Here is a 56,317-nt window from a genome sequence, read left to right on the forward strand (position 1 = left end):
GAGACCGCCATCGCCACCGTGGCGCAGGCGCTGTGCCTGCCGGTTGAGGCTGTAGGCGCAGTGGTTGAGGAAGCTGAGGAGGCTGCATGAATAACATCAACCTCATCAGCGCAACCCCACATGCGCGGATCGTGACGGCAACGCCTGCACTTGTTGATGCGCTGCTCGCCATGAACACCAGCAACCGTAAACACCGATTAACCGCGTCGACACGACTGGCTGGTGACATCCGCAACGGGGCCTGGTTACTGACAGCGTCAGGCATTGGCGTAGACCGAGACGGCGTGTTGTCGGATGGGCAGCATCGGCTGTACGCGATCAAAGCCGCTGGGTACCCACCTGTTCAGTTCTTGCTGATGACAGGTCTCGACCCCCTTGCCCAGTCGGTTGTCGACCGTCACGCCAAGCGCTCGCTGGCCGACAGTTTGAGCATGGTGCTCGGTCGCACCGTATCTACTCAGGTGGTAGCGACTGCGCGCATTCTGAGCACCATTTCAAACGCAACAAGCAAGACCGGAGCATTTGCATATGAGAACGGATCAGGCCTTTCTGACAGCTCAACGGCAGCGACTTTGATGGATTGGCAGGACGACATCGAGGCGGTCATCGGAATGGCAAGTTCAACACCCCGAGCGGCTTGCATTGCTGCTTTGTCGGTTTACTTCAGAAACAGCCCAGATGATGCGTTGACGCTCTGCCAGCAGCTGAAGACCAAGATTTACCCGTCTCAAGACTCCGCGTCCTATCGGCTCCAGGACACGCTGGATCGGCTCAGGAGCAACGCCGGCTCGGGTGGATCCATGGAGGTATTCAAGTTCACCGTCAGCGCAGTGATTGCCCACAGCGAGCGTCGGGTTTGCAAGCAACTCAAGCGCTCTGAAAGTTGGGCCCAAGCCCCGTGGAAACAATGGAAAGGGAGCGAACTGTGACCACCATGGCCGAACTCATCACCTGGCACCCCGCCGCGGCACCACCTGACACCGACCGCAGCGTGCTGGTCACGCTGGGCACCGGCCTGGTCGCCGTCTGGATCGCGTGGTGGGATGGCCTCGACGCCGCCGACGGCCCGCGCTGGATTGGCTCTGATGGCGAGACGCTCACCGACATCACGTACTGGGCAGACCTGCCGAAGGGGCCCGCAGCATGAAGCGCCGCCCCCTGACCAAAGCCCAGCTGATCGACCGCCTGCCGCGCGGACTGCGGCCCAAGCTGGCGTCAACGCAACTGACCGGGCTGGGCATCGCGCACGCCTTCAACCTCGATGACCTGGCCACGGGCCGCGCCACCGTCGACACCCTGCTCGACTGGACCGCCGGCGTGCTGATGTGGCACCGCGTGGCTGAGTCGATCGGCACCGGCGTTGACGAGATGGCTGAGCAAATGGCCCTCACCCTGAGCGTCATGGAGCGCTACCGCACCACGGGCCGCATCGGCTTCGACGGCCCGGGATACCAGCTGGCAAAGCGCGGCCGCATCGTGATGGACGAGCTGGCCCGCCTCACCGACAAGTCCTCTGCCGTGGCGGCCGCGCTGTGGTCCGAGGACGAGGTCAACAAGCTGGCCGCCGTGGTGCGGACAGAGGTGGCAGCATGAAGCGCAACACCCTCACCTCCATCATCCTGGCGCTCTGTCGGCAGTGCCCGCGCACCATGGTCGACATTGAAGAGATGGTGCCCCCGGCCATCTCAGGCAACCGCAAGATGGCCGCCTACAACCTGGTCAAGCGCGGCCAGCTGCGCAACCTCAACGCCGGCACAGGCCGAGCCGTGCCGGGCCTGTACGTCACCAAGGGCTACGAATCCGCAGGCCTCAAGGTGCCATCGCCCAGACCGAGGTCCAGCGAACCCGACCCGCTGCGAGGCTGGCGTCAGACCCGCAATGCGGACCCGGCCCGCACGCTCGACCTCCTGCCGGCGCTGGAGCGCCTCGCCCGAGCCTACCGCCACGCAACCGGCCGCGAAGGCGCAGATACCCCCGCCCTGCTTGACGCCGAGAAAGCCATCGCACAAGCCCGCATGAGCCGCACACCACAGGAGACCCGCCCATGAGCCGCCGCGCCCGCCAATACGCCCTGTCTCGCCCCTGGTTGCAGCTGCGAGACGCCACACACCCAGTTGACCATCTCGAGGTACCGCTCCAGATGGTTGGCGACCCCGATGAGCACCTCAGAGAACACGCTTGGCAGCAGCATGAGGCCGAGCAAGCCCAACAGCAACAGGGAGCATCCCAATGAATGCAGCACCTGCCCATGTCGCACCAGCACCCTACGTCACCATTGCGTTGGCGGCCACGATCACTGGCCTGACCGAGAAAGCCATTCGCCGCAAGATTGAGGACGGCAAGTGGCTGGCTGGTCGTGAATTTCGACGCTCGCCCGATGGCGGCATTTTCATCAGCATCAAGGGGTATCAGGCATGGCTCGAATCGGCCACGGTGTAGAGGTGCGCGACACCTCGATTCGGATGACGTTCACGCTCAACGGCAAGCCGCATCGCTACACGCTCAAGCTGGGCGGCCAGCCGCTGGCGCCAACCCCTGCGAACATCAAGCACGCGCACCGCGTGGCGATCGAGATCCGCGACAAGATCCGGCATGGCGCCTTCGTGCTGGGCGACTACTTCCCTGACGAGGTGCCTGTCGTTGCGGCCGGAACCACGGTGGCCGCCCAGCTCAACGTCTGGCTGACCACGGCGCGTATTGAGGAGTCCACGCGGGCAGGCTACGCCAGCGCGATCAAGTTCTGGAAAGAAGCGGCCAGTGATGAGGTGCTCACGCCCTTGGGAAGCCGCACGCTGCAAAGCCTCAAGCACAGCCATGTGCTCACCGCGGTCGCCAGCCGGCCAGACCTGAGCGGCAAGACCATCAACAACTACGTGTCAGTGCTGCGTGAGGCGCTCGATCTGGCCGTGGCCGACAAGCTGCTGCCAGACAACCCGGCCGGCGCCGTCAAGCGCGCCCCACATCAGAAGGGACCGCCCGACCCCTTCAGCCGCGAGGAAGCGGAAAAGATCATCAGCACCCTGGCGCAGGCTCACCCCGGGCAGGTGACCAACCTGGTCGAATTCTGGTTCTGGACCGGGATGCGCACCAGCGAGATCTTCGGGCTACGCTGGACGTCCGTCGATCTGGCCTCAAGCCACGTCCTAGTCTCAGAAGCGCTGGTGCGCGGGCTGCGCAAGGACAGCACCAAGACCAACGTGGCCCGGAAGGTCCAGCTCAACAGCCGCGCGATGGCGGCACTGCTGCGGCAACAGGCACACACGCGGGTGGGCGGTGACGCGGTTTTCATGGACCCACGCTACGGCGAGTCATGGAGCGACGAGCGGGCATTCCGCCGCAGCTTCTGGACGCCGACGCTCAAACGCCTGGGCATTCGGTACCGGCGGCCGTACAACATGCGCCACACCTATGCGACTGCAATGCTGATGGCCGGCATGAACGCCGCCTACTGCGCCAAGCAGCTGGGGCACAGCGTCGAGATGTTCCACCGCACGTACAGCAAGTGGCTCGACGGGGAGCAGAACGACCGGGAGATGGCCCGGCTGGAAGCAAGCCTAGGGGGCAATACTTCCCTGCAACTTCCCCGAGACAACAAAAAAGGCGCCTAAGCGCCTGATTTGATTGGTTTTTCTTTGGGGTGGCTGATGGGGCTCGAACCCACGACAACCAGAATCACAATCTGGGACTCTACCAACTGAGCTACAGCCACCAAAGAAAATCAATTATAGGAGTGAAATCACTACATCGTCAAGCACCACCGGCGAATTTAATTGGCGGACGCTGCAGCTTCAGCGGACTTGGCCTTGGCAGTGATGTCGACCTTGTAGCGTGTTCGCAGCGCGGCGTAGTACGCCTCGCCTTCGGCCTGGTTAAGAAGCTGGGTGTACTGGGCGCGCGTACGAGCGGCGTCGCCCGTCACGGCAGGATCGGAGGCCAGAACCTTCTGGACCTTGGCGATCGCAAAGCCTTGGCGGCCCAGATCGACACCCACCCAGGCCGGCAGCGGCTCGGCGGGGGCGCGCAAGACCGCGTCGATCACCTCGCGGGGCAGCTTCTGGGTCTGCGCGCGCGACAGCACGACAGCCGCAGGCAGCTTGGCCACTTCAGGCTTGGCCTTCCACTCCGCCAGGCGCTCCAGGCCTTCCTTGCGGGCAGCTTCTGCGGCGAGTTCGTTGCGCACCACCGTCACCAGCGTGGGCTTGATCTCGGCCAGCGGTTGCTTGCGGGCGGGCGAATACTGCAGCACCCGCGCCGACACCAGCTGGTTGGCACCGGCTTCGACCGGCTCGATGTTGCGCTTGCTGGTCAGGTTCTGCGGCTGGAAGATGGCCTCGATCACCTTGGGGGCTGTCAGCACGTTGCCGGCCTCGGGCAGCGCCTGACGCTGCAGCTTGTCGCTCTTGCCCAGCGGCAGCTTGAGCTTGTCGGCCACCGCCTGCAGGTTGTCTTCCTGCTCGACCAGGTTGGTGAACTGCTCGGCCAGTTCGGCGTAGCGCTTCTGGGCCAGCTGCTTCTTGACCTCGGCGTCGATCTCGGCACGCACGGACTCGAAGCTGCGCTTGTCGCCGCCCCGCAGATCGGTCAGTTCGATGAGGTGGAAGCCGAACTCGGTCTCGACCACCTCGCTGAGTTCACCCTTCTTGAGCGCGAAGACGGCTTTCTCGAAATCCGGCAGCATCGCGCCGCGACCGAACCAGTCCAGATCGCCGCCCTGCTTGGCCGAGCCGGGGTCCTGGGACTCCTTGCGCGCCACATCCGCAAAGGTGGCGGGCGCCTTCTTCAGGTCGACCAGCAGGGCTTGCGCCTTGGCCTTGGCTTGTGCCTTGGCGTCTGCGCTGGCACCCGCATCGGTCTTGATGAGGATGTGGCGCGCGCGGCGTTCCTGCGGCTGCTCGTAGCGGGCCTGGTTCTCGGCGTAGTACTTGCGCAGGTCGTCGTCGCTGACACTGAGGCCGGCCGTCACGGCAGGCAGGTCCAGCAGCACATATTCCAGCGCCACGCTCTCGGGCGACTGGAGTGCAACTGCGTTGCGGGCATCGTCGTAATAGGCCTGAACCTGGGCGTCGGTCGGCGTGATTCCCGCCAGGTAGTCCTGCGGCTGGAAGCGGGCGACCTGCACTTCACGCTGTTGATAGAAAGCGTCGACGGCAGTGTTGGCGATCGTCTGCGGCGCAAAACCACTGCCGGACACGCCCTGCATCACCTGGCGCAGCGCGTAGTCCTGTCGCAGGCGGGCCACGAACTGGGTCGAACTCATGCCCTGCATTTCGAGCAGATCACGCTTGACGGTGCCGTCCGCGTTGCGCAGGTCGGCAAATTGCGGATCGGTGCGGAACAGCCGCTGCAGCCGGTCGTCGCTGGGCGCCAGGTGGAGTCGGTCGGCCGCCTCGAAGTTCACGCGCTCGCGGATCAGGTCATCCAGCACGCGCTGCTTGAACTCGGGCGTGTCGAACAGCTTGGCATCCATGCCGGGCGCCTGGGCGCGGGTGCGCTCGACCTGGTTGCGGTGCGCAGCATCCCATTCAGCCTGGGTGATGGGCCGGCCGGCAACATGCGCAACGACTTCCTTGCCTTCACCGAAGCTGTCGTAGCCCTGAATGCCAAGAGCGATGAAGGACGGAAAAATCACCACCGCCAAGCCAAGCTGGAGCATGCGGTTATTGCGACGAACGAAATCGAACATCAGAGCTTCCTTGCCTTCAAACATGACAAAGGCGAACCGGGGTTCGCCTTTGGATTTAAGTGACCTTGCCGTATCGACAGGAACCGGGTTCGGGGTGGTGGGTGCTGAGGGGCTCGAACCCCCGACCTACGCCTTGTAAGGGCGCCGCTCTACCAACTGAGCTAAGCACCCCCGAATCACTTCGATTTCTGTCTGACCACGGCCTTCAGTTGACGGATTCTTTCAGCATTTTGCCAGGGCGGAACTTCACCACCTTGGCCGCCTTGATCTTGATCTCCGCGCCCGTGCGCGGGTTGCGGCCACTGCGCTCGACGCGCTCGGTGACCGAGAACGTGCCAAAACCCACCAGAGACACTTCGCCGCCTTGTTGCAGCGTCTGGGTCACGCCGTCGATCACGGCTTCGAGCGCACGCGCGGCAGCGGCCTTGGAAAGGTCGGCATGTCCGGCGATGCTGTCGATCAACTCAGTCTTGTTCACAAGTGCCTCTCAGGTCTCGGCTCAATTCTTTTGAGGTGCGGATTCTATTCACATTCCGGCCCGTTTCATCCGGCGTCCCGCAACAGCCTCATCGTGCCCGCACGACCAGCAAGACACCCAGCCCCGTCAAGGCCAGACCCGGCAACACCCAGCCACCCAGCGCCTCGCCGAACAGCAGCCACGCCATCAAGGCGGTGGTGGGCGGCACGAGGTAGAGCAAGCTGGTGACGCGCGTGGAGGCGCCGCGCTGGATCAGCAGGTAGAACAGCGAACTGCCGCCCACCGTCAGGCCCAGCACCGACCAGGCCAGCGCGGCCATCAGTTCGGGCTGCCAGCGCATGGGCTCGGACTCGAACGCCACAAAAGGCAGTGTCACCAGCAGCGCCGCCAGCAACTGCACCGTGTTGGCGGTGCGCACGTCGCACGGCTGGACATGGTTTTTTTGATACAGCGTGCCCACCGTGATACTCAACAGCGCCAGCAAGGCCAGGCCCAGGTTCAGGGCGCTGATCTCGCCGTGCCCGAGCTTCTGGCTCACCACCAGCACCAACCCGGCCAGACCCAGCAGCAGGCCCAGCCATTGGCGCGACGTGACACGCTCGCCCATGCCCGACTGGCTGCGCTGCGCGATCCACAGCGCCGTCAGCACCGGCTGCAGGCCGACGATCAGCGCCACCGTGCCGGCGCCCATGCCCAGCTTGACCGCCGACCAGACGCCGCCCAGATAACCAGCGTGGATCAACACCCCTGTGACCGCCAGATGGCCCCATTGCGCCCGGCCCTGCGGCCAGCGCGGCCGGCTCAGCGCAATCCAGACCCCAAAACACAGCGCCGACAAGGCGTAGCGCAGGGCCAGGAAGTGCATTGGCGGCGCATGCGGCATACCCAGGCGAGCCACCACGAAGCCCGTGCTCCAAATCAGCACGAACACCGCAGGCATCGCCTGCAGCCAGGGTGTTTCAGCGCGGGCCATGGGCTCAGTGAGCCTCAATGGGCTTTGGCACGGATTTCCGGCAAGGCTTTCTGCAGGTAATAGACCATCGACCAGATGGTCAGCACGCTGGCGACCAGGATCAGCACCGTGCCCCAGAGGCGGGTGTTGATCAGGCCCAGCAGGGTGCCGTCGTAGAGCAGGAACGGAATCGCCACCATCTGCGCCGTGGTCTTGAGCTTGCCGAGCATGTGCACTGCCACGCTGCGCGAGGCACCGATCTGCGCCATCCACTCGCGCAGCGCCGAGATCGTGATCTCACGGCCGATGATCACCAGCGCCACCATCGTGTTGACACGATCGAGCTGCAGCAGGATCAGCAGCGCCGCGCACACCAGGATCTTGTCGGCCACCGGGTCCAGGAACGCACCGAACGACGAGGTCTGGTTCAGCCGGCGAGCCAGCCACCCGTCGAGCCAGTCGGTCACTGCCACCACCACGAACAGCACGGTGGCGACCAGATTGCGCGTAGGCGCATCCCAGGGCATGTAGAAAACCCCCACGATCAAGGGAATGGCGACGATACGCGCCCAGGTGAGCAAGGTTGGCAAGGTCCAGAACATGGTGACATTGTGCACACGTCTGCAGGCGTGACCGCAAAACGGCGCACAAGTTCACGGTCAGCGCAGCGCGCGGTAGATCTCCTCGGCCAGTTCGTGCGAGATGCCCTCGACCGTGACCAGGTCCTCGATGCTGGCCTGCTCGACCCCACGCACGCCGCCAAACCGCTGCAGCAGCTTGGCGCGCTTCTTCGGGCCGACGCCGGCGATGTCTTCGAGCTTGCTGCCGCCCGTGCGCACCGACGCCCGCTTGGCGCGCATGCCGGTGATGGCGAAACGGTGCGCCTCGTCGCGGATTTGCGCCACCAGCATCAGCGCGGCGGAATCGCGGCCGAGGTAGACCTTCTCGCGCCCGTCGGCAAACACCAGTTCCTCCAGCCCGACCTTGCGGCCCTCGCCCTTCTCGACCCCCACGATCAGCGACAGGTCCAGCCCGAGCTGCTCGAACACCTGGCGCGCCATGCTGACCTGGCCCTTGCCGCCGTCGATCAGCACCAGGTCCGGCAGGCGGCCATCACCCTTGGCCGAGCCCTTGGAAGCAGCACCCCCAGCGGCATCTGCGCCCTCGCTCTGCCGCACCGCCTCGGCCAGCTTGCCGTAGCGGCGCGTCAGCACCTGGCGCATGGCGGCGTAGTCGTCACCGCCGGTGATGCCGGTGACGTTGTAGCGGCGGTACTGCGCCGGCTGCATCTTGTGGCCCTCGAACACCACGCACGAACCCTGCGTGGCCTCGCCCTGGGTGTGGCTGATGTCGAAGCACTCGATGCGCAGGCTTTCCAGCCCACCGTCCATGCCGTCCGGCGCGAGGTCGAGCGCCTCGACCAGCGCACGGGTGCGGGCCTGCTGCGAGCCTTCCTCGGCCAGCAGCCGCGCCATCGCCAGCGCACAACCCTGGATCGCCATGTCGAGCCAGACGCGCCGCTGGTCGCGCGGCTGGTGCAGCGCCGCAACCTTGTGGCCGCACTGCTCGGACAGCGCCGCCAGCAGTTCGCGGTCGACCGCGTGGCTGGTCACCAGCAGCACCGGGCAGTTGGCGCCCAGGTAATGCTGGGCGATGAAGGCCTGCAGCACCTGCAACTCGACCGCGGCGGCATCCATCACGGCCGGCGCGTCGGCATCCTCATCGAAAGCCATCGCGCTGGCGTCTTCCACATGCGCCGGGAAATAGGCCCGGTCGCCCAGGTGCCGCCCACCGCGCACCATCGCCAGGTTGACGCAGGCGCGCCCGCCCTGCACCTTGACGGCCAGGATGTCGGCGTCGCGATCCTCGCCGGTGTCGACCGCCTGCTGGTGCAGCACGCGCGACAGCGCCGTGATCTGGTTACGCACCTGCGCGGCCTGCTCGTAGTCCAGGCGCTCGGCGGCGGCCATCATCTGCGCCTGCAGGCCGTCCATCACCTCCTGCGTCTGGCCGTCCAGGAAGCGCACGGCATTGCGCACGTCCTGGGTGTAATCGTCGCGGCTGATGATGTCCACGCACGGCCCCGAGCAGCGCTGGATCTGGTACAGCAGGCACGGCCGGGTGCGGTTGTTGAAGACGCTGTCCTCGCAGGTGCGCAGCCGGAACACCTTCTGCAGCAACAGGATGCCTTCCTTGACCGCCCACGCGCTCGGGTAGGGCCCGAAGTAGCGGTGCTTGCGTTCCACCGCGCCGCGAAAGTAGGCCACGCGCGGAAATTCATGGCTCACCAGCTTGATGTACGGGTAGCTCTTGTCGTCGCGGAACAGGATGTTGAAGCGCGGGTTGAGCGTCTTGATCAGGTTGTTCTCAAGCAGCAGCGCCTCGGCCTCGGAGCGCACCACCGTGGTCTCCATGCGCACGATCTTGCTGACCATGTGGCCGATGCGCGAGCCGCCGTGGTCCTTCTGGAAGTAGCTCGAGACCCGCTTGCGCAAGCTCTTGGCCTTGCCGACGTAGAGCAGCGCGTCGGCCGCATCAAAGTAGCGGTACACGCCCGGCAGCAGCGGCAGCGACGCCACCTCGGCCAGCAGGCGGGCCCAGCGTTGGGCGCGCTCGTCGGCGGGGACGTCAGTTTCTGGGCTGGAAGGCAACTCGGGCGTGGGCAGGCTCATGCCCAAATTGTGCCGCCGCAGATAATTTCGGCATGTCCAGTGCCCTTTCCGCCGCCCCACCCACCACTGCACCTTGGTGGGACATCTTCTGCCGCGTCATCGACAACCACGGCGACCTGGGCGTGTGCTGGCGGCTGGCACGCGACCTGGCGCAGCGCGGCGTCGCCGTACGTCTGTGGGTCGATGACGCCAGCGCGCTGGCCTGGATGGCGCCCGACGGCTGCGCCGGCGTGCAGGTGCTGCCGTGGCGCGATCCGGCGCCGGAAGAAGTGCCGGGCGAGGTGGTGGTCGAAGCCTTCGGCTGCGATCCACCGGCTGCGTTCGTGCAACGCATGGTCGCCAAGGCGACAGCGCCGGTCTGGATCAACCTCGAATACCTCAGCGCCGAAGCCTATGTGGAGCGCAGCCACGGCCTGGCCTCGCCGCAGTGGAGCGGCCCCGGCGCGGGCCTGACCAAGTGGTTTTTCTACCCCGGCTTCACGCCAGCCACGGGCGGGCTGCTGCGCGCGCCGGGCCTGCTGGCGCAGCGCGACGCAGTGCAGGCACTGGATCAGGCTGATCGGCACGGCGAGCGGCAGATCCTGCTGTTCGGCTACGCGCAACCCGCCCTGCACGCCTTGCTGCAGGCACTTCGGGGCGACGAGTCGGCCAGCTGCCTGCTCGTCACGCCGGGCTTGTCGGCGCAGCAGGTACAGGCCGGCGATGCCGCAGGCCATCTGCGTCTGCGGTTTCTGGCGGCACAGCCTCAGCCCGACTTCGACCGCCTGCTCTGGCAGAGCGACCTGAATCTGGTGCGCGGCGAAGACAGCCTGGTCAGCGCCGTCTGGGCCGCGCGGCCGATGCTGTGGCAGCTGTATCCGCAGGACGACGGCGCGCACGGCATCAAGCTCGAAGCGTTTCTGGCGCGCTATCTGGACGGCGCGCCGGCTGCGCTGGCCGAGCCGCTGCGGCAGGTCATGCGCGCCTGGAACGGCACTGCGGCGTGGGACGCGGCGGCGTGGTCGGCGCTGTGGGGACCGCACTACCCGGCGTGGTGCGCCTGGGCGCGCGAAATCGCCTCGCGCTGGGCGCTGCAGCCTGATCTGGTGAGCGCGCTGATGGCGTTTGCAAGCCGCAGGCTAAAATAGCGGGCTTTGCGGTGCGGATTGACCGCGCAGCGTTCAGTCAACACCACAGCAGCGCCCGTCTCAACGGGGCATGGAATACGCAGATGAAGATCGCACAGGAAATTCGCGCCGGTAACGTGATCATGCACGGCAAGGACCCGATGGTCGTGCTCAAGACCGAATACAGCCGCGGTGGCCGCAACGCCGCCACGGTGCGCATGAAGCTCAAGAGCCTGCTGAGCAACTCGGGCACCGAAGTCGTCTTCAAGGCCGACGACAAGATGGACCAGGTCATCCTCGACAAGAAGGAATGCACCTACACCTACTTCGCTGACCCGATGTACGTGTTCATGGACACCGAGTACAACCAGTTCGAAGTCGAAGCCGAGAACATGGGCGACGCCATCAGCTACCTCGAAGACGGCATGGCCGTCGAAGTGGTGTTCTACGACGGCAAGGCCATCTCGGTCGAACTGCCCACCAGCCTGGTGCGCGAGATCACCTGGACCGAGCCGGCTGTCAAGGGCGACACCTCGGGCAAGGTCCTGAAGCCGGCCAAACTGGCCACAGGTTTCGACATCCAGGTGCCGATCTTCGTGGCGCAGGGCGACAAGGTCGAAATCGACACCCGCACGCACGAATACCGCAAGCGCGTGTAATTCAGTCGCACGGCGACCGAAGCAAAAAGGCGTCCACAAGGGACGCCTTTTTTATTGCTCGCGGAAAGCCACTTCCAGCGGCACCACCACCTCTTCCGCCCCCTCGGCACGGCAGCTCATGCGCCGCACCGCGTTCTGCACCAGCCGGTGGTATTCACGTGGGCCTGAGAGCGGCGTCACATCGACGATCTGCGCGCCACGCACGCGGATCTGCACCTTGACGACACCGGCGATGCCGACGCGGTCATACGCGCCCGACAACACCGACTGCAGCACGTCCTTGTAGCCCGGACAGGCTACCGAGATCTCGCTGCGCGCGGGCGCTGCAGGCGCGGCGGGTGCGGTGGGCGCAGACACCACGGGCGCCGGCTTGCTCTCTGCCGGCGGGCTGGGCGCTGTGACCGGTGCTGCGACGGGCGCAGGCGCAGGCACCGGTGCCGCCACGGGCGCGGGAGCCGGTACGACCGGGGCAGGCGTCGGACTGGGCGCCGGTGTCGGTGTCGTCGGCAATAGGGCCGGCGCAGGCTTGGCGGGTGTGACCAGCGGCTTGGGTGCGGGCGCAGGCGGCGGCAACTTCGGCGCCGGCTCGGGCGGACGCGGCAACGACGGCAGCGGCGCGTCACTGATCAGCGCCACCGTGATCGGCTCGCTGATGCGCTTGACCACCTGCTGCCCCCAGCCCGACGCCAGCGCCCAGAACACCAGGCCGTGCAGCGCCACCACCGCCGCCAAACCCCAGCCGCGCCGGCCACGCTCGCCGGCGTTGTAGTCGTAGGGTTGCACCCTCTTCATGGTGCACGGCCCGGTGGCGCAAACTGCTCGTTGCCGGCCACGCCCAGCCGGGTCAGGCCTTGCTGGCGCGCCACCACCATCACCTCGGCAAAGCGGCCGTAGCTGGCGTTGCGGTCGGGGCGGATTTGCAGCTCAGGCGCCAGCGGCTGCGCGGCAGCAGCGGCCATGCGCGCTTCCAGCTCGGCGCGGTCGGCCAGCGGCTGGCCTTGCCAGGACACCACGCCGGTGGCGCTGATGTCGACGCGCACCACCTCGGGCTTGAGCTCTGGCGGCGGGCGCTGCGGGCCCACCGGCAGGTTGAGGTTGACGGCGTGCAGCTGGATCGGGATGGTGATGATCAGCATCACCAGCAGCACCAGCATCACGTCGATCAGCGGCGTGGTGTTGATGTCCATGATCGGCTCGGACTCGTCACGCCCGGCATCGGTGTTCAGGTTCATGCCCATAGGTCAGACGCGCGGGGGTGGCTCGGTCAGGAAGCCGACCTTGGCGATGCCGGCCTGCTGGCACTGCAGCAGCACGCGGCCCACCGCCTCATAGCGCGCCGCCGCATCGCCGCGGATGTGCACCTCCGGCTGCGGCTGCTGCGTCGCCACGGCCTGGAGCCGCGCCTGCAGCGCCGCACCCGGCGCCAGGAGCTGGTCGTTCCAGTAGAGCTGGCCCTGCGCGTCGACGGTGATGACGATGTTCTCCGGCCGGCTCTCGCGCACCTCGTTGCGCTCCTTGGGCAGCTGCACCGGCACGGTGAAATTGACCACCGGAATCGTGATCAGGAAGATGATCAGCAGCACCAGCATCACGTCGACCAGCGGCGTGGTGTTGATGGTGGCGATGACTTCATCGTCCTCACCCGCTCCGCCCGGCCCCATCGACATCGCCATGTCGGCCGCCCTCAGACCTGCGCGTCGCGCTTGGCACCATGCGCCAGCACCACCGCGTGCAGGTCGCTGCCGAAGGCGCGCACCTCGTCCATCACCGCCTTGTTACGCCGCACCAGGCCGTTGTAGCCCAGCACTGCCGGCACCGCCACGGCCAGGCCCAGAGCGGTCATGATCAGCGCCTCGCCCACCGGGCCGGCCACCTTGTCGATGCTCGCCTGACCCGCCACGCCGATGGCGGTCAGCGCGTGATAGATACCCCACACCGTGCCGAACAGCCCCACGAACGGCCCGGTCGAGCCGACGGTGGCCAGAAACGCCAGCCCGTTCTGCAGCCGGCTCTGCACCCGCTCGATGGAGCGCTGGATCGACATCGTCACCCAGGTGTTCAGGTCGATCTGGCCGAGCAGGCCCTCGTGCTTGAGCGTGGCGTCCGCCGCCGCCTCGGCAATGAAGCGGAACGGGCTGCCGGCCGTCAGCGCCTGCGCGCCTTCGCGCACGCTGGCCGCACTCCAGAACTTCGCCTGCGCCTCGGCGGCAAATCGCGCCACGCGGGTCTGCTCCAGCAACTTCACCACGATCACGTACCAGCTGCCCACCGACATCACCACCAGCATCAGCAGCACCAGCTTGGCGACCAGATCGCTGCCGCCCCACAGCGCGGCCAGTCCGTAGGGGTTGGCAACTTCAGTGGCGACGGCAACGATGGGGTTCATGAGGGCAACAGGGCTGTAGAAGGCGGGCGCATTCTAGGGCGCCCGTCCCGTGCTGCAATCGGCGCCATGAATGCCCCAACTCAACTCAGCACCATCGTGTCGGGCCTGCTGCTCGGCATCGTCGCCACCGCCCACGCCGCGCCGGTCACTTATCAGATCGACCCCTCGCACACCTACCCCAGCTTCGAGGCCGACCACATGGGCCTGTCGACCTGGCGCGGCAAGTTCAACAAGAGCGCCGGCCAGATCACGCTCGACAAGGCTGCCGGCACCGGCTTCGTGAACGTGAGCATCGACACCGACAGCATCGACTTTGGCCACGCGCAGATGAACGGCGTCGCCAAGGGCGCGCAGTTGTTGGACGTCGAGCAGTTTCCCTACGCCGCCTACAGCGGTCAGTTGCAGGGCTTCAGCAACGGCGCGCCCACGCAGGTGGTGGGTCAGTTGACGCTGCACGGCATCACCAAACCGCTGACGTTCTGCAGATCCACCGCTTCAAATGCGCGCCGCACCCGCTGTTCAAGCGCGAGGTCTGCGGCGCCGATGCGCTGGCCAGCTTCAACCGCGCCGACTTCGGCATCGACGCCGGCAAGGCCTACGGCTTCGACATGGCCGTGACGCTGCGCATCCAGGTCGAGGCGATCCAGGCGGATTGAGCTGATTCAAGCCCATTCACTCATGCCGCAGCGCGTCGATCGGGTCCATCCGTGCCGCGCGCCGGGCCGGAAAGTAGCCGAACACCACGCCAATGGCGGCTGAGAACAAAAACGACAGCAGGTTGATGACCGGGTCAAACAGATAGGGCACGCCCATCACGCCGGCCAGCGTGTACGAGGCCACCGTCGCCAGCACGATGCCAATCAGCCCGCCCAGCGAGGCCAGTGCCACCGCCTCGATCAGGAACTGCAGCAGCACCTCGCGCTCCAGCGCGCCGATGGCCAGGCGCACGCCGATCTCGCGGGTGCGCTCGGTCACGCTCACCAGCATGATGTTCATGATGCCGATGCCGCCCACCAGCAGGCTGACCGCAGCCACTGCGCCCAGCAGCGTGGTCATCACCTGGGTGGTGCCCGAGAGCGTCTGCGCGATCTGCTGGGTGTCGAGCACGTTGAAGTTGTCGTCGTCGCCCGTCGGCGAGCTTGCGGCGCTCGCGCAGCAGCTGCGTCAGGCTGGCCTTGAGGCGGTCGGCGTTGCTGCCCTCCTGCATCGACACCAGCAGCGTCGCCACGCGCTGGCTGCCGGTGACGCGGCGTTGCACGGTGCGCAGCGGCAGCAGCACGATGTCGTCCTGATCGTTGCCCATCGCGGCCTGGCCCTTGGACGCCAGCAGGCCGATCACCTCGCAGGAGAACTGCTTGACGCGCAGCTGCGCGCCCAGCGCGGCCACGCTGCCGAACAGCTCGCGCCGCACGGTCTCGCCGATCACGCAGACCGCCGCGCCGGCCTGCTGCTCAGCGTCGGTGAAGCGGCGGCCCGAGGCCAGCGTCCAGTTGCTGGTGTCGAAATAAGCTGTTGGTGCTGCCCGTCACGCTGGTGGCCCAGTTGCGGCCGTTGGCGACCACGGTGGCGCTGGCGCGCACCTCGGGCGCCACCGTGCGCACGCCGCCGATCTGCGCGGCGATGGCGTCGGCATCGGCTGCCTTGAACGCTCGGCGCGCCACCGCCGCCGCCCGGCCCCTGGCGCTGGCCGGGCCGCACCATCAGCAGGTTGCTGCCCAGGCTGGAAATCTGGTCCTGCACCGCCTGCGTCGCGCCACGGCCGAGCGTGACCATGGTGATGACCGCGCTCACGCCGATCACGATGCCCAGCGATGGTGAGGAAGGAACGCAGCAGGTTGCGCCGGATCGAGCGCAAGCGCGAGCCAGCAGGGTGTTGAGCACAGCATCAGGCGGCTCTCTTCCACCCGAGCCGCCGGGGCCTTGAGGCCGATGGGGTGGGGGTTGGGCGTGGTCGCTGGCTCGACCCGGCCATCGACAAAACGAACCATGCGCTTGCGCATAGGCCGCCATGTCGGGCTCGTGGGTGACCATCAGCACGGTGATGCCGCGCTCGCTGTTGAGCCGCGACAGCAGCAATTCCATGATTTCGCTGGCTGCGCTGGCTGTCGAGGTTGCCGGTCGGCTCGTCGGCCAGCAGCACCTCGGGCCGGCTGACGATGGCGCGCGCGATCGCCACCCGCTGCTGCTGGCCGCCCGACAGCTCGGCCGGCGTGTGGTGTTCCCAGCCCGCCAGGCCGACCGAGGCCAGCGCCTCGCGCGCAAGCGGCGTGGCGGGCGAGACGCCGATTCACCGCGATAGAGCAGCGGCAGCTCGACGTTTTCCTGCGCCGTGGTGCGCGCCAGCAGGTTGAAGCCCTGGAACACGAAGCCCAGGTAGCGCCGCCGCAGCCGGGCGCGCTGGTCGCGCGTCATGCGCTCGACGTGCACGCCGCGAAACAGGTACTCGCCCGCGCTGGGCGTGTCCAGGCAGCCGAGCACATTCATGGCGGTCGACTTGCCCGAGCCGCTCGGCCCCATCACCGCGACGAATTCGCCCACGTTGACGTCCAGATCGACGCCCTTGAGCGCCGCAAACGCGGTGTCGCCGCTGCCGTAGACCTTGGTGACGCCGCGCAGGCGGATCAGCGGAGTCGGTACTCGGGACGCTCATGGGGCCGCTCCATTGCGCTGAGTCGGTGATGACCGCCGCGCCCGCTTGCAGGCCTTCGCCGGTGACTTCGGTGTAGCGGCCGTCGCTGATGCCCACCGTGACCGCCACCGCCGTGGGCTGGCCGTTCTGCAGCACCCAGACCTGACGCGCGCCGGTCGGTGTCACCGCGCCTGCCGTCTTGCGCGTGGCGTTGCCCGGCGGGCGCGGCATCAGCCTGGAGACGATGCTGCCGGAAACGGGTGGACGCCCCGGATGCCTGTACAGCCGCTGCCGTGGGCGTGAAGCGCAGCGCGCTGGTCGGCACGCGCAGCACGTCGCGCCGCTCGATGGCGGTGATGGTGGCGGTGGCCGTCATGCCCGGGCGCAGGCTCAGGTCGGCGTTGGCCACGTCGAGCCAGGTCAGGTAGGTGACGACGTTTTCGGTGATGGTCGAGCCAAACGCCACCCGCGTGAGGGTGGCCGGAAAGGTGCGCGACGGGTGCGCCGCCACCGTGAAGCGGGCCGGCTGGCCGAGCGCGACCGAGCCCACATCGGCCTCATCCACATTGACCTGCAGGCGCAGTTGCGACAGGTCCTCGGCCAGCGTCAGCAGCGTCACCGCCTGCAGCGAGGCGGCCACGGCGTTGCCGGGCTCGACCGTGCGCGTCAGCACCACGCCGTCAATCGGCGAGCGGATCGAGGCCTTGGCGAGGTTGGTCTCGTCGGTGCTCAGCGCGGCGCGGGCGTTGGTCACCGCCGCGCGGGCGCTGTTCTCCTCGGCACGGGCGCGGTCGAGCGCGGCACGGCCGGTGTCAAGTTCCGATTGCGACGGCACCTTGCCGCCCGAGAGCCGCGCCACCGCTTCCAGCCGGCCCAGATTGCCCTCGGCCTCCTTGGCCGTGGCAGCAGCCACCGCCTGCTGGGCCTGCGCCGCCGCCAGCGAAGCGCGCGAGCGGGTGATCTGGTCCGACAGCTTGGCCGTGTCCAGTTCCACCAGCACCTGGCCCTGCTTGACGCGGTCATTCACATCAACCCGCACCCGCGCCACCGTGCCTGACAACTCGCTGCCGATATTGACCGAGCGCGTCGGTTGCAGCGTGCCATTGGCGGTGACCGACAGCGTCAGGTTGCCGCGCGTCACCGGCTCGGTGCTGTAGCGCGGCGCCACCGCCGCGTTCTGGCTCGATTGCCACGCCACACCGCCGGCGGCCAGCGCCAGCAGCCCGCCCGCCACGATCCAGGTCAGCGGCCGGCGCCACCACGGCCGCACGGCGGCCTCGGCGCCCAGCAGGGCGGTCAGATCAGCGGCAGATGAGGCCGGAGGTGAAGAAGCAATCGTCATCGGATGTCACTCGGAGAGGTTTCAGTCCAGCCGCCGCCCAGGGCCTTGTAGAGCCGCACGTGGTCGGCGAGTGATGTCGGCGCGGGCGCTGGCCACGCTGTCTTGCGTGCTCAACAACGTGCGCTGGGTTTCGAGCACGGTCTGGAAATCGATCAGGCCGCTGCTGTAGCGCTGGCGTGCCAGCAGCGCGGCGTTGCTGGCGGCCTGGGCAGCCACGTCCAGCGTGATCTGGCGCTCGCGGTCGTTCCGCAGCGCTACCAGCGTGTCTTCGACCTCCTTGAGCGCGCCCAGCACCACCGTGCGGTAGCTGGCCTGGGCCTGGGCCAACGCAGCATCCTGCGACTGCACCCGGGCGCGCGCCGCGCCGCCATCGAGCAAAGGCGCCGACACGCTGCCCAGCAAAGCGCTGACCACCGAACTGCCGCTGGTGAGCGAACCCAACGCCAGCGCGCTCAAACCCAGCGAGCCACTGAGCTGAAAGCTCGGGTAACGCGCCGCATCAGCCTGCTGCAGGCGGGCCACAGCAGCCCGCACGCGCCACTCGGCCGCCCGCACATCGGCGCGCTGGCGCAGCGTCTCGGCCGGAAACGCCAGCGCCAGATCGGCGGAAACCGTCGGCACCGGCGGCAATTCACCCGCAGCGTTCATCTGTTGCAGTTGAGGCAGCAAGGCCGCCGGCGCCTGCCCGGTCAACACCGCCAGGCTGTGGCCGTATTGCGCGATGCTGGTGCGCAGCAGCGGCAGTTGCGCCTGGGTTTGCGCGGTGGTGGCGCGCGCCTGCTCGACCACCAGCGAGGTCACCAGCCCGGCCTGCGCACGCCAGTCGGTGATCTGCAGCGTTTCCTGCTGGCTGGCCAGACTGGCCTGCGCAATCGCCAGCCGCGCCTGCGCGCCGCGCAAGCCGACATAGGCCAGCGCCACCTCGGCGGCTACCGAGACCTGCACATCGCCCAGATTGGCGGCGCTCGCGGTGGCGTCGGCGTCAGCAGCCGAGACACCGGCCCGGACACGACCGAACACATCCAGTTCCCAGCCCGCATCCAGGCCGGCGCGAAAGTTGTTGGTCGTGGTGGCGCGGTTGTTGACGTGGCTGCGACTGCTCTGCGCCGAGGCACTGGCGTCCAGCGTCGGGCCGAGGCCGGCTGCAGCCACATCACCCAGCGCACGCGCCTGCCGCAGATTGGCCTGCGCCAGCGCAATGTCGTGGTTGTGCTGCAGTGCGGCGCCGATCAGGCCGGTGAGCGTGGCGTCACCCAGCCGGGTCCACCAGTTCGCCAGCGAGGTGGCCGAGCGCACCGGCACCGCATCGGCACCCGACCAGGTCGCGGGCAATGGCAGCGCGCTGTCCGTGGGCCACTCAGGGGCCGAATGGGGCCGGGACGCCGTGGTGCAGGCCCCCAGTTGCAGCAGTGCCGCTGCGGCGACCCATCCGGCGCCGCGACGAATCAGCCGCGAGGAAGTCCAACGACCCGGGACAAACGAAGAAACAGAAGGCATGAGGCCATCCTACGGACGGCACCATGCTGCTGGATCGCTGTCTTGTTAACGAATATCAAGCTCTTTGCAGAGAAGCGATACAAAACCGATCAAGGCAGAAATCAGAAACTCAGCGCCGCATCCAGATAGAGCGTGCGACCGCGGCTGTCGTCATAGCGCGCGTTATAGCCCACCATCTGGCCACCACCATTGACCGTGATCGCCAGCGGCGGGCTTTGATCAAAAATATTCAACGCGCCCACACTCAGCGTCCAGCGCTTGCTCACCTGCCACTGGGTATTCCAGTCCCAAGTGATGAAGGGTTTGACGCGGTAATTGAGAACGTCGACATATTCACCCGTATCCCGGTCAAAGACCTGACCCGAATCGGCGCTGAATTGCTCGTCCCGATAACCGGAGCGGTAATTGGCCGTCAGGCCATGTGACCACTCGCCCTGCGTCCAGCGGGTGGCAACACGTGCCTGCCAGCGATGCGCCACGCGCTGGTCCACACCAAATTGTCCGAGGCTGGAATAAACCGGGCCGTTGCGCTCCAGCTGATATTCATCACGCAGTCGATAGGTGGCTGCACCTTGAACTTCGATTTTCCCATCCTGCACGTTACCGGCCACGGCACGTGCCGTGAAGTCAATGCCACTGCGGTATTGCGTGCCCAGGTTATCGACCGGCAGATAAACCGCCAATTCGGTCTGCTGCAAACCCGTGTTCTGGTAAGTGGTGAATTTGCTGCGATAGCGCTGCGGGTCCGCCAGAATGGCCGACGCCGGCACCACGCCCAGCGCATCACGCACCTGCACAATCCAGAAATCAGCACCGAGGTTGAAATTCCGGCTCGCCTGCAGCAGCGTGCCCAGGGTCAGCTGGGTCGATTTTTCAGGCGAGAGCGTGCGACTGCCCTCGGCAATCTGGCGCAGATAACCGCTGGTCGGGCAAATCGTGCCGGCACCACCGATTTCAGCCAGTTGCTCCGGCGTGAAGGGGCAGTCGTACGCACTGTCGGTAAAACCGAAATCCTGCCGGCTGCCATGCACCTGCGCCACGCTGGGCGCCCTGAAACCGGTGCCCAGCGAGCCGCGCAACAACCAGCCGGCGGTAGGCTGCCAGCGCGTGGCGAGTTTGCCGTTCAGGGTCGAGCCAAAATCCGAATAGTGGTCGGCACGCACGGCCGCATTGAATTCGAGTTGCCGGCTCACCGGCGCCACCCATTCCGAAAACACCGCCAGCGCCCGCCGACTGCCGGCATAGGGTCGTACGGTGTCGGTATCGCCGAAGCGGGTGTCGCAGGCGCCGGCGCTTCCAGTGGCCGCCGCCGGGTCGCAGGCCGAGCCCGCGCTGGTCAACAGGCCCTGGTGACGCACACCAGGCGTGGAGCGCAGGCTCTCGCGCAGCCAGGACGCGCCGACCGACATCGCCAGATCACCGCCCTCCAGTTGCGCCAGGTCGGTGTGCGCCCGCCACTGCAATTGGTCCAGCGTGGAGACGCCACCGTCCCATTTGCCGTAGATGGCCGCGCTGCGCAAGGCGGCCAGCGCTTCAGGGGTTTGCTGGCCGGCACCGGCAAACGGGTTGAGCGCGGCTGCACCGCTGGACACGGCCAGCGCTTGATTCAGTGCCTCCTGGCTCAGCCAGCCATCGAGCAGGTCGCTGCGGTAGCGGTTGACCGAGTGCGTCAGCGCCGTCTGCTGTTGCCAGCGGCCGAGCGGACCATCAAGCGGCCCCTCCAGGCCCACTGTCAGGTGAACGGCGGTCGAACGGTCGCGCGTCGTGCGGCGACCGGCATCCTGCAGTCGCCAGTAGGCAGGCACCGATCCGTCGTCATATGCATAAAGCGCCTCTCCGGGTCCGATCACGCTCTGCGCAGCCGCCAGGAAAGGCGAGTCCGGTTGCAGCAAGACATCACCCGGCACGGGTGCGACCCGCCAGATCGATTCGGTCCGCGCCAGCATCACATCGGCAAACAGGCGCTGCGAGCCTGTCTGGGTATCGCCTGAAAACATCAGACTGGTGCGTTCACGCACCGGCATGATCTCCAGTTGACGGGTGTAGTCGTAGTAACAGGCCGCACCCTCGGCAATATGCCCCGCGGGGCAGGTACCGGGGCTGTTGCCCACTTGGCGTGGATTGGGATCGTTCTGTTCGTAGACCGTGGCAGGGTCGGTATAGATCGAGCCGTTGAGCGAACGCAGGCGCCGGCCTTGATACTGGAAATCCACCACCCCGGTGCGCGCGAAATCACGCTGCGTCGCCGCCAGCGCGGTGCGCTTGTCGGCACTCAGGGACACCATGGCGCTGTATCCGTCCCGCGCCAGATCGCCCAGACCCTGGGTGTAGGAAAACCGGGTCTCATGCGCACCACCGGCCGGGCGGGAATGGCCCGCCGTGAGGGTGGGCGCCAACCCACCACGGCGCGTGATGACATTGATCACCCCGCCGATGGCGTCCGAGCCATAAACAGCTGAAGCGCCGTCCGTCAGTATTTCAATGCGATCAATGGCAGCCAACGGCAGGGTATTGAGATCAATGCCTGCGAGATCGCCCCGCAGCGTTTGTCCGGCAAAACTGGCAATGCGCCGCCCATTCAATAAAACCAGCGTGCGCTGTTCGCCCAGATCATGGATCGAGGCACCCGAAAAACCCGCGCCAATGTTGCCGACCGAATTGGCCTCGTTGGTGCCCCCGTGCAAGGCCGGCAGACGCTGCAGGAAATCAGCCGTCGATGTCGCGCCCGAGTTGACAATGTCGCTGCGATGCAAGATCTGCACCGGCAAAGCCGTCTCAGCATCAATGCGTGGCAGCGATGTGCCGATGATTTCAACGCGGCCCAGTGAATTTCCAGACCCGTTGACAGCGGTTTGGGCCCAAACCGCCGTTGAACCCACACCCACGCAAAGCGCGGCAACACCGGAAGCAACGCATGAGCGCTTGAACATTCTCGAATCCCCCTGAAATTGACCTCACGCAGGTCGCGGCGGATTGTGAAGGAATGTTGCACGGTTTGTCGAGGACGAAAAAAAACCACTGGAACAGTGGTTGGCTTCAGCAACGATCAAGTGGTTCTAATGGTCTGCCAGGAGGGGATCGAACCCCCAACCCCCGCCTTAGAAGGGCGGTGCTCTATCCAGTTGAGCTACTGGCAGCAGAAGCGCTGGGCTTGCTGCATGTCGCTCGGAAATATTTTGGATTACACGAGCGATTGAGCTGAACAATTTTCTTTATGGTCGGGGCGGCGGGATTCGAACTCGCGACCCTCTGGTCCCAAACCAGATGCGCTACCAGGCTGCGCTACGCCCCGACTAAAGAAAGCTATTCTAGCCTGAATTTCAGGCTAGTGCGGGCAATTCGGCGCGGCGAGGCAAATCAGGGCCGCGACGGGTGCAGGTGATGGCTGCCGCGTTGGCTGCAAAACCGGCCACGGTACGCACCTGATCGAGTGTGATGCCCGCCAGTCCCGCCGGGCTGAGCAGGCCCAACTCGGCCAGTGCCACCAGCGTGGACGCCTGGAAGGTGTCGCCCGCGCCGACGGTGTCCTGCACTTGCACCTTGGGGGCGCTGACGCGGATGTGACCGGCGGAGGTCCAGGCCAATGCACCCTCGCCGCCACGGGTCTGCATCACCAGCTTGACGCCGCGCTGCAGCCAGCGCTGGGCCAGCGTCTCGATGTCGGTGTCGGGGTAGAGGCGCTCGAAGTCCTCGTCGCTGAGCTTGATGAGGTGGGCGCGACTGGACATCCAGTCGATCATGTCGCGCCAGACGTCCAGGCGCGGCTCGACGTTCAGGCGCACGTTGGGGTCGTAGGAGATGACGCTGCTGTCGCGGCGCTGCTCGATCAGTGCACGGATGGTGCTGCCGATCGGCTCGACCACGCAGGCGTAGGAGCCGAAGTGGAATGCGGCCACGTCGGCCGGCACGCGGGCCAGGTGCTCGGGCAACAACTGGCGGTCTGCGCCGCCGTGACCGTAGAAGCGGTAGCTGGGCACGCCTTGCGCGTCAACGCCGACCAGGCTCAATGTGGTGGGGGCGTCGCAGGCGATGACGGCGTCCATCGAGATGCCTTCGGCGCGGATGCTCTGCTCGATGCGCTCGCCCAGAAAGTCGCTGGAGACCGCGCCGAAGAACACCGAGTTCAGGCCCAGCCGCGCCACGCCGGCCGCCACGTTGAGCGGCGAGCCGCCCACCACCGCATCGAGCTTGAGACCCGTGGGGGTGAGGCCGTCCTGGAACACATCGAGCAGCGATTCGCCGCAGACGACCACAGTGGAGCTTGAGTTCATGGTGTGCGTAAGTGAGGTTGAAAAACAGTGGAAGAAGATGAGGCGCACAACAGTGGCCGCCAGTCGAGTTGATCACTCACAAAGATTTAGCTGTGACCTAAACGGGCCGGAGAGCCGATCACAGCTTGGGAGTGGCTTGGAGGCGAACCAGAGCCTCAGCTCGGCTCATAGCTCTGCGGGCGTGATGGTGGCACGGTCGGAGGCCGGGCGGATTTAGGGGAAACCACTAAATCAATTTGATTGATTTATTAGCGCGGATCGCTAGGATTGCGTTCGTGGTTGAGGCCGCTCAGTGCCATCGGTACCTCGCGACTCACAACCCGCTTTCTGACCTGCGCCCCACCGCGCAATCGTTTTATTCCTATCGGAGACAACATGAAGCGTCTTTCCACTCTGGCCATCGCTGCCGCCCTCGCTTGCGCCGCCGGTTCGTCCTTCGCGGCTGAGCCCGTCATCGGCCTGATCACCAAGACCGAAACCAACCCGTTCTTCGTGAAGATGAAGGAAGGCGCGGAAGCCGAAGCCAAGAAGCTGGGCGCCAAGCTGCTGTCGGCCGCGGGCAAGCAAGACGGCGACACCGCCGGCCAGATCACCGCGATGGAGAACATGGTTGCCGCCGGCGCCAAGACCATCCTGATCACGTCGTCGGGCGACGCCATCATCCCGACCATCAAGAAGATCAAGGCACAAGGCGTGCAAGTCATCGCCCTGGACAGCCCGGTCGGCGAAGCCGATGCGCTGTTCGCCACCAACAACTACAAGGCCGGCGAGCTGATCGGCGCCTACGCCAAGGTCGCACTCGGCGGCAAAAAGCCCGTCATCGCCACGCTGGACCTGTTCCCTGGCCACCCGGTCGGTGCACAGCGCCACAACGGCTTCCTGGCCGGCTACGGTCTGAAGACCCTCGACGCCAAGAGCAATGAACTGGCTCAGCCGGCTGAAGTGGTCTGCATGGCCGACAGCTTCGGCGACGCCGCCAAGGGCCAGACCGGCATGGAAAACTGCCTGCAGAAGAACGCCAACATCAACGTGGTCTACGCCATCAACGAACCCGCTGCTGCCGGTGCCTACAAGGCACTGAAGGCCGCCGGCAAGGAAAAGGACGTCGTGATCCTGGGCGTGGACGGCATGTGCTCCAACGGCGTGGGCAACGTCGAGAAGGGCGTGATCGCCGCCACCTCGATGCAGTACCCGCTGAAGATGGCCGCGATGGGCGTGGCCGCTGGCGTCAAGTACGCCAAGGACGGCAAGCGCCAAGCCGGCTACACCGACACCGGTGTGGACCTGGTCGCGGCCAAGCCTGTCGCTGGCGTGAAGAGCATCGACACCAAGACCGCCCGTGGCCAGTGCTGGGGTGACTGATCCGGGCTGACGGGTCCGGACTCAAGCCGGATCCGTCAAGATCTCTGATCGCACAGGGGCGGTCATCGAACCGCCCCTGATGTGAAAGCCCCGCGAACACGGGGCTTTCTTTTTCTTTCGTGCACGCGACCGGTCCGTCCGCTCGCTCGATGCGCGCTACCAGCGAGCCATTCCATGAATTCGCTCAAAGCCAAGCTTCCCCCGATCGGGACACTGGGCCCAGCCATCGCGCTGATCCTGGCCTGTACCTTCTTTTCGTTCCAGCATGAACGCTTTCTCACGCTGCAGAACTTCTCGCTGATCCTGCAGCAGGTCATGGTGGTGGGCACCATCGCCATCGGCCAGACGCTGATCATCCTCACGGCCGGCATCGACCTGTCCTGCGGCATGTTGATGGCGCTGGGCTCCATCGTGATGACCAAGGTCGCCGCCGACTACGGCCTGAGCGCGCCGGTGGCCATCCTGTGCGGCATCGCCGTGACCACCCTGTTCGGCCTGATCAACGGCCTGCTGGTCACCCGCATCAAGCTGCCGCCCTTCATCGTCACGCTCGGCACGCTCAACATCGCCTTCGCGGTGACGCAACTCTACTCCCGGGCGCAGACGATCACGCAGATTCCCGACGGCATGAACCTGCTGGGCGAGACCTTCAACTTCGGCGGCGCCCGCGTCGCCTATGGCGTGGTGCTGATGCTGGCGCTGTACCTGGCGACCTGGCTCTGGCTGCGCGACACCGCGCCCGGACGCCACGTCTACGCCGTGGGCAACAACCCCGAAGCGACCCGCCTGACCGGCATCCCGACCGACCGCGTGCTGCTGACGGTGTATGCCCTGGCGGGCGTGTTCTACGGCATCGCCTCGATGCTGTCGGTGGCCCGTACCGGCGCCGGTGACCCCAACGCCGGCCAGACCGAGAACCTGGACGCCATCACCGCCGTCGTGCTGGGCGGCACCAGCCTGTTCGGGGGCCGCGGCATCCTGCTCGGCACCCTGATGGGCGCCATGATCGTCGGCGTGTTCCGCAACGGCCTGACGCTGATGGGTGTGTCGTCGGTCTACCAGATCCTGGTGACCGGCATCCTGGTGATCCTGGCGGTGGCCACGGATCAGATGTCTCGCAAGGGAGGCCGTTAAATGAACGCGCAATCTCAATCCAAACAGCCGCAGATCGTGATGCAGGCCCGCGGCCTGGTCAAGCGCTACGGTCAGGTGACCGCGCTGGACGGCGCCGACTTCGAGCTGCGCGCCGGCGAGATCCTGGCGGTCATCGGCGACAACGGCGCGGGCAAGTCCTCGCTGATCAAGTGCCTGTCGGGCGCGACGATTCCCGACGAAGGCACCATTGAGCTCGACGGCAAGCCCATCCACTTCAAGAGCCCGATCGACGCACGCCGCGTGGGCATCGAGACGGTCTACCAGGACCTCGCGGTGGCCCCGGCGATGACGATTGCCGAGAACCTGTTCCTTGGCCGTGAACTGCGCCTGCCGGGCTTCCTGGGCAACGTGCTGCGCGTGCTCGACAAGAAGGCCATGCTGGAGCAGAGCATCGCGCGCATGAACGACCTGAAGGTCGGCATCCGCTCGATGACGCAGGCGGTGGAGACGCTCTCGGGCGGCCAGCGCCAGTGCGTGGCGGTGGCACGTGCGGCGGCGTTTGCCGAGCACGTCGTCATCCTCGACGAGCCGACCGCGGCGCTGGGTGTCAAGGAAGGCAACATGGTGCTGGAGCTGATCCGCCGGGTGCGCGACAAGGGCCTGCCCGTCATCCTGATCTCGCACAACATGCCGCACGTCTTCGAGATCGCCGACCGCATCCACGTCGCCCGCCTGGGCAAGCGGGCCGCCGTGCTGAACCCGAAGAAAATCAGCATGTCCGACACGGTGGCCGTCATGACCGGTGCGTTGCCGCCGGACCAGTTGCCGGCTGATTACCTGGCCTGAGGAAAAGACCATGCTCAAAGGCATCGATCCCCTGCTGACCCCGGACCTGCTCAAGGTGCTGGCGGAGATGGGCCACGGCGACGAGATCATCATCGCCGACGCCAACTTCACCGCCGCCACGCTGGCGCAGTACCCGGGCGGCCGCCCCAAGCCGCTGATCCACCTGCCCGGCGCCAGCGTGCAGCGCGTGTCCGAAGCCGTGCTGTCGCTGCTGCCGCTGGACGCGGCGGTGACGCAGCCGGTGGCTTTCATGCAGGTGTCGGGCACGCCCGAGGGCTACCTCAGCCGCATGCAGCGCGACATGATCGCCATGCTTGGCGCCGGTGGCCACGCCACGCCGGCCCAGTGCGAGGCCATCGAGCGCTTTGCCTTCTACGAACGCGTCAAGACCGCCTTCGCGGTGGTCGTGACCGGTGAGTTGCAGCCCTACGGCAACTTCCTGTTCAAGAAGGGCGTGATCAGCCAGGCGCTGGAAGCCTGACGGGTGTCTGAGAAGCTGTCTGCTGTGGCCCTCGATCACGCGCCCTTTCCTGAGGCCCCTGTGCCGCCCGGCCACCAGCGTGCGCCGGCCCCGGCACAGGTACAACTGCGTCCGCGCGGATCGAACCACAGCGGCATGCGCCAGTACAACGAGCGCGTCGTGCTGCAGGCCATCCGCCTGCATGGCGATCTGCCCAAGGCCGAGCTGGCGCGGCTCACGCACCTGAGCAACCAGACGGTCTCGCTGATCGTCAACGCGCTGCTCGCCGACGGCCTGCTGGTCAAGCGCGAACCGCTGCGCGGGCGCATCGGCCAGCCGTCGGTCCCGATCGCGCTGGCGCCGGACGGCGCCTATTCCATCGGCGTCAAGATCGGCCGGCGCAGCATGGACGTGATCCTGATCGACTTCACCGGCGCGGTGCGCGAGCGCCACAGCGTCGGCTACGACTTTCCCGATCCGGTCACGCTGTTCGACGACCTGGAGCGCATGCTCACCGCGCTGCAGCAGGGCCTGGGCGCGCAGGCCGAGCGGCTGACAGGCATCGGCGTGGCGGCACCGCTGTCGCTGGGCGGCTGGCAGTCGCTGCTGGGCGTGCCGGGCGAGCAGTCGCGCCGCTGGGACGAGATCAACCTGGTCGAGCGCATCTCGGCCATGACCCCCCTGTCGGTGCACCTGATCAAGGACACCGCCGCCGCCTGCGTGGCCGAGCTGGTGGCCGGGCGTGGCCGCAGCATGAAGAGCTTTCTCTACCTGTTCGTCGACACCTTCATCGGCGGCGGGCTGGTGATCGACAGCCATCTGTACCCCGGCCTGCATGGCAACGCCGGCGCAGTCGGCTCCATGCCCATGCATGCGGCCAGCGCCGGCCTGCCTGCGCCGCAGGTGCTGAGCGCGGCCTCGCTGTTCGGCCTGCAGCGCCTGTATGAATCGGCCGGGCTGGACGGCGACGCCGCTATCGACAGCCGTGCGCTGGAGCCGCCCTGGGCCGCCTACACCCGCGTCTGGCTCAAGAGCGCCGCGCAGGCCATGGCGCTGTCGATTGCCACCGCCGCCTGCCTGCTCGACCTGGGCGACGTGGTGATCGACGGCGTGTTCCACCGCGACCTGCTGTCGCGCGTGATCGCCCATGTCGAGGAAGCGCTCGACGCCCACAGCTGGGAAGGCGTCAACCGCCCGAGCGTGCGCGCCGGCACCATCGGCTCGGACGCCCGCGCGCTGGGCGGCGCGCTGCTGCCGCTGTATGCCGCGTTCGCGCCCGACCCGGAAGTCTTTCTGAAGACGCAGCCGTCAACACCGATCGACTGAACCGCAACAACCCGCACCCGCGCCATGACCAGCCACTTTCGAGTGGCTTTTTCAATTCCCCACACGATTTAGGACTTTTACACACGCCTGTTCTGCAGATCGGAAAAACGCCCACCCGTTCCAATTCATGTGCTCTCCACAGGGTCGATGAAGCGGGTGCTTCTCACACCGGAGATCGTTTTTTCAAGCACATCAGGAGTCCCCCCATGTCCCTCGTTCGGAAAGCCAGCAACGCCCCCAAGGAAACCCCAGCCGCCTTGCACGCCATCGCTGCCCATATTCCCAAGAATGTGGCGCGGGAAGCCGACGCGCAGCGTCGCCGCGCCCGCACGATGGCCAAGCAGCAGCAGGCGGCCGAGCGGGTGGCTTCGGCTTCCAACGAACTGGCCAGCGGCATCAACGAGGCCGCCTCGGCGGTTGAGGAACTCAAGCGCGCCACCGACCAGATCTCCGCCGGTGCGGAAGAAGCCGCCGGCGCCGCACAGGAATCGCTGGCCGCGCTGACCCAGGTCACCGGCGCCATCACCCGCCAGGTGGGCATGGTGACGCTGGCACGCCAGAAGGCCGAAGCCGGCCAGGCGCTGGTTGCCCGCATCGACGCCGAGGTGCGCTCCACCATCACCAACGTCGGCGTGGCCGCGCAGCGCCAGGGCGAGTCGGTCAAGATGGTCGGCGAGCTGGAGCGCCAGGCCGCCAACATCGGCGACATCGTCAAGGCCGTGGCCCGCATTGCCGACCAGACCAACCTGCTGGCCCTGAACGCCGCGATTGAAGCGGCCCGCGCCGGCAAGCACGGCAAGGGCTTTGCGGTGGTGGCCGACGAAGTGCGCACGCTGGCCGAGACCAGCGAGAAGAGCGCCAAGCAGATTCAAGACCTGGTGGGCCAGATCCAGGGCGAGGTCAAGGTGATCGCCAGCGGCATCAACGAAGCCTCGGCCTCCATCCAGGGCGAGGTCGCCAAGAGCGGCACCATCCTGCAGCAGCTCGGCCAGATCCGCATCGATGCGGCCAGCATCGTCGAAGGCGCGGTCGAGATCGCCGCCGCCGCGCAGCAGAGCACCGTAGCGGCCTCGCAAGCGCTCAAGGGCTCGGAGCAGATCGCCGCCGCCGCCAGCGAGCAGTCGTCGGCCTGCGAAGAAGCCACCAAAACCGTGGGCGAGCAGACCAGCGCGCTGGCCGAATGCGAGCAGACCGCCGGCAACCTGTCCGAGCTGGCCGACGAGCTGAAGAACTCCACCGACATCGCCAAGAGCGCCGAAGACGTGGCCAGCTCGGCTGAGGAGCTGTCTTCGGCCGTGCAGGAAATCAACCGCTCGGCCAGCCAGATCATGGTGGCGCTGGAGCAGATCCGCAAAGGCGCGCAGGCCCAGGCCTCGGCCGCGACCGAGTCGGCAGCCGCTGCCGTGCAGATCGAGAAAGGCGCCCAGCTCGCCGAGGACCGCGCGTCGGACGCGCGCCAGCGCGCCAACGCCATCCAGGCGCTGATGGGCGAGAACAAGGACCACATCGACAGCCTGGTGCGCAGCGTCTCCGGCAGCGTCGACGCCACGCGCCTGAGCCTGCAGCAGATCAAGGAGCTGGAGCTGGTGAGCCGCAAGATCGACAAGATCGTCGACGCCATCACCCAGGTCAGCATCCAGACCAACATGCTGGCCGTCAACGGCAGCATCGAAGCGGCGCGCGCCGGCGAGTACGGCAAGGGCTTCGTGGTGGTCGCCACCGACATCCGCAACCTGGCGCACGACTCGGCCGAGAACGCCGACCGCATCAAGGACATGGTCAAGTCGATCCAGGACCAGATCGGCATGGTCGGCCGCGACCTGATCGAGATTTCCGTCAGCGCCACCGCCGAGGTCGAGAAGGCCAAGACCATCACCAGCGCGCTGGTGACGATGGAGGGCGACATCGCCGAAATCGAGAAGGGCAACCGCGAGGCGATTGCCGCGTCGCAGGAAATCGTCGCCGCCATCAGCCAGGTGAAGACCGGCGTCGAGCAGATCTCGGCCGCCGCCCAGCAGGCCGAGAAGTCCGCCGAGCAGGCCGCCACCGCCGCCAAGCAGCAGTCGCAAGGCGCCGAGGAACTGGCCGCCGCGATCGAGGAAATCGCCTCGCTGGCCGACGAACTGCAGAGCGCTTGAGCGTCGACCCTTCAACCCCCTTCAGGAGGATCGCGATGAGCGAACTTTCCACTGAACTGGATGATGGCCACGCCGAAGACGACTCGGGCGGCCAGGACAACCAGTTCGTGACCTTTGCATTGGCTGGCGAGATGTTCGCCGTGCCGATGGGCCCGGTGCAGGAAATCATCCGTGTGCCGGAGGTGGCGCGCCTGCCACTGGCGCCGTCCACGCTGGACGGCCTGGCCAACCTGCGCGGCCGCGTGCTGCCGCTGATCAACCTGCGCCGCCTGTTCGGCTGCGAGGAGCGCGACAACGACGACTCGACCCGCGCCGTGGTCATCAACCTCGGCCAGCCGCTGGGCTTCGTGGTCGACCGCGTCGCCAGCGTCATGGGCGTGGAGCCAGGCCAGATCGAGCCGGCGTCGAGCATCCGCAGCATCGTCGCGGCCGACTTCATCACCGGTGTGATCCGCCAGGAGTCCGCCGCCCACGGCGCGCAACTGCTGCTGGTGCTGGATTTCGCCAAGCTGATCGAGCAGGAGTTCAGCCAGGTGGCCGACGCCGCCCGGCAGCGCACCTTCGAGCAAGGCGAGGCCAGCGCCAATGCCGACAGCATGGAGGACGACCTGGACGACACGGTCGACAGCGAAGAGCTGCGCCTGGTGTCGTTCTCGGTGGCCGACCAGGAGTACGCGATCAACATCGCGCACGTGCATGAAATCGTGCAGCTGCCCGAGAGCATCACCGCCCTGCCCCACACCGCCGGCCACGTGCTGGGCGTGATCTCGCTGCGCCAGCGCCTGCTGCCGCTGGTGAGCCTGCGCTCGCTGTTCGGCCTGCCGGGCTTGGACGCACACGAACAGCACCGCATCGTGGTGATCGCCCTGCCGGGCGGCGCCCAGGTCGGGCTGGTCACCGACGCGGTCAAGGAAGTGCTGAGCGTGCCCCGCGCGCTGGCCGAACCGATGCCGGCGCTGCTGGCGCGCGAGCAGTCGATGCAGGAGTTCTCGGGCATCTGCCGCCTGGACGACGGCAAGCGGCTGGTGTCCATCATCAACACCGAACACCTGCTGGGCCTGGGCGACATCCGCAACGCCGTGCAGCACACGCAGGCCGGCCCTCATACGCCCGCCCCGCTTTCCGACCAGGACGACGACATGGCCACCCAACGATCCACCGACGACAGCGACCTGAGCCGCGACGACGACGACACCCAGGTGGTGATCTTCCGCCTCGGCGCCGAAGAGTTCGGCGTGCCGATCATGAGCGTGCAGGAAATCGTGCGCGTGCCCGACACCCTGACCAAGGTGCCGCGCACGCCGCGCTTTGTCGAAGGCGTCATCAACCTGCGCGGCACCGTGCTGCCGGTGATCGACCAGCGCACGCGCCTGAGCATGCCGGGCATCCCGCGCAACGACCGCCAGCGCATCATGGTCTACCTGCTGGGCGGGGTGCGCACCGGCTTCATCGTCGACTCGGTGGCCGAGGTGCTGCGCATTCCGCGTGCACAGATCGACCCGGCGCCGGACCTGTCCGACGAGCAGGGCCGCCTGATCACCCGCGTCGCCAAGCTCGACGGCGACAAGCGGCTGGTGATGCTGATCGACCCGTCGCAGCTGCTGCAGTCCCGCGAGATGCAGGCCATGGACCAATGGAGCCAGCCGGGTCATGCCACGGGCGCGGACGCCGACATTCCTGACCTGCCGCTGCGGCACGCCGCCTGAGCGCGCATCCCGGGCCGTGCTCTGCCACGGTCAGGACTTTTTCGATCCAACCGAGGCCTGTCATGGGACTGATCAAAGCCAACGAAGCCGCCGCACTGCACCCCGTCATCGGGCGGGAGTACCCGCGCGACGCACGCGGCCTGCTGGCGCAACTGCAGGACGCCGATCCTGAGGTGCGCCGCTGGGCAGCACGCGACCTGGCGCAGTGCCAGGAAGCTGGCGAGGCCACCGCAGTGACCGTGACGCTCGGCAAGGTGCTGGCGCGCGAGGCCGACGCCAGCGTGCGCGAGGCGCTGTTCACCAGCCTGTGCATGCTCGGCGGCACGGCGGCCGTGGACGCCTTCCTGCCGCTGCTGCGCAGCGAGGACGCCGCGCTGCGCAACGGCGCCATCGAGGGCCTGGCCTGCCTGCCCGACGTGGTCGGCCCGCGCATCAGTGCGCTGCTGCAGGACCCCGACACCGATGTGCGCATCTTCACCGTCAACCTGCTGGGCTTTCTGCGCCACCCGCAGGTGGGCGCCTGGCTGGGCCAGGTGCTGGACAAGGAAAGCGCGGTGAACGTGGTGGGCGCGGCGGTGGAGGTGCTCACCGAAGTGGGCACGCCCGCACATCTGGCCGCGCTCGACGCCGCCGCGGCGCGCTTTGCCAGCGACCCGTTCATCACCTTCGCCATCGAACTCGCCCGCACCCGAATCGAGGCGGCATGAGATCGGCCGCGCTCCAGCCCATCGCCATCAGCGATGCGGACTTCCTGAAGTTCCGGGAGTTTTTCTACCGCAAGACCGGCATCCACTTCGACGAGAGCAAGCGCTACTTCGTCGACAAGCGGCTGGTCGAGCGCATCGAGGCCACCGGCAGCGAGACCTTCCGCAACTACTTCGTCGCACTGCGCTTCGAGGCCCGGGGCGAAGAGCTGCAGCAGCTCGTCAACCTGATGACGGTCAACGAGACCTACTTCTTCCGCGAGGCCTACCAGTTCGACTGCCTGGTCAACGACCTGATGAACGAGGTCGCCAAGCGCAAGCGCCCGGGCCAGCGCATCCGCATCTGGTCGGTGCCGTCGTCGACCGGCGAGGAGCCGTACTCGATCGCCATCTACCTGCTCGAGCGCTGGGCCAAGATCAACGACTACGAGGTCGAGATCCTGTCCTCGGACATCGACACCAACGTGCTGGCCGCCGCGCAGCGCGGCGTGTACTCGCAGCGCTCGGTCTCCAACCTGCCCAAGGCCTACCTGGACAAGTACTTCACGCGGCTCAACGAGCACGAGTGGAAGATCAGCCGCGAGCTGGTCGAGTCGGTCGAGTTCAGCCACGTCAACCTGACCGAGCCGGGCCTGACACGCCGCTTCCGCGACATCGACGTGATCTTCTGCCGCAACCTGCTGATCTACTTCGACGACCTCAGCCGCCGCGTGGCCGCCGAGGCCATGTTCGATGCGCTCACCCCCGGCGGCTTCATCTGCCTGGGCCACTCGGAATCGATGAGCCGCATCTCGTCGCTCTACCAGGTACGGCGTTTTGCCGACGCCATGGTGTACCAAAAGCCGCGCACGGAAGGCTGACCATGAATCAACCCAAACACATTCTGATCATCGACGACGCGGCCACCGTTCGCATGTACCACCGCAAGATCCTGAGCGACGCGGGCTGGCAGGTCGACGAGGCCATCAACGGCATCGAGGCGCTGGAGAAAGTCGCCCGCCAGCCGCTGGAGACGCCGTTTGACCTCTACGTCTGCGACATCAACATGCCCAAGATGGACGGCTACAGCTTCGTGCGCGAACTGCGCCAGCTGAACCAGGTGCGGCAGGCGCCGGTGATGATGGTCTCGACCGAATCGCAGACCAAGGACGCCACCGCCGCCTACGAGGCCGGCGCCAACACCTACCTCATCAAGCCGGCGCGCCCGGCCGAGCTGGTGCTGACCGCCGCGCTGCTGCTGGGCGACACCGCCGCCGCTGCCAAAGCCGCCACGCAGGCGCTCACCCAAACTGCCAAAGGGGCCCGTGAATGAATTCGACTGAACTGCTCGACCAGTTTGTGGTCGAGGCGCGCGAGTGCCTCGAGCAGATCGGCCAGCGGCTGCTGGAGGTCGAGCGCAGCCCGACCGACACCGCGCTGCTCAACGACCTGTTCCGCCTGGTCCACACGCTCAAGGGCAACTGCGGGCTGTTCGAGTTCAAGGCGCTGGAGCGCGTGGTGCACGCCGGTGAAGACCTGCTCGACCGCGTGCGCAGCCAGACCCTGCCCTACAGCAACGACATGGCTGACGTGCTGCTCGACGCGATGGACTTCACCGCCGAACTGGTCGACCAGATCGACGCCAGCGGCCACATCGACCCTGCCGCCGACGGACGCTCGCAAGCCCTGGCCCAGGCGCTGCGCGAGCATCTGGAGCCGATGCATGGCGTGGGTGTCACGCCGTCCGCACCACAGGCCGCCGCAGCCCAGGCCACTGCACCGGTGATCGCGCCCGTGATCGCCGCGCCCGCCTGGCTCGCCCGCTTGCCTGCGGCCCTGCTGGCCCAGCGCCCGGACGCCGTGGCGGTGCGCTACACGCCCGAGCCGGAATGCTTCTTCAAGGGCGAAGACCCCTGGCGCATGGCGCAGCTGACGCCCGGCCTGCTCGACCTGGTCGTGCAGCCGCTGGAGGCCTGGCCGGCCGGCAGCGACCTGGACTGCTACCGCTGCAACCTCGATCTGGTGATGCTCAGCAGCGCGCCCAAGGCCTATGTGGAAGAGCACTTCCGCTACGTGCCTGAACAGGTCGAGCTGTGGGACCTGGGCGAAGCGGCCGAGCGCGCTGCGCCGGCCGCATCTGCCCCGGCGACATCGGCCGGGCCTGAGCTGGCCGTGCCGCAGCCGCCCGCGCCGGCCCGTGCGTCGATGGTCGACCTGATCCGCCAGCGCGCCCAGGCGCTCTGGAACGATCAGCACGCCATGCTGCAGCGGCCGCAACTGCCGGCCGGCGCGCTGGCCGCCGTGCGCGTGGCGCTGCAGTCGCTGCTGCAGGTTTGCACGCAACCGGCCAGCCTGCAGGTGCTGGATGCGCTGCCGGCCGACGCCAGCGTGGCGCTGCTGCTGAACTTCATGCAGCAGCACGGCCCGCAAGGCGCGCTCGAAGCGCAAACGCCCGAGCAAACCGCGCAGGCGCACCCGGCGGGCGACACCGCCAAGCGCGGCGACGACAACTCGCCCGAGCGCCACGGCAAGGTGCTCAAGGTCACGCAGGAAAAGATCGACCGCCTGATGGACCTGATCGGCGAGATGGTGGTGGCCAAGAACGCCCTGCCCTACCTGGCCACCCGCGCCGAACAGGTGTTCGGCCAGCGGGAACTCTCGCGCGAGATCAAGGCGCAGTACGCCGTCATCAACCGCATTGCCGAGGACATGCAGCACGCCGTCATGCAGGTGCGCATGATGCCCGTGGGCGTGGTGTTCCAGCGCTTCTCGCGGCTGGTGCGCGACATCTCGCGCAAGCTCGGCAAGGACGTGCAGTTGGTGCTCGAAGGCGAAGAGACCGAGGCCGACAAGAACGTCATCGAAGCCCTGGCCGACCCGCTGATCCACATCGTGCGCAACAGCCTCGACCACGGCATCGAGTCGCCCGAGGCGCGCCGCGCCGCCGGCAAGCCGGTGCAGGGCACCATCCGCATCCGCGCGCAACAGGAATCCGACCGCGTCATCATCGAGATCACCGACGACGGCGCCGGCATCAACACCGACCGCGTGCGCGCCAAGGCGGTCGAGCGCGGCCTGATTCCCGCCGACAAGGCCAGCACGCTGAGCGAGCAGGACGCGGTGCAGCTGATCTTCCTGCCCGGCTTCTCGACCAACGACACCATCTCCGACCTGTCGGGCCGGGGCGTGGGCATGGACGTGGTGCGCTCGGCGGTGGAGCGCATCAACGGCCAGGTCAGCCTCAGCAGCGTGGCCGGCCAGGGCGCGACCATCCGGCTGTCGCTGCCGCTGTCGATGGCGGTCACCAACGTCATGATCATCGAGACCGCCGGGCGCCGCTTCGGCGTGCCGATGGACATGATCGTCGAGACCGTGCGCGTGCACGGCGACGACATCCACCGCTTCAAGCAGGCCGCCACCACCGTGCTGCGCAACCGCATCGTGCCGCTGCGCCCGCTCAACCAGCTGCTGTCGCTGACCGAAGGCCCGCGCCTGAACGACGACGGCGAATACGCCGTGCTGGTGGTGCGACTGCTGGGAGAGAACGTCGGCCTGATGGTCGACGACTTCCACGGCGCCAGCGACATCATCCTGAAACCGCTCGAAGGCGTGCTCGCCGGCCTGACCGGCTTTGCCGGCACCGCGCTGATGGGCGACGGCAGCGTGCTGATGGTGCTCAACCCCAAGGAGCTGATCTGATGGGCATCCGATACCTCAAGACCTACGCCGCGCTCGAAGGCCAGGTCACCGCCGAAGACGCCGAGACCCTGCAGCACTGGCTGCTGGCACAGCCGCACCCCAAGGTGCATCTGGCCAAGTGCGAGCACATGCACGCCGCCGCGCTGCAGGTGCTGATGGCATTGCGCCCGGCGCTGGCCAGCGCGGCGGCCGCGCCGACCGACCCGTGGCTGGCGGGTGCCCTGGGGCTGACGCCTGCCCAGGCGCCCGGGCCGAATTCGCGCTGAATTGACGCTGAATTCATCCAGCGTCAATTCAGCACTCAAGTTGTATTCACACCAGCCGATGACGTGAATGTCACCGGTTGTATCTGACCGCTTTCATCTTCCGAGGGGTTCATGGGTTCTTGCAAGGTCATGGTGGTGGACGACTCCGCGCTGATGCGCCGTCTGCTGACCCAACTGCTGAACAACGCCGGCCACCAGGTCATGAGCGCACGCAACGGCCGCGAGGCGGTCGAGACGCTGGTCTCCTGGCAGCCCGACGTGGTGACGCTCGACATCAACATGCCCGAGATGGACGGGCTGACCGCGCTGTCGCTCATCATGGCGACGCGGCCCACGCCGGTGATCATGGTGTCGTCGCTGACCGAGAAAGGCGCGCTCGCCACGCTGGAGGCGCTCGCGCTCGGCGCGGTCGACTTCATCGCCAAGCCGGGCGGCACGATCTCGCTGTCGATCGACGCCATCGAGACCCAGCTGCTCGACAAGGTGCGCGCCGCCCAGCGCGCCCGCATGCGGCCGGTGCGCGTGGCAGGTGCCGCTGCGCCCGCGCCGGTGGCCAAACCCCGCATCACGCCACCGCCGCCGTCCGCGCCGCGCACGTTCGGCGCCGTGGCCGCCAGCAGTGCGCGCCCAGCCGGCATGCCGTCGGCCGGGCTGACGCGCGCGGGCGACATCACCAAGGTCGTGCTGATCGGCGTGTCCACCGGCGGGCCGCGCACGCTCGAAGACATCCTGCCGGTGCTGCCGGCCGATTTCCCGTGGCCGGTGGTGGTGGCGCAGCACATGCCAGCCAACTTCACCGGCACGTTTGCCGAGCGGCTCAACCAGCAGTGCCCGCTGACGGTGCGCGAGGTCTCGCAGGCCATGCCGCTGGAGCGCGGCCACGTCTACGTGGGCCGGGGCGGCCACGATGTGGTGATCGTCGAGCGCCTCGGGCGCCTGGTGGTCACGCTCAAGCCCGAATCGCCCGAACACCTCTGGCACCCGAGCGTCGACGTGATGGTCGAGAGCGCCATGGCCGTGCTGCCGCCGGACCGCATCGTCGGCGTGCAGCTCACCGGCATGGGCTATGACGGCGCCAAGGCCATGACCACGCTGCACCAGCGCGGCGGCAGGACGATTGCCGAATCCAAGGACACCGCCGTGGTCTTCGGCATGCCGATGGAGCTGATCGAGCGCGGCGGCGCCAGCGTCGTGCTGCCCTGCCACCAGGTGGCCGACCAATTGCTGCGGTGGGCGCGCTGAAGTCCCCGAATCACCTGAATCTCTGCTGAATTTCTCCCAAGGAAAACCATGAAAACCGTCTTTATCGTCGATGACTCGGCCACCATGCTCATGAGCCTCAAGAGCAGCCTGCAGATCTCGGGCTTCAAGGTCGAGACCGCGTCGGACGGCAGCCAGGCGCTGGCCAAGCTCAAGGGGGGCTTCAAGCCCGACCTGATCATCACGGACATCAACATGCCCAACATGGACGGGCTGGAGCTGATCAGGAACGCCCGCCAGCTGCTGCGCTTCACGCCCATCCTGGCGCTCACCACCGAAAGCCAGCAGGGCAAGCGCGACGAGGCCAAGAAGCTCGGCGCCACCGGCTGGCTGGTCAAGCCGGTGGGCGGCGCCGATCTGGTCAAGGTCATCAAGCAAGTCCTGCCGGGCGCCTGAGCAGAAAGAGCTTTCATGCAAGACCCTGAAACACCTGCCGACCTGGCCACCGACCGCGTGGCCGAGAGCCATGCCATCGAGGCGCGCTACCGGCGAAAAATCCGGCTCAACCGCCTGACGCATCGCGCGCTGGTGCTCGCCTGCGGCGCTGCGGTGTCGTGGGGCATGCACGGGCTGGACCCGCTCAGCTGGTCGGCCCACGCGGCCTGGGGCACGCTGGCCGGCATGCTGTTCGCGCTGGCGGCCATGGAAGTGCGCTTTGGCAAGCGCGTGCAGCATGAAGATGTGCCGCAGCTGCTGACGCAGGAACTGGCGATGCTGGAGCAGTGCTTCACCATCCTGCGCAAGCAGGTGAGCGTGACGATCAAGAGCTCGGAGACCGCGGTGCTCGACGTGGTCGGGCGACTCGACAACGTCCACCAGCTCAGCCACTCGCTGCACCAGGAGGTGGTGAACGCGGTGAGTCACTCGCAGGATCTGTCCGCCGACTCGCTGACCGACCGCCAGCCGCAACAGCGCGGCGCTGGAAACGCTGGAGCGCACGCAGGCCGAGTTCCTGCAGGCACGCCAGGAGAACCAGCAGCGCATCGGCGCCGTGGCGGACCAGGTGCGCCAGCTGACGCCGCTGGCCGCGCTGATCTCGGACATCTCTCGCCAGACCAATCTGCTGGCCATCAACGCCGCGATCGAGGCCGCCCGCGCCGGGCCGGAAGGCGCCGGCTTCAAGGTGGTGGCCGCCGAAGTGCGCCGCCTCTCCGCCCAGACCGACGAGGCCGCCCGCCAGATCTCGCAAGGCATCTTGACGGTGGCGCAAAGCATCGACACCGAGCTGGTGACCGCCAACCGCATCGACACCGAACAAGGCGCTGAAAAGCTCGCCGAGCTGACGCAGACCGTGGTGCAGATGATCGACAAGCTCGCCCAGGTCGTGCCCTATCTGAGCAACCTGTCCAAGGACATGCAGGTGGGCATGGACACGGTCTCCAGCGACATCGTCGCCGCGCTGGGCCACATGCAGTTCCAGGACATCAACCGCCAGCTGCTGGAGCAGGTGGAAGTGGCGCTCGACAGCCTGTCCGCGCACGCCTCGGCGCTCTACGCCGTGGTGGGGCACAACGCACCACCGCCACCGCAGCAGCTGCGCGACCTGATGGCGCGCTGGAGCAGCAACTACGTCATGCACGAGCAGCGCCTGGCGCATGACGAAACCATGGGCCGCCGCAGCCCGTCCGGCGTGCCGGCAGCCGTGATGGCCACGGCCACGCTGCAACTGGATGAGTCGGTCGGCAGCGGGCCGCGCATCGAGCTGTTCTGAGGGCTGAGGCGCGCAAGCCCTCGCCTCTCCTCAGATCGCTCCCGTCAGCCCGTCATCTGCGCCCAGAGCTTGTCGAGCCGCTTGACGCTGACCGGCTGCGGCGTGCGCAGCTCCTGCGCGAAGAAGCTCACGCGCAACTCCTCCAGCAGCCAGCGGTATTCGTCCAGCCGCGCATCGGTCGTGCCTTTCAGATCGGCCAGCCGGCGCAGGTAGCGCTGCTCCAGCGGGCGCAGCTCGGCCAGCTTGGCGGCGTCGCGCGCGGCATCCACGCGCCACTTGTCCAGCCGCAGCGTGATGCCCTTGAGGTAGCGCGGCAGGTGCTGCAGCGCCGCCCACGGCGTCTGCACCACGAAGCGCTTGGGCACCAGGCGCTGCAGCTGCGCGGTGATGTCGTCGGCGGTTTCCTTGTTGGCGCGGCTGTCTTTCAACTTGCGCAGCGCGGCGGCGTAGTCGATCAGCACCACGCCGGCGCTGCGCGCCACTTCCTGCGCGATCAGGTTGAGGCGGGCGCGGCCTTCGCTGATGCGGCGCTCGAAGCTGGCCGCGTCGGTGGGCAGCGGCTCGGCCAGAAAGGCGCGGTCAAGCGCAACGTCGATGATCTGCGCCCGCAACTCCTCGGCCGTGCCCAGCGGCATGTAGGTCACCGCCATCTTCAGCAGGTCCGGGATGTTCTTCTCAAGGTACTTGAGCGGCTCCTTGATCTGCAGCGCCACCAGCCGGCGCAGGCCGGCGCGGTGCTTGGCGGCGGCGGCGCCGGGCTCATCGAAGACCTCGATCTCGACGTGCGTGCCGCGGTCGATCAGCGCCGGAAAGCCGATCAGCGTCTGGCCGGCCTTGCGGATTTCCATCAGCTCGGGCAACTCGCCGAAGGTCCAGGCGGTGTAGGCCGCAGCGGGCGTGTCCGGCACGGCTGCGGCGGTCGGCGTGGTCGTGCGACCTGAGGCGGACGGCTTGGCGGCGGGTGCAGATACAGCAGCAGGTGCCGCCGTGGTTGCCACCGTCGTTGCGACTTTCAGCGCCGCCAGCGCCTGGAACGCCGAGCGCGCCTGTCCGCCCAGCTCGGCTTTCAGCGTGGCCAGGTTGCGGCCCATGCCGAGCTGGCGGCCGTGCTCGTCGACGATGCGGAAGTTCATGAACAGGTGCGCGCTCAGCTGCTCGACCTTGAAGTCGTTGCGCTGCACGGCAATCTGGGTGTGCTCGCGCACCGCCTTGAGCAGCACGTCGAGCAGGTTGCCCTGCGCGAACGGCGCCAGCTCGCAGAACTCGGCCGCGTAGCCCGGCAGCGGCACCAGGCGCGAGCGCGGGCGCTGGTGCAGCGTCTTGCACAGCGCCAGCACCTTGGCTTCGAGCATGCCGGGCACCAGCCAGTCGCAGCGGTCGTCGTGGATCTGGTTGAGCACGTAGATCGGCACGGTGACGGTGACGCCGTCCTTGGCGTCGGTCGGGTCGTGCAGATAGGTCGCGGCGCAGTCGACGCCGCCCAGCCGCACAGTGCGCGGGAAGGCGTCGCTGGTGATGCCGGCGGCCTCGTGGCGCATCAGCTCGTCGCGGCTCAGGAACAGCAGGCGCGCGCCGCCCTTGCTGTCCGGGTGGGCGGTGGCGCGGCTGGCTTCGCGGTACCAGCGCTCGAAGCTCGCGCCGCTGACCACGTCGGCCGGCAGGTGCGAGTCGTAGTAGGCGTAGATCAGCTCGTCGTCGACCAGCACGTCCTGCCGGCGCGACTTGTGCTCCAGCTCCTCGACCTGGCGAATCATCTTCTGGTTGTGGGCGATGAAGGGCAGCTTGCTGTCCCACTCGCCGTTGACCAGCGCCTCGCGGATGAAGATGGCGCGCGCGGCCTTGGCATCCACCAGCCCGTAGTTCACGCGCCGATTGGCGTAGACCACGATGCCGTACAACGTGGCGCGCTCCAGCGCGATGACCTCGGCGGCCTTCTTCTCCCAGTGCGGCTCCAGCAGCTGGGTTTTCAGCAGGTGGCCGGCGATGCCGGGCAGCCACTGCGGCTCGATCGCCGCCAGGCCGCGCCCGAACAGCCGGGTGGTCTCGACCAGCTCGGCCGCCACCAGCCAGCGGCCGGGTTTCTTGCTCAGGTGCGCGCCGGGATGGCGCCAGAACTTGATGCCGCGGGCGCCGAGATACCACTCGTCGTCCTCGGACTTGAGGCCGAGGTTGCCCAGCAGGCCGGCCAGCATCGCCAGATGGACCTGCTCATAGGTGGCGGGCTTGCCGTTGAGGCGCCAGCCCTGCTCGGCCACCACGGTGTGCAGCTGGCTGTAGATGTCGCGCCACTCGCGCACCCGGCGCGGGCTGACGAAGCTCTCGCGCAGGCGCTGTTCCTGCTGGCGGTTGCTGAGCTTGTGGGCGGCGGCTGGGGTGGCAGTGGCAGATGAAGGCTCAGCATGCCCGCGCCCTTCCTCGATCCACTTCCACAGCTTCAGGTAACCCATGAATTCCGACTTCTCGTCGTCGAACTTCTTGTGCTTCTCGTCCGCCGCCTGCTGGGCTTCGAGCGGGCGGTCGCGCACGTCCTGCACGCTCAGGGCGCTGGCGATGATCAGCACCTCGTTGAGCGATTCGCGCGTGCGCGCTTCCAGGATCATGCGGCCCACGCGCGGGTCGAGCGGCAGTTTGGACAGCTCGCGGCCGATCGGCGTCAGCTCGTTGAGGTCGTCGACCGCGCCCAGCTCGCTCAGCAGCGCGTAGCCGTCGGTGATGGCCTTGCGCGGCGGCGCCTCCAGGAAGGGGAAGTCTTCCACCAGCCCCAGGTGCAGCGCCTTCATGCGCAGGATCACGCCGGCCAGCGAGCTGCGCAGGATCTCCGGATCGGTGAAACGCGGCCGGGCGGCGAATTCCTGCTCGGCATAGAGCCGGATGCAGATGCCATTGGCCACCCGCCCGCAGCGGCCGGCGCGCTGGTTGGCTGCGGCCTGGCTGATCGGCTCGACCAGCAGCTGCTCGACCTTGTTGCGGAAGCTGTAGCGCTTGACGCGCGCGGTGCCCACGTCGATGACGTAGCGGATGCCCGGCACGGTCAGCGAGGTCTCGGCCACGTTGGTGGCCAGCACGATGCGCTTGCCACCGCCGGTCTCGAAAACGGCGTCCTGCTCCTGCTGCGACAGGCGCGCGAACAGCGGCAGGATGTTGGCGTTGCGGTGCAGCGGCTGGTGGCTGAGGTGCTTGCGCAGATGGTCGGCCGCCTCGCGGATCTCGCGCTCTCCGGGCAGGAAGATCAGGATGTCGCCGCCGTTCATGCCGGTCCACAGCTCGTCGACCGCGTCGGCAATCGCGCTGTTGAGGTCGTAGTCGCGCGCCTCCTCGAACGGCCGCCAGCGCTGCTCGACCGGGAAGGTCCGGCCGCTGACCATGATCACCGGCGCCGGGCCCTTGGCGCCGGCGAAGTGCTGGGCGAAGCGGTCGGCGTCGATGGTGGCCGAGGTGACGACGATCTTCAGGTCCGGCCGGCGCGGCAGGATCTGGCGCAGGTAGCCGAGCAGGAAGTCGATGTTGAGGCTGCGCTCGTGCGCCTCGTCGATGATGAGCGTGTCGTAGGCCTTGAGCAGCGGATCGGTCTGCGTCTCGGCCAGCAGGATGCCGTCGGTCATCAGCTTGACGCTGGCGCCGGGCTGGAAGCGGTCCTGGAAACGCACCTTGTAGCCGACCACCTCGCCCAGCGGGCTCTTCAGCTCATCGGCAATGCGCTTGGCCACCGAGCTGGCGGCAATGCGGCGCGGCTGGGTGTGGCCGATCAGGCCATGGCCGCCGGCACCGGGGCCGCGCCCGAGCTGCAGCGCGATCTTGGGCAGCTGGGTGGTCTTGCCCGAGCCGGTCTCGCCGCAGACGATCACGACCTGGTGATCACGCATGGCCTGCGCGATCTCGTCGCGCCGGGCGCTGACGGGCAGGCCTTCGGGGAACTCGATCGGCGGGATCGGGTTGGCCGGGCGCCTTGAAGGGCCACGGTCAGCGCGGCGTTCAGGCTGGGGTTGACGGGCCGCTGCGGGGCGTGAGGGGGGGCTGGACGGGGTGTTCTGCACGGGGCCGCGATTATCCACGCCACCCCGCTGCGAGGGGGTCAAGCGCCCTGGCCGCCTTCACGCTCGTCGTATTCCATGACATTGAAGAAGGCGCCCTGCGGATCGCGCAGTACCGCCAGCCGGCCCACATCAGGCACTTCGTGCGGGCCGAAGACCCGCTGGCCGCCCAGCGCCAGGCATTCCCCCACCACCTCGTCGACGTTGTCCACCGTGATGTAGCAGCCCCAGTGCGGCGGCGGTGCATCGGCGCCTGCGGGCAACTGCATGATGCCGCCGACCGGCTCGTTGCCCACCTTGATGACCTGATAGATGCCGTCGGCCATGTGGGGCATCGGCATGGGCACCAGCGTCCAGTCGAACAGCTGGTGATAGAAGTTGGCGGCGCCCTTGGGGTTGGGTGTCATCAGCTCGCACCAGCTGAAAGCGCCGTGGGTCTTCATCGCATCCATGTCGGTCTCCTTCGGGTTGTGAGGGAGTTCCATCGTGCCCATGAGCTCCGCAAGCGTCAATCAAAAGGGCTGCGGCACAATCGCGACGCCCTGGCCTGACCGGGGCTGCTTTGCTACCCCGCGCCCATGAGCCTCGTCTTTCCTCACACCTTTGTGCCGCTGTTCCGTGCAGTGGCGCCTTACATCCACGCCTACCGGGGCAAGACCTTCGTGATCGGCATGGCCGGCGAGCTGATCGCCGCGGGCAAGCTCAATGCGTTCGCGCAGGATCTGTCGATCCTGCACGCCATGGGCATCAAGCTGGTGCTGGTGCATGGCTTCCGGCCACAGGTCAACGACCAGCTGAGCGCCAAGGGCCACCCGTCGCGCTTCAGCCACGGCAAGCGCATCACCGACGCGGTGGCGCTCGACTGCGCGCAGGAGGCCGCCGGCCAGCTGCGCTTCGAGATCGAAGCCGCCTTCTCCCAGGGCCTGCCGAACACGCCGATGGCCAACGCCACGGTGCGGGTGGTGTCGGGCAACTTCCTGACCGCGCGGCCGGTGGGCATCGTCGACGGCGTGGACTTCATGCACAGCGGCGTGGTGCGGCGGGTGGACGGCGCGACGATCCGGCGCGCCATCGACATCGGCGCACTGGTGCTGCTGTCGCCGTTCGGCTTCTCGCCCACGGGCGAGGCTTTCAACCTGAGCATGGAAGACGTCGCCACCAGCACCGCGATTGCGCTGCAGGCCGACAAGCTGCTGTTCCTGACCGAAGTCCCCGGCATCCGCGAACAGCTGGACGACGCGGAAAGCCCGATCGATACCGAACTCGCGCTGGCCGACGCCCGCCGCATGCTGGCGCAATTGCCGCAGCCCACCCAGCCGACCGACACCGCCTTTTATCTGCAGCATTGCGTCAAGGCCTGTGAAGGCGGGGTGGAACGCTCCCATATCCTGCCTTTTGCGGTGGACGGCTCGCTGCTGATGGAGGTATTTACCCACGACGGCATCGGCACCATGGTGGTCGACGAAAAACTCGAAAGCCTGCGCGAAGCCACCGCCGACGATGTGGGCGGCATTCTGCAGGTGATCGAGCCTTTCGAGCGCGACGGCACGCTGGTCAAACGCAGCCGCACGGAAATCGAGCGCGACGTCGGTTTCTACACCGTGATCGAGCACGACGGCGTCATATTCGGCTGCGCCGCGCTCTACCCTTACCCCGAGGCGCGCACCGCCGAAATGGCCGCGCTGACCATCTCGCCGCAGGTGCAAAGCCAGGGCGACGGCGAGCGCATCCTCAAGCGCATCGAACAACGTGCGCGGGCGCAGGGATTCGAGAGCATTTTCGTGCTCACCACCCGCACCATGCACTGGTTCATCAAGCGGGGTTTCCAGCCGGTCGACCCGGACTGGCTGCCCGAAGCCCGCAAACGCAAATACAACTGGGATCGGCGCTCGCAGGTCTTGGTCAAGAAACTGACCTGACGCCACGCCGGCTTTTGCGGCCACGGCGCCTGTCTTCGCAACATCAATCACCCTTCATCCGGAGTTAAACCATGGCACGTACCGTTCAATGCATCCTGCTCAAGAAAGAAGGCGATGGCCTCGACTTTGCGCCCTATCCCGGCGAACTCGGCAAGCGCATTTATGAGCAAGTCAGCAAGGAAGCCTGGCAGCAATGGCTCAAGCACCAGACCATGCTCGTGAATGAAAACCGCCTGAACCTGGCGGATGCCCGCGCGCGCCAATATCTGGCCCGCCAGATGGAGAACTACTTCTTCGGCAGCGGCGCCGACCAGCCCACCGGCTACGTGCCGCCGGCGGCCTGACCCCACCCGCACCACAAAGCCCTGAGCCAAAGCGCTGAGCGGCCTGCCCCGTCATCGGGCAGGCCGCTGTCGTTTGGAATGGACATTCAGGGAGAAAGAACCTGATGCCCCGCGCGAAAAACGCGGCCACTGAGTGAGATAAATGCGGGTAGTCGCACCTTGCAGCTACCGCAAGCAAATTGCGCTCAGTGAAAGTGGGTCAGCCGAGAGGGCTGGCCGATTGGGGCCAAGTGATCTGGTCAAGCTCTTGAGCTGTGGTTGCCGCGTCGATCTGAATGCGTAGCGCCTCGGCGCGAATGAAGGCATTGCCGAACTGTTGGACCTTGGCCATCTCCATGGCGACGAAGTCCTGGGCAGTCAGCTCGACCATCCTGTTGTCGATGCTCTTCCACGGGTAACTGAACGGCAGGCCGGCGGCGATGGCGCTCTTGCTGATGCTGATCAGCGGGCCGAGCCGGCGCTGGGCCGTGGTGCCGCCCTCGTAGGTGTTGCCAGCGTAGTCGAAGGGGGCGAACTCGACGGTGTCACGGGCGGCCTTGATGCGCTCCCATGCTGCGGCGCGATGTGCAGCGAGGGTTGGCACAGGTAGCCAGCGCTCGGCTGTTGCATCCCACACCCAGGTCTGCAGATCGTCGTCTGCAGGTGGCTGCGGGATGTAGGGCACGACTTCGCCAGTTTCGAGGTCTAGGCGACGGCAGTTGCGGTCGTGTGCGCCAGGGACTGCTGTGCAGCCTGTGGGCGTGTTGGCGTCGAGATGATCGGTAGGCCCGGAGTAGGTGCGTCCGACGAACAGCCCTGATGCATCACAAAATGAGTAAATCATCGCTTTAACACCTGAACTTTTAGGGACGCATCGGTGACGCTGAGGGCTCGGTCGGGGTCACTCAATTTGTTTGTCCGAAACTCAATCGAAGTTGACTGACCGGCAAGCAAGGCAAATTTTTGCGAGTGCGTCTCTTTCGATATGCCCTTGCCCTGCCCGCCCGGCGTCTCCGGCGTAAGAACGGTTTGAACTCGAAAGCGACCCAGCACGCTGGGCGTTGCGCTGCTGCGCAAATAGTCGAAGTGCACGCCCGAGCCGGTCGATGAGGTCAGGTAAACCCAAGAGAAAACGGCGCTGGCGGTTGCCACCAAGGTGCAATCTGCCGTGGCCGTGTAGTTGATAGAGGCCAGTACGGTGAAATTGGTCACCGTGTCATTGATGGTGCCGGCAGATATGTTGGTCGGCGTGAACGGCCCCGCATCGTCAACCTGAAACGTATCCGAGATCGCGCTGACAGCAATATCCCCAGTCTGGGCCTGGCCGCTGATGTTGACGCCGAAGGTGGCGCCGTTCGTGGCGTTGATGTCCCCCTCATACCGATCCGCATAGACGTACAGGTCCGCGACGGCCACCTCGGTGAACGACGGCGACGATGAGACCGGCGTGCCCTTGTGGTACGAGCCAATCACGACATCCAGTCCGGCACCGTTGGCGCCAACGTAGACCCGGACTACGCACGTCACCCAGACCGGAGCGGTCGATGTGGTGGATGCGATCTTGTATTCCGACGCATTCCACGAACTGCCGTCGGTCGCGGAAACCACAATACCCATGCCGGCGACGACGTAGAGCTTGAGCGACACGTTGTACCAGCCGGGCGCGCGTCCCGCCTGGTCGAACACGTGGTAGTAAACGTAGCTCGGCGCGACGGGCAACCTCACAACCACGCCAGTCGATCCGCCGCGCGGGTCAGCGAACCCGGTCGAAGCGATGACCCCACCCGACAGCGAGCCGGTAATGTTGGCCAGATTGCCCACGAACAGGTTGTCGCCGATGGCCGCGCTCTGGATGCTGGGCACCAGCTCGGAGTTGTAAATCTGCGCGTCTGCCGGTCGCCCACCCACCCCACTCCACGCCGCAGTGGTTCCCAGGCCCGCGCCGTCGACCAGTTGTGAGGTGTCGAACACGTAGTTCGCCGGCCCGTACCGCCCGACAGCGATCCAGTCGATGGCGAACTGATCCGCCGCCGTAGTGCCCAGGTCGAAGCGCAGGCGGGTGATGGCGTTGCTGGTCCAGTCGGCGCCGCCGGCCGTGAGCGCGGCCATGTCCCATTCCAGCACCACGTAGCCACTGGCGGCTGTGGTGGCGTCAGCGATGTACTTGGCAGCGAACTCGCTCCAGCCGTGGCCGGCGGTCTGGTAGTACAGGGCTCCCTGCCAGCCCGTGCCGCTCAAGCGCTTGATGCGGGCGCGCACCTTGTCGTAACGGGCGCCGTCCAGGGCGATGACAGGGCTGGCGAAGTAAGGGTCGTTGCCTGTCGCGGCAACGATCAGCGCGTTGGTGTCAGGCGTGAACGTGACTTGGCTGGTGGCCTCAAAGCCGTTGGCTGAGCCGGTGAAATCCCAGACCTGGACGGCGCTGAACTGTCCCGCCACGTCGGTGCCCTCGACCGTGTGCAGCACGTAGGCCCACGCACCGGCCTTGCCCACCGATGAGCGGGGGCGCACGCGCACCTCGTAGAGCGCGCCGTTGACCACGGGCGCCAGGGTGGCGGATGTGCTGCTGCCGGCGACGGGGGCGGCCGTGGACCAGTCGAGGGTGGCGCCACTCGCATCCAGGCGTCGGTAGTCGATCTCGACCGTGCCGCCGCCATCGCTGACGTAGGCGCTGCTGCTGGCCGCCCACGTGAGGTTGATGCGGTTGATGACCGAGCCGTCTGCCGCCTGCTGGCCGCTGCTGCTGGCGCTCAGCCCCGTCAACACCGACGGCACGGCGAACGGGCTGGGCAGCGTGGTGTTGGCGGTGAAATCCACCACCGTGGCGTCGCCCGGCACCCAGTCCCAGATCGCGCTGGCGGTTTCCTGCAGCACCAGGCCGACTTGCATCGTCTGCGGGTCCAGGCTGCGGCTCAACACAGTGAAGAGCTTGCCCGACCAGCCGTAGCGCCCGAGCGTGAGCGCCACGGTGTCGGACGGCGACAGGTCGTAGGCCTTGAGGCTGCAACTGAGTTGCACGGTGAGCGCGTTGCGGCGCTGCAGCAGCTCAATGCGCGCCAGGCGCTGGACGCGGATGCTGCCCTGCACCAGCTCGTATTGCACGTCAAGCGGCAGGTCCAGCCCATCGGCAGCGAGTGCGGTGCTGCTGGCTACGGGCGGGGCCTCAACCTCGGTGTACCCCTTTGACGGCTCGCTGTAGCGGGCGGTGACGCGGTTGATCAGCTCCGTGCGCGGCGCGAACGGGCGGATCACGGGGGGCGCATCGCCCAGCATGGACTCGGTGATGGTGAGCGTCGCGGCCCGGTGGGCGCCGGCCCGGATCAGCCAGCGGCCTTGCGTCCAGACGCAGCCGCCGGCCATGGCCTCGGTCAGCATGTCCAGGTGCACGCCGGGCGTGGCGTCGGTGCCGAGCACGCCGTTGCAGGTGTAGCGGGTCTCACTGGTGATGAGCGGCGTTGTGGTGACGGTCACCGCCTGGTCGCACACATCGGCGGCCGCGCTGATCTCGGCGGCAGGCAGCTGGGCCGCCGTGGCGTCGCGGTAGGTGGCGAGGTAGTCGCGCAGGCAGAGCGCGGCGTTGTCGGTCCAGACGCTCAGGCCGGTGCGGGTGTCGAGCACGCGGCGCCCGCGCACCACGGCGCTGATGTTGGGCAGGCCGGTCTGCCCGAACACGTCCTGGTTGAATTCAAGGCGCACGTACAGCGCGGTAATGCCGCGCAACAGGTGGCTGCCGGCGCTCCACTTGCCGCCGGACTCGGTCACCAGTTCCGGGAAGGGTTGCCCCACCGTGCCACCCAGCCACTTGCGCACCCGCACCAGGGGCGTGCCGGTGGCGGCCTCATAAGTGCAGACGATGGTGGTGGGTTGCGCCCCACCGCTGCCGCCGGATTCAGCCAGCGCGGTTTGGCCGGTGGGGATGGTGATGGTGTTGCCGCTGACGGTGTAGTTGACCGCCTGCGCCCGTGAGCCGCTGCGCACGTTGTAGAGCACGCCGACGCTGACGATGCGGCCCAGCGTTTCATTGGCGCCCAGCGCCAGGGCGATGGTCTTGGCACTGGTGGGAGGCCAGACGCTGCCGGACGGCGTTGACGCGCTGCGGCTGTCGCTGCGGCCGGCGAAGAAATCGCCCGAGCGGACGAAGCCGTCAGTCCCTTCGGCCGGCAGCACGGTGTCGTTGAGATAAACGCTCTCGATGCCGTCGCTCTCATGCCCGGAGAGCGCAACGACCAGGTGCAGGAACTGCTGCTTGTCGCCCGAGGAGTGCGCGAACAGGATCGGCCCGGACACCCGTGCGCGGCCGTAGATGATCGAGCGCACAGCGGTGGCGCTCTTGATCATCTGGAAGCGGTCTTTGAGCGATTCGTTGTACTTGCTGCGGGCCTTGTTGCGTGCGCTGCGGGCCGCTTGGCTGCTGGCCTCGTAACTGAGCAGCGCTGCAGCGATCTGGAATTGCCCAGTTGCAACGGCAACAGCCGCGCCGACAATCCGCAGGCCTGTCCGAATATCACCCCAAATGCTCATGTGTCAGGCCTTGAAAAACGCTTTGCCGGGCCAGACGATCTGCGCCTCGGCCAGGGATGCCACGAACTCGCAGCACTTGTCGCCGGGGTACAGCGCCTGCTGGGCGGCGTCGGTGTAGCGCAGGGGGCGGGCGCGGTCCCAGAGGGCGCGCATGTGCTCGGCCGTCAGGGTCACAACGGCGCCATCGGGCCGGTCCTCAACCGTGAGCATGTCCATCGTGCCGGACCAGACGTTGGCGTCGACCTGCAGCGCGCCACTGCTGTCGACCACGGCGAGACGCACGGTGATCGGGCGACCCTGCGGGTTTTCGGACAGTGCCAGGCTGATGCTGCTGGACAGCACGCCGCCAATCGTCAGGCTCAGGCCCTGAGCGGTCGACTCGGTTTCGTCCATGGGCTGCAAGCTCATCAGCCCGAGCGCCGGGCTGTAGGTGTTGCCGCCGTAGACGACCGTGTAGTCGAGGCCGCACAGGTAAGTCGTGCCCGAAGCGAAGCCGATTTCGATCAGCGGAAAAATGTTGACGTGCGAGGCGGCGATTGCCGTGGTAAATCCGGTGGACAGGGCGCGCGTCACGAGAACACCTCCATGAGCGTGACCGACCAAGGCGGGCAGATGTTTGAGCCTCCGCGCGGAATGTCTAGTTTCGGCTCCGGCTGGATGAACAGCGCAGACGGTTTGTCGAGCGTGACCGCGGCGCCGGCCGCGACCGCGCCGCGCAGACTTGGCCGGGTCTCGATGGTCATGACGCCGCTGCCGTTGGCCGCGGCATCGACCACCGCCTGCAGCAGCTGCGCGCCGTTGGCCGTAGGCACGGACAGCCAGTCACCGGCCAGCAGTGTGGTGCTGGCGCCGCAGCCGTTGAGCGTCAGCCCCATGGCGAACTGCGCGGCGGCCGAGGCTGTCACGCCGGTCAGCGCACAGGTGCCGCGCCGCTGCGGCCGGCTCAGGTCGTAGATGCTGGCGCGGTGCTCCATGCCACTCAGGCGAGTGAAGAACGCCTCGACCTGCGCTCGCTCGGCATAGCTCTGCTGCGGGAAGTTGACCGTCAGCCCCCAGCGCGCGCCGGGCAGGCTGGTGGTCTGGATGGCACCGTTGAGGCTGCTGGATGCGGCGCGCCCGTTGTGGCTCTGGCCCCAGCTCATCGACGCGGCCCGGAAGGCCGTGCCGCTGGTGGGCCACGAATAGGTGGTCATGCGAAAGCTCCCCGGCGGCGGCCATCGGCGAAGGCAGCCAGTGCTTCGGCTTTGGCCTGGCGCATGGCGGCTTGCACGTCTTGCGCGGTGGCGCCGCCTTGCACGGTGATGTTCTGGGTGATGGATGCGCCGCCTGCGCGGCCCGGCACGGCGTCTGCGGCCAGCATGCGCGGGCCGCTGCTGCCCACCAGTCCGCCGCTGGCAAACGCCGGCACGCGGTCGGCGTGGTTGAGGCGGTCGAGCAGGCCGGCGCCCAGCTTCTTGACGGCAGCAGCGCGGATCACGTACTCGCCGTTGGACAACATGGCGGGGATGTCGTCACTGGTGCCGGTGCCGGGGCCATTGATGAGGCCGCCGTTGGCGCGGCCAGCGCCCAGCACGCCGCTCGCGCCGAAGTTGCTGGCGCCGCCCATCACGTCGCCACCCATCGCGCCGCCGGGGCCGCTGACCTGGACGCCGCCGAAGTAGGCCGCGCCCAGCTTGATCAGCCCGCCGATCACGTCCCCCTCGCCGGCTGCGCTGGCCTGCCCGAGCAGCTTCTGATACTGGACCCGTGCGAACTCGCTGATGATGGTGTCCACCAGCCCTTTGACCTGCAGCTTGCCGGTCTTGGCGAAGTTGATGAAGGCGTCCTCGCCCGACTGCACGATGCTGCTGCCCAGTCGGTCCGCGCTGTCGCGCATGACCTTGGTGGTGTCCTGCCAGCCTTCGGTGAGCCGCTGCCAGGCGGGCTTGAGCTGGTCGGCCAGCTGCTCATTGCGGATGCGGATGAACTCGGTAACCTGCGCCTCGGCGTTCTTGCGGGCCTCACCATTCAGGGCGCTGAGTTCCAGGCGCTTTTCAAGGGCTTCGACCTCGATGGCGAGTTGCGCGCGGGCCTGCGCTTCGGCGTCTTTGATGAGCGTGAGGCCCATCGTCCGGTTGTCCTGAATCTGCTGGTTGACGGCCGCACCGCGCGCCAGGTCGACGGCGCTGGTGTCTTCGGAAAACAGGTTGCCGCCCTTGATGCTGGGCTCTACATCCAGTTCTGAGCGTGACAGGATCGCCCGCTTGCCGGCCAGCGCGGTGCGCTGTGCTTCGATCTGCAGCAGTGCGGCCTGTTGGGCGAGCGTCTCGTCGCGGGTGCCGGGCTTGGCCTTCGACTGGATCGCGGCGAGCCGGCCCAGATGGGCCTCTTCGGCGTCGAGCCGGGCGGTATCGATCTGCTTCTTGGCGGCGAACGCCTCCAGGTCACTGATCATGCCGCGCTGCTGCGCCTGGTCGACCACGGCCTGCTGCTGGTCGTAGATGCTGGTCAGTTGCGCCAGGCGCTGCGCGGCGCCTGCCCGGCCGACACTGGCGAGCGCGCCCTGGTGCGCGGCGCTCTGGTCTTCGATGGCGCGCTGGTTGTCGGCGTCGGTCTTGGCCTTCTCGGCGGCGGCGGCTTGTTCGTCTTTTTGCTGCTGCTGCAGCGCCGCAAGGCGTGCGGCGGTGTTGGCGCGCTCTTTCGTGAAGCGGTTGTCTTTGCCGCCCAGGCCGCGCGCGGTGATCTCGGCATCCATCTTTGCCAGCGCACCAGTCAGCGCAGCCACGCTCTCTTCGGTGGTGTTGTCACGCCCAATGCCCTTGAGCATGTCCCAGAAGTCGCCCGCTGCGCGGGTCGTCGCCTTGTAGGCGCCCTCCAGGTAGCCGAGCTGCACCGTCTGGCGCGTGGCCATGCTGTCGGCCAGTGCATCGCTGGCGAGCTTGACGGCATCGGCGGTCTTGCCCTGCGCTTCCAATGCGCGGATTTGCGCGTAGGTGGCTGGCGTCAGGAAGTTGTACGCCTGGTTAGTCTTGGCGGCCCAGGCGGCGACGCCGCCGGACATGCTGCTGAAACCCTTGACGATCTCATCAGCCGATTGCCCTGACACGCGCGCCACCTGCGCCACGGCTCGGGCAGTGCTGTCGAGCGCCGGGCCGCTCAGGTTGCCTTGCGCGACCAGTGCGGCGGTGATGTCGCGGGCGCTGCCGATGGTCACGCCGGTGGATGCGGCCACGCTGCGCGACAGGGCATCGATCTGACCGAGCGTCACGCCCGCCGCGCCGCCCGTCAGCGTCAAGCTGTTGCGCAGCGCAGCGGACTCGGACTGGCCCGCCAGGAAGCCAGCAACGAGCGCGACCACGGCGGCTGTGACCAGGGTGATCGGGTTGGTGAGCGCCGGGCCGATCACAGAGCCGAGTGCGCGCAGCGTCGGGCCGATGCCGCCGAAGCTGTCCTTGATCTGCCCACCCTGCTGAATCAGCACCGTGAGCGGGCTTTGGCCGCCCTGCAGTGAGGTCACGATGTCGGTGAACTGCGCCGGCAGCTGACTCATGGCCGCCTTGGTCTGGCCCGCGCTGATCTGGCCAGCCCTGCCGATTTGCCCGATGGCCTGCTCTGCCTGCCTTGCGCCGGCCTGCGCGCTGGCTGTTGCCGGCCCCACCGTGTGCATCGTGGCCGTCAGGCGCGCCACGGCGGCCTGCTGCGCCTCATACGCCTGCGCCAGTTCAGCCGCACTGAGCTTGCCGGAGGCGGCCAGCGTGGCGTAGGCCTGGCGCAGCTTGGCGATTTCTGCCTCGGTGTCGGCGAATGGCCGGAGGTTGAGCGCCTCACGCGCGCCGGCCACGCCCAAATCGGCCCGCTGGGCTTGGGCCTGAGCGCGGGCCGCCTGCAGCGGCTCGATACGGGCATCCCGCAGCGCCTCGACCTTGGCGAGTTGCTCAGCGGTCAGCTTGCCGCTGTTGCGCAAGCGTTCGAACGCGGCGTTGCTGCGGTCGATGCGGGCCGTCAGCGCGTCAATCGACTTGTCGGCTGCGGCCATGCCGCCCGCAATGGACTTGCCCGCGTCGGAGATGCCGCCGAACGTCTTCTGCGCATCAGTCAGCACGCGGCCGAGCTGTGCGCTCATGGCGGCTGCGCCTTCAAGAGCGATCTTGATCGATACGGGCTGGGTCATGGCCGGGGTGTCTCAGGGTTCAAGCAGGTCTCAAGGGGTGCGGCCCGGCTCCGCCTGCGCCCACCAGGCCGCAGCCGCCTCAGGAGAAATGCCGAACGCATCCAGTGAGGCTTGCCGGTGTTGAGTGCTGTCGCGCAGGCGCTGAGTGCCGTCGACGTCGAGCAGCTCGGCGCGGATGTCGCGGTAGTCGTCCAATTCAGCATGTGCCGCAGCGCGCTGCGCATCCATGCGGTCCACCAGCTGGCGTGCCTGCAGCCGCCGATGCGCCCGGACGTAGCCCAGCGCCTGGGCCTCGGTGTAGTCCATGACGTCGGCATGGCGGTGGCCGGCGCTGACCAGGAAGGCGGCTAGGCCGAACCAGCCAGCGTCGTCATCAGGGCGGTCAGTGCCTGGGTCTGCTGCGTCACGGCTGGCATCAGCCGCCGGACGAAAAAATCCGCGTTCACCTCCACGACGGCGCCGGCCAGGCGCACGAAGGTGTCTGCGTCCAGCGCGCCCACCCAGTCCAGCGGGCGCTCGACGGCCACGGCCACGGCTTGCGCCAGGTCGTTGCCATGCTCGGTCACCAGTGGCAGCAGATCGAGCTTGCCACCCACCACCTGCACCGCAGGCAGCACGGCGGACACCGCCCGCGCAAACGGCTGGATCTGGCGCACCTTGAGCGGGCGGATCTCCAGCGTGCTGCCGTCTTGCAGGTAGAACAGGTGCGGCGCGGCAGTGAGCGCGGCCAGGGTAGGGTCTGGGGTGAAGGCGTTGTTGCTCATGGCGCGGCCCCTCAGATGCAGACCAGCCGCAGCTCGTCGTTGCCGGCGCTGGTGGGCAGCAGGTCGAAATCGACCTTGGTCAGCAGCACATTGCCCTGCGGCGCGTGCTCGACGTTGGTGATGATGCCGTTGGGGGCGTAGACCGTGACGCGCTCGCCAGCGGTGACGCCGTGCGTCAGGCCGAGCGCCATCGCTGTGCCGGCCTTCATGGCGCTGAACATGGCCACGTCGTTGGCGGCAGTCAGGTCGAGCGTGACGCTGGCCTTCGGCGCGCGACCATAGACGCCGATGCTCTCCTGGCTGACCAGCACCAGGTCTTGCACGTCGTTGCCCAGGTCGAAACTGAAGTCGCTGAAGTTGTAGGCCGTGCCGCCCGAGACCA

At 67.2% G+C, this 56,317-nt stretch carries 47 protein-coding genes, 4 tRNA genes and 5 pseudogenes (2 of these 56 only partly in view); 27 read left to right on the forward strand and 29 right to left on the reverse strand.

Annotation, left to right across the window (positions count from 1 at the left end):
- From AC5IG3_RS15505 to AC5IG3_RS15535, 7 genes are all read left to right on the forward strand, one after another.
- Positions 1-90, forward strand: the 3' portion of a protein-coding gene (locus tag AC5IG3_RS15505; protein WP_491907200.1) for a hypothetical protein. 75 nt of this gene lie to the left of the window's left edge; the window shows 90 of its 165 coding nt (coding positions 76-165); the start codon falls outside the window, past its left edge; its stop codon occupies positions 88-90.
- Positions 87-929 carry a hypothetical protein gene (locus AC5IG3_RS15510; protein ID WP_491907201.1) on the forward strand — a complete coding sequence of 281 codons (843 nt, stop codon included), beginning with the start codon at positions 87-89 and terminating at the stop codon, positions 927-929. The genes AC5IG3_RS15505 and AC5IG3_RS15510 overlap by 4 nt, the downstream gene beginning before the upstream one ends.
- A 5-nt stretch (positions 930-934) precedes the next feature.
- Complete coding sequence (locus AC5IG3_RS15515; protein WP_491907202.1) at positions 935-1,147, forward strand: hypothetical protein; 213 nt, start codon at positions 935-937, stop codon at positions 1,145-1,147.
- Entirely contained in the window at positions 1,144-1,593 is a 450-nt protein-coding gene (locus AC5IG3_RS15520) for a hypothetical protein (protein ID WP_491907203.1), read from the forward strand. The genes AC5IG3_RS15515 and AC5IG3_RS15520 overlap by 4 nt, the downstream gene beginning before the upstream one ends.
- Entirely contained in the window at positions 1,590-2,048 is a 459-nt protein-coding gene (locus tag AC5IG3_RS15525) for a hypothetical protein (RefSeq protein ID WP_491907204.1), read from the forward strand. The genes AC5IG3_RS15520 and AC5IG3_RS15525 overlap by 4 nt, the downstream gene beginning before the upstream one ends.
- Before the next feature lie 181 nt (positions 2,049-2,229).
- Positions 2,230-2,439 (forward strand): excisionase family protein, encoded by a 210-nt coding sequence (gene xisR, locus AC5IG3_RS15530; protein WP_491907205.1) that lies wholly within the window; start codon positions 2,230-2,232, stop codon positions 2,437-2,439.
- Positions 2,415-3,608 carry a tyrosine-type recombinase/integrase gene (locus AC5IG3_RS15535; protein WP_491907206.1) on the forward strand — a complete coding sequence of 398 codons (1,194 nt, stop codon included), beginning with the start codon at positions 2,415-2,417 and terminating at the stop codon, positions 3,606-3,608. Before xisR ends, AC5IG3_RS15535 begins: the two co-directional genes overlap by 25 nt.
- Positions 3,609-3,633: 25 nt before the next feature.
- On the opposite strand, the gene AC5IG3_RS15540 is transcribed toward AC5IG3_RS15535, so the two are convergent.
- The 7 genes from AC5IG3_RS15540 to uvrC all read right to left on the reverse strand — a co-directional run bounded on the left by AC5IG3_RS15540 (position 3,634) and on the right by uvrC (position 9,785).
- Positions 3,634-3,709, reverse strand: a tRNA-His gene (locus AC5IG3_RS15540).
- Between the two features lie 57 nt (positions 3,710-3,766).
- Complete coding sequence (locus AC5IG3_RS15545) at positions 3,767-5,683, reverse strand: SurA N-terminal domain-containing protein (protein ID WP_491907207.1); 1,917 nt, start codon at positions 5,681-5,683, stop codon at positions 3,767-3,769.
- Between the two features lie 95 nt (positions 5,684-5,778).
- Positions 5,779-5,854 (reverse strand) — tRNA-Val (locus AC5IG3_RS15550).
- A 34-nt stretch (positions 5,855-5,888) separates the two neighbouring features.
- Positions 5,889-6,161 carry an HU family DNA-binding protein gene (locus AC5IG3_RS15555; protein ID WP_491907208.1) on the reverse strand — a complete coding sequence of 91 codons (273 nt, stop codon included), beginning with the start codon at positions 6,159-6,161 and terminating at the stop codon, positions 5,889-5,891.
- 88 nt (positions 6,162-6,249) lie between these two features.
- Positions 6,250-7,134 (reverse strand): DMT family transporter, encoded by an 885-nt coding sequence (locus AC5IG3_RS15560; protein ID WP_491907209.1) that lies wholly within the window; start codon positions 7,132-7,134, stop codon positions 6,250-6,252.
- A 14-nt stretch (positions 7,135-7,148) separates the two neighbouring features.
- The gene (pgsA, locus tag AC5IG3_RS15565) at positions 7,149-7,715 is read right to left on the reverse strand and encodes a CDP-diacylglycerol--glycerol-3-phosphate 3-phosphatidyltransferase (protein ID WP_491907210.1); all 567 of its coding nucleotides are present in this window, start codon (positions 7,713-7,715) and stop codon (positions 7,149-7,151) included.
- A gap of 57 nt (positions 7,716-7,772) precedes the next feature.
- Complete coding sequence (gene uvrC / locus AC5IG3_RS15570) at positions 7,773-9,785, reverse strand: excinuclease ABC subunit UvrC (RefSeq protein WP_491907211.1); 2,013 nt, start codon at positions 9,783-9,785, stop codon at positions 7,773-7,775.
- Between the two features lie 32 nt (positions 9,786-9,817).
- Here uvrC and earP point away from each other — a divergent pair, with 32 nt between their 5' ends.
- Together earP and efp are read left to right on the forward strand one after the other, a co-directional pair.
- Positions 9,818-10,912, forward strand: a complete 1,095-nt coding sequence (gene earP / locus AC5IG3_RS15575) for an elongation factor P maturation arginine rhamnosyltransferase EarP (RefSeq protein WP_491907212.1) — start codon at positions 9,818-9,820, stop codon at positions 10,910-10,912.
- 83 nt (positions 10,913-10,995) lie between these two features.
- On the forward strand, positions 10,996-11,550 hold the full coding sequence (gene efp, locus AC5IG3_RS15580) for an elongation factor P (RefSeq protein ID WP_491907213.1): 555 nt from the start codon (positions 10,996-10,998) through the stop codon (positions 11,548-11,550).
- Between the two features lie 51 nt (positions 11,551-11,601).
- On the opposite strand, the gene AC5IG3_RS15585 is transcribed toward efp, so the two are convergent.
- The 4 genes and pseudogenes from AC5IG3_RS15585 to AC5IG3_RS15600 all read right to left on the reverse strand — a co-directional run.
- A complete protein-coding gene (locus AC5IG3_RS15585) occupies positions 11,602-12,342 on the reverse strand; it encodes a hypothetical protein (RefSeq protein WP_491907214.1) in 741 nt (246 codons plus the stop codon).
- On the reverse strand, positions 12,339-12,788 hold the full coding sequence (locus AC5IG3_RS15590) for an ExbD/TolR family protein (RefSeq protein WP_491907215.1): 450 nt from the start codon (positions 12,786-12,788) through the stop codon (positions 12,339-12,341). Before AC5IG3_RS15590 ends, AC5IG3_RS15585 begins: the two co-directional genes overlap by 4 nt.
- A 3-nt stretch (positions 12,789-12,791) precedes the next feature.
- Positions 12,792-13,223 carry an ExbD/TolR family protein gene (locus AC5IG3_RS15595; protein WP_491907216.1) on the reverse strand — a complete coding sequence of 144 codons (432 nt, stop codon included), beginning with the start codon at positions 13,221-13,223 and terminating at the stop codon, positions 12,792-12,794.
- Positions 13,224-13,234: 11 nt separating this feature from the next.
- Positions 13,235-13,966, reverse strand: a pseudogene (locus AC5IG3_RS15600) (MotA/TolQ/ExbB proton channel family protein); the annotation flags it as partial.
- Positions 13,967-14,002: 36 nt separating this feature from the next.
- Here AC5IG3_RS15600 and AC5IG3_RS15605 point away from each other — a divergent pair.
- A pseudogene (locus AC5IG3_RS15605) lies at positions 14,003-14,592 on the forward strand (YceI family protein).
- Positions 14,593-14,608: 16 nt separating this feature from the next.
- Here the strand turns inward: AC5IG3_RS15605 and AC5IG3_RS15610 are convergent.
- The 8 genes and pseudogenes from AC5IG3_RS15610 to AC5IG3_RS15645 form a co-directional block, all read right to left on the reverse strand.
- Positions 14,609-15,817 (reverse strand): annotated as a pseudogene (locus AC5IG3_RS15610) (ABC transporter permease).
- Positions 15,818-15,846: 29 nt separating this feature from the next.
- Positions 15,847-16,561, reverse strand: a pseudogene (locus AC5IG3_RS15615) (ABC transporter ATP-binding protein); the annotation flags it as partial.
- Positions 16,562-16,607: 46 nt separating this feature from the next.
- Positions 16,608-17,907 (reverse strand): annotated as a pseudogene (locus AC5IG3_RS15620) (efflux RND transporter periplasmic adaptor subunit); the annotation flags it as partial.
- A 21-nt stretch (positions 17,908-17,928) separates the two neighbouring features.
- Positions 17,929-19,404, reverse strand: coding sequence for an efflux transporter outer membrane subunit (locus tag AC5IG3_RS15625; protein WP_491907217.1), 1,476 nt, complete (start codon positions 19,402-19,404; stop codon positions 17,929-17,931).
- 101 nt (positions 19,405-19,505) lie between these two features.
- A complete protein-coding gene (locus AC5IG3_RS15630; protein WP_491907218.1) occupies positions 19,506-22,334 on the reverse strand; it encodes a TonB-dependent receptor plug domain-containing protein in 2,829 nt (942 codons plus the stop codon).
- A gap of 130 nt (positions 22,335-22,464) precedes the next feature.
- A tRNA-Arg gene (locus AC5IG3_RS15635) sits at positions 22,465-22,541 on the reverse strand.
- Between the two features lie 78 nt (positions 22,542-22,619).
- A tRNA-Pro gene (locus AC5IG3_RS15640) sits at positions 22,620-22,696 on the reverse strand.
- A 28-nt stretch (positions 22,697-22,724) separates the two neighbouring features.
- Positions 22,725-23,675, reverse strand: coding sequence for a carbohydrate kinase family protein (locus tag AC5IG3_RS15645; RefSeq protein ID WP_491907219.1), 951 nt, complete (start codon positions 23,673-23,675; stop codon positions 22,725-22,727).
- 375 nt (positions 23,676-24,050) lie between these two features.
- On the opposite strand from AC5IG3_RS15645, the gene AC5IG3_RS15650 reads away from it, so the two are divergent.
- From AC5IG3_RS15650 to AC5IG3_RS15720, 15 genes are all read left to right on the forward strand, one after another.
- Entirely contained in the window at positions 24,051-25,037 is a 987-nt protein-coding gene (locus tag AC5IG3_RS15650; RefSeq protein ID WP_491907220.1) for a substrate-binding domain-containing protein, read from the forward strand.
- Positions 25,038-25,211: 174 nt separating this feature from the next.
- Positions 25,212-26,171, forward strand: a complete 960-nt coding sequence (locus AC5IG3_RS15655) for an ABC transporter permease (RefSeq protein ID WP_491907221.1) — start codon at positions 25,212-25,214, stop codon at positions 26,169-26,171.
- Complete coding sequence (locus AC5IG3_RS15660) at positions 26,172-26,978, forward strand: ATP-binding cassette domain-containing protein (protein WP_491907222.1); 807 nt, start codon at positions 26,172-26,174, stop codon at positions 26,976-26,978. It abuts the gene before it with no gap.
- A 10-nt stretch (positions 26,979-26,988) separates the two neighbouring features.
- Positions 26,989-27,459, forward strand: a complete 471-nt coding sequence (locus AC5IG3_RS15665; RefSeq protein ID WP_491907223.1) for an RbsD/FucU family protein — start codon at positions 26,989-26,991, stop codon at positions 27,457-27,459.
- A 135-nt stretch (positions 27,460-27,594) separates the two neighbouring features.
- A complete protein-coding gene (locus tag AC5IG3_RS15670; RefSeq protein WP_491907588.1) occupies positions 27,595-28,764 on the forward strand; it encodes an ROK family transcriptional regulator in 1,170 nt (389 codons plus the stop codon).
- Between the two features lie 206 nt (positions 28,765-28,970).
- Positions 28,971-30,902: a methyl-accepting chemotaxis protein gene (locus AC5IG3_RS15675; protein ID WP_491907224.1), complete on the forward strand. Its 1,932-nt coding sequence runs from the start codon at positions 28,971-28,973 to the stop codon at positions 30,900-30,902.
- 35 nt (positions 30,903-30,937) lie between these two features.
- Positions 30,938-32,608 carry a chemotaxis protein CheW gene (locus AC5IG3_RS15680; RefSeq protein WP_491907225.1) on the forward strand — a complete coding sequence of 557 codons (1,671 nt, stop codon included), beginning with the start codon at positions 30,938-30,940 and terminating at the stop codon, positions 32,606-32,608.
- A 62-nt stretch (positions 32,609-32,670) separates the two neighbouring features.
- Positions 32,671-33,315 carry a HEAT repeat domain-containing protein gene (locus AC5IG3_RS15685; RefSeq protein ID WP_491907226.1) on the forward strand — a complete coding sequence of 215 codons (645 nt, stop codon included), beginning with the start codon at positions 32,671-32,673 and terminating at the stop codon, positions 33,313-33,315.
- Positions 33,312-34,172 (forward strand): CheR family methyltransferase, encoded by an 861-nt coding sequence (locus tag AC5IG3_RS15690; RefSeq protein ID WP_491907227.1) that lies wholly within the window; start codon positions 33,312-33,314, stop codon positions 34,170-34,172. Before AC5IG3_RS15685 ends, AC5IG3_RS15690 begins: the two co-directional genes overlap by 4 nt.
- A 2-nt stretch (positions 34,173-34,174) precedes the next feature.
- Complete coding sequence (locus AC5IG3_RS15695) at positions 34,175-34,624, forward strand: response regulator (protein ID WP_491907228.1); 450 nt, start codon at positions 34,175-34,177, stop codon at positions 34,622-34,624.
- Complete coding sequence (locus tag AC5IG3_RS15700) at positions 34,621-36,990, forward strand: chemotaxis protein CheA (protein WP_491907229.1); 2,370 nt, start codon at positions 34,621-34,623, stop codon at positions 36,988-36,990. The genes AC5IG3_RS15695 and AC5IG3_RS15700 overlap by 4 nt, the downstream gene beginning before the upstream one ends.
- Positions 36,990-37,256 (forward strand): hypothetical protein, encoded by a 267-nt coding sequence (locus AC5IG3_RS15705; protein WP_491907230.1) that lies wholly within the window; start codon positions 36,990-36,992, stop codon positions 37,254-37,256. Before AC5IG3_RS15700 ends, AC5IG3_RS15705 begins: the two co-directional genes overlap by 1 nt.
- Positions 37,257-37,367: 111 nt before the next feature.
- Positions 37,368-38,498: a chemotaxis-specific protein-glutamate methyltransferase CheB gene (cheB, locus tag AC5IG3_RS15710; RefSeq protein WP_491907231.1), complete on the forward strand. Its 1,131-nt coding sequence runs from the start codon at positions 37,368-37,370 to the stop codon at positions 38,496-38,498.
- A 48-nt stretch (positions 38,499-38,546) separates the two neighbouring features.
- Entirely contained in the window at positions 38,547-38,912 is a 366-nt protein-coding gene (locus tag AC5IG3_RS15715; RefSeq protein ID WP_491907232.1) for a response regulator, read from the forward strand.
- A 556-nt stretch (positions 38,913-39,468) separates the two neighbouring features.
- Positions 39,469-40,227: a methyl-accepting chemotaxis protein gene (locus AC5IG3_RS15720; RefSeq protein ID WP_491907589.1), complete on the forward strand. Its 759-nt coding sequence runs from the start codon at positions 39,469-39,471 to the stop codon at positions 40,225-40,227.
- Between the two features lie 44 nt (positions 40,228-40,271).
- On the opposite strand, the gene hrpA is transcribed toward AC5IG3_RS15720, so the two are convergent.
- Positions 40,272-44,261, reverse strand: a complete 3,990-nt coding sequence (gene hrpA, locus AC5IG3_RS15725) for an ATP-dependent RNA helicase HrpA (RefSeq protein WP_491907233.1) — start codon at positions 44,259-44,261, stop codon at positions 40,272-40,274.
- A gap of 38 nt (positions 44,262-44,299) precedes the next feature.
- A complete protein-coding gene (locus AC5IG3_RS15730) occupies positions 44,300-44,710 on the reverse strand; it encodes a VOC family protein (RefSeq protein WP_491907234.1) in 411 nt (136 codons plus the stop codon).
- A gap of 126 nt (positions 44,711-44,836) precedes the next feature.
- Here AC5IG3_RS15730 and argA point away from each other — a divergent pair, with 126 nt between their 5' ends.
- Positions 44,837-46,177 carry an amino-acid N-acetyltransferase gene (gene argA, locus AC5IG3_RS15735; RefSeq protein WP_491907235.1) on the forward strand — a complete coding sequence of 447 codons (1,341 nt, stop codon included), beginning with the start codon at positions 44,837-44,839 and terminating at the stop codon, positions 46,175-46,177.
- A 71-nt stretch (positions 46,178-46,248) separates the two neighbouring features.
- Entirely contained in the window at positions 46,249-46,521 is a 273-nt protein-coding gene (locus AC5IG3_RS15740; RefSeq protein ID WP_491907236.1) for an oxidative damage protection protein, read from the forward strand.
- A gap of 199 nt (positions 46,522-46,720) precedes the next feature.
- Here AC5IG3_RS15740 and AC5IG3_RS15745 read toward each other — a convergent pair whose 3' ends face one another.
- The 8 genes in view from AC5IG3_RS15745 to AC5IG3_RS15780 are tightly spaced (at most 41 nt apart) and all read right to left on the reverse strand, a layout consistent with a single transcriptional unit that may run on beyond the window.
- Complete coding sequence (locus tag AC5IG3_RS15745; protein WP_491907237.1) at positions 46,721-47,344, reverse strand: DUF4376 domain-containing protein; 624 nt, start codon at positions 47,342-47,344, stop codon at positions 46,721-46,723.
- Positions 47,341-51,021 (reverse strand): phage tail protein, encoded by a 3,681-nt coding sequence (locus AC5IG3_RS15750; protein WP_491907238.1) that lies wholly within the window; start codon positions 51,019-51,021, stop codon positions 47,341-47,343. The genes AC5IG3_RS15745 and AC5IG3_RS15750 overlap by 4 nt, the downstream gene beginning before the upstream one ends.
- A gap of 3 nt (positions 51,022-51,024) precedes the next feature.
- Positions 51,025-51,594 (reverse strand): hypothetical protein, encoded by a 570-nt coding sequence (locus tag AC5IG3_RS15755; RefSeq protein ID WP_491907239.1) that lies wholly within the window; start codon positions 51,592-51,594, stop codon positions 51,025-51,027.
- Positions 51,591-52,214 carry a hypothetical protein gene (locus tag AC5IG3_RS15760; protein ID WP_491907240.1) on the reverse strand — a complete coding sequence of 208 codons (624 nt, stop codon included), beginning with the start codon at positions 52,212-52,214 and terminating at the stop codon, positions 51,591-51,593. The genes AC5IG3_RS15755 and AC5IG3_RS15760 overlap by 4 nt, the downstream gene beginning before the upstream one ends.
- Complete coding sequence (locus tag AC5IG3_RS15765; RefSeq protein WP_491907241.1) at positions 52,211-55,171, reverse strand: phage tail tape measure protein; 2,961 nt, start codon at positions 55,169-55,171, stop codon at positions 52,211-52,213. Before AC5IG3_RS15765 ends, AC5IG3_RS15760 begins: the two co-directional genes overlap by 4 nt.
- A gap of 30 nt (positions 55,172-55,201) precedes the next feature.
- Positions 55,202-55,477 (reverse strand): hypothetical protein, encoded by a 276-nt coding sequence (locus tag AC5IG3_RS15770; protein WP_491907242.1) that lies wholly within the window; start codon positions 55,475-55,477, stop codon positions 55,202-55,204.
- A 41-nt stretch (positions 55,478-55,518) separates the two neighbouring features.
- Positions 55,519-55,935, reverse strand: coding sequence for a DUF6631 family protein (locus tag AC5IG3_RS15775; RefSeq protein WP_491907243.1), 417 nt, complete (start codon positions 55,933-55,935; stop codon positions 55,519-55,521).
- A gap of 11 nt (positions 55,936-55,946) precedes the next feature.
- Positions 55,947-56,317, reverse strand: partial view of a phage tail tube protein gene (locus AC5IG3_RS15780; RefSeq protein WP_491907244.1) — the end only. 634 nt of this gene lie beyond the right edge of the window; only the last 371 of its 1,005 coding nucleotides appear in the window; its start codon lies beyond the right edge, outside the window — the gene reads right to left on this strand; it ends in the stop codon at positions 55,947-55,949.

The sequence above is a fragment of the Leptothrix sp. (in: b-proteobacteria) genome, from assembly GCF_965250675.1.
Taxonomy (GTDB): Bacteria; Pseudomonadota; Gammaproteobacteria; order Burkholderiales; family Burkholderiaceae_C; genus Sphaerotilus.

Bases quoted from the DNA above. Each gene is read 5' to 3' on its own strand.
- AC5IG3_RS15510 (WP_491907201.1), top strand. From the start codon at position 87: ATGAATAACATCAACCTCATCAGCGCAACCCCACATGCGCGGATCGTG.
- AC5IG3_RS15515 (WP_491907202.1), top strand. From the start codon at position 935: ATGGCCGAACTCATCACCTGGCACCCCGCCGCGGCACCACCTGACACC.
- AC5IG3_RS15520 (WP_491907203.1), top strand. From the start codon at position 1,144: ATGAAGCGCCGCCCCCTGACCAAAGCCCAGCTGATCGACCGCCTGCCG.
- AC5IG3_RS15525 (WP_491907204.1), top strand. From the start codon at position 1,590: ATGAAGCGCAACACCCTCACCTCCATCATCCTGGCGCTCTGTCGGCAG.
- xisR (WP_491907205.1), top strand. From the start codon at position 2,230: ATGAATGCAGCACCTGCCCATGTCGCACCAGCACCCTACGTCACCATT.
- AC5IG3_RS15535 (WP_491907206.1), top strand. From the start codon at position 2,415: ATGGCTCGAATCGGCCACGGTGTAGAGGTGCGCGACACCTCGATTCGG.
- AC5IG3_RS15545 (WP_491907207.1), bottom strand. From the start codon at position 5,683: ATGTTCGATTTCGTTCGTCGCAATAACCGCATGCTCCAGCTTGGCTTG.
- AC5IG3_RS15560 (WP_491907209.1), bottom strand. From the start codon at position 7,134: ATGGCCCGCGCTGAAACACCCTGGCTGCAGGCGATGCCTGCGGTGTTC.
- pgsA (WP_491907210.1), bottom strand. From the start codon at position 7,715: ATGTTCTGGACCTTGCCAACCTTGCTCACCTGGGCGCGTATCGTCGCC.
- uvrC (WP_491907211.1), bottom strand. From the start codon at position 9,785: ATGAGCCTGCCCACGCCCGAGTTGCCTTCCAGCCCAGAAACTGACGTC.
- earP (WP_491907212.1), top strand. From the start codon at position 9,818: ATGTCCAGTGCCCTTTCCGCCGCCCCACCCACCACTGCACCTTGGTGG.
- efp (WP_491907213.1), top strand. From the start codon at position 10,996: ATGAAGATCGCACAGGAAATTCGCGCCGGTAACGTGATCATGCACGGC.
- AC5IG3_RS15585 (WP_491907214.1), bottom strand. From the start codon at position 12,342: ATGAAGAGGGTGCAACCCTACGACTACAACGCCGGCGAGCGTGGCCGG.
- AC5IG3_RS15590 (WP_491907215.1), bottom strand. From the start codon at position 12,788: ATGGGCATGAACCTGAACACCGATGCCGGGCGTGACGAGTCCGAGCCG.
- AC5IG3_RS15595 (WP_491907216.1), bottom strand. From the start codon at position 13,223: ATGGCGATGTCGATGGGGCCGGGCGGAGCGGGTGAGGACGATGAAGTC.
- AC5IG3_RS15625 (WP_491907217.1), bottom strand. From the start codon at position 19,404: ATGCCTTCTGTTTCTTCGTTTGTCCCGGGTCGTTGGACTTCCTCGCGG.
- AC5IG3_RS15630 (WP_491907218.1), bottom strand. From the start codon at position 22,334: ATGTTCAAGCGCTCATGCGTTGCTTCCGGTGTTGCCGCGCTTTGCGTG.
- AC5IG3_RS15645 (WP_491907219.1), bottom strand. From the start codon at position 23,675: ATGAACTCAAGCTCCACTGTGGTCGTCTGCGGCGAATCGCTGCTCGAT.
- AC5IG3_RS15650 (WP_491907220.1), top strand. From the start codon at position 24,051: ATGAAGCGTCTTTCCACTCTGGCCATCGCTGCCGCCCTCGCTTGCGCC.
- AC5IG3_RS15655 (WP_491907221.1), top strand. From the start codon at position 25,212: ATGAATTCGCTCAAAGCCAAGCTTCCCCCGATCGGGACACTGGGCCCA.
- AC5IG3_RS15660 (WP_491907222.1), top strand. From the start codon at position 26,172: ATGAACGCGCAATCTCAATCCAAACAGCCGCAGATCGTGATGCAGGCC.
- AC5IG3_RS15665 (WP_491907223.1), top strand. From the start codon at position 26,989: ATGCTCAAAGGCATCGATCCCCTGCTGACCCCGGACCTGCTCAAGGTG.
- AC5IG3_RS15670 (WP_491907588.1), top strand. From the start codon at position 27,595: ATGCGCCAGTACAACGAGCGCGTCGTGCTGCAGGCCATCCGCCTGCAT.
- AC5IG3_RS15675 (WP_491907224.1), top strand. From the start codon at position 28,971: ATGTCCCTCGTTCGGAAAGCCAGCAACGCCCCCAAGGAAACCCCAGCC.
- AC5IG3_RS15680 (WP_491907225.1), top strand. From the start codon at position 30,938: ATGAGCGAACTTTCCACTGAACTGGATGATGGCCACGCCGAAGACGAC.
- AC5IG3_RS15685 (WP_491907226.1), top strand. From the start codon at position 32,671: ATGGGACTGATCAAAGCCAACGAAGCCGCCGCACTGCACCCCGTCATC.
- AC5IG3_RS15690 (WP_491907227.1), top strand. From the start codon at position 33,312: ATGAGATCGGCCGCGCTCCAGCCCATCGCCATCAGCGATGCGGACTTC.
- AC5IG3_RS15695 (WP_491907228.1), top strand. From the start codon at position 34,175: ATGAATCAACCCAAACACATTCTGATCATCGACGACGCGGCCACCGTT.
- AC5IG3_RS15700 (WP_491907229.1), top strand. From the start codon at position 34,621: ATGAATTCGACTGAACTGCTCGACCAGTTTGTGGTCGAGGCGCGCGAG.
- AC5IG3_RS15705 (WP_491907230.1), top strand. From the start codon at position 36,990: ATGGGCATCCGATACCTCAAGACCTACGCCGCGCTCGAAGGCCAGGTC.
- cheB (WP_491907231.1), top strand. From the start codon at position 37,368: ATGGGTTCTTGCAAGGTCATGGTGGTGGACGACTCCGCGCTGATGCGC.
- AC5IG3_RS15715 (WP_491907232.1), top strand. From the start codon at position 38,547: ATGAAAACCGTCTTTATCGTCGATGACTCGGCCACCATGCTCATGAGC.
- AC5IG3_RS15730 (WP_491907234.1), bottom strand. From the start codon at position 44,710: ATGGATGCGATGAAGACCCACGGCGCTTTCAGCTGGTGCGAGCTGATG.
- argA (WP_491907235.1), top strand. From the start codon at position 44,837: ATGAGCCTCGTCTTTCCTCACACCTTTGTGCCGCTGTTCCGTGCAGTG.
- AC5IG3_RS15740 (WP_491907236.1), top strand. From the start codon at position 46,249: ATGGCACGTACCGTTCAATGCATCCTGCTCAAGAAAGAAGGCGATGGC.
- AC5IG3_RS15745 (WP_491907237.1), bottom strand. From the start codon at position 47,344: ATGATTTACTCATTTTGTGATGCATCAGGGCTGTTCGTCGGACGCACC.
- AC5IG3_RS15750 (WP_491907238.1), bottom strand. From the start codon at position 51,021: ATGAGCATTTGGGGTGATATTCGGACAGGCCTGCGGATTGTCGGCGCG.
- AC5IG3_RS15760 (WP_491907240.1), bottom strand. From the start codon at position 52,214: ATGACCACCTATTCGTGGCCCACCAGCGGCACGGCCTTCCGGGCCGCG.
- AC5IG3_RS15765 (WP_491907241.1), bottom strand. From the start codon at position 55,171: ATGACCCAGCCCGTATCGATCAAGATCGCTCTTGAAGGCGCAGCCGCC.
- AC5IG3_RS15770 (WP_491907242.1), bottom strand. From the start codon at position 55,477: ATGGACTACACCGAGGCCCAGGCGCTGGGCTACGTCCGGGCGCATCGG.
- AC5IG3_RS15775 (WP_491907243.1), bottom strand. From the start codon at position 55,935: ATGAGCAACAACGCCTTCACCCCAGACCCTACCCTGGCCGCGCTCACT.